The organism is Microbacterium sp. Beta (assembly GCF_005502545.1).
In the GTDB taxonomy this organism is placed as follows: domain Bacteria; phylum Actinomycetota; class Actinomycetes; order Actinomycetales; family Microbacteriaceae; genus Microbacterium; species Microbacterium oxydans.
This window is the reverse complement of sequence record NZ_SCOG01000002.1, coordinates 228,653-283,801: the sequence shown is the minus strand read 5'-3', so window position 1 is coordinate 283,801 and position 55,149 is coordinate 228,653. Positions and strand designations below refer to the sequence as shown.

The 55,149-nt window shown below is 66.1% G+C and carries 59 protein-coding genes (1 of these 59 running past the window's edge); 37 read left to right on the top strand and 22 right to left on the bottom strand.

Features of this window, described 5'->3' with window-relative positions; translation table 11 throughout:
- Positions 1-1,069, bottom strand: the 5' end (the start) of a protein-coding gene (locus FFS56_RS04095; protein ID WP_137771954.1) for a helicase C-terminal domain-containing protein. The gene continues 1,457 nt to the left of window position 1, outside the view; only the first 1,069 of its 2,526 coding nucleotides appear in the window; the start codon lies at positions 1,067-1,069; its stop codon lies off the left edge, out of view.
- A 137-nt stretch (positions 1,070-1,206) separates the two neighbouring features.
- Here FFS56_RS04095 and FFS56_RS04090 point away from each other — a divergent pair, with 137 nt between their 5' ends.
- From FFS56_RS04090 to FFS56_RS04035, 13 genes are all read left to right on the top strand, one after another.
- Positions 1,207-1,434 (top strand): hypothetical protein, encoded by a 228-nt coding sequence (locus FFS56_RS04090; RefSeq protein ID WP_137771955.1) that lies wholly within the window; start codon positions 1,207-1,209, stop codon positions 1,432-1,434.
- 30 nt (positions 1,435-1,464) lie between these two features.
- The gene (locus FFS56_RS04085) at positions 1,465-2,781 is read left to right on the top strand and encodes a WGR domain-containing protein (RefSeq protein WP_137771956.1); all 1,317 of its coding nucleotides are present in this window, start codon (positions 1,465-1,467) and stop codon (positions 2,779-2,781) included.
- Between the two features lie 67 nt (positions 2,782-2,848).
- Positions 2,849-3,364: a hypothetical protein gene (locus FFS56_RS04080; protein ID WP_137771957.1), complete on the top strand. Its 516-nt coding sequence runs from the start codon at positions 2,849-2,851 to the stop codon at positions 3,362-3,364.
- A 37-nt stretch (positions 3,365-3,401) separates the two neighbouring features.
- Positions 3,402-3,827, top strand: coding sequence for a GIY-YIG nuclease family protein (locus FFS56_RS04075; RefSeq protein WP_137771958.1), 426 nt, complete (start codon positions 3,402-3,404; stop codon positions 3,825-3,827).
- A 61-nt stretch (positions 3,828-3,888) separates the two neighbouring features.
- Positions 3,889-5,856 (top strand): NAD-dependent DNA ligase LigA, encoded by a 1,968-nt coding sequence (gene ligA / locus FFS56_RS04070; RefSeq protein WP_249352945.1) that lies wholly within the window; start codon positions 3,889-3,891, stop codon positions 5,854-5,856.
- A 32-nt stretch (positions 5,857-5,888) separates the two neighbouring features.
- Positions 5,889-6,257 (top strand): hypothetical protein, encoded by a 369-nt coding sequence (locus FFS56_RS04065; protein ID WP_137771960.1) that lies wholly within the window; start codon positions 5,889-5,891, stop codon positions 6,255-6,257.
- Positions 6,258-6,303: 46 nt separating this feature from the next.
- A complete protein-coding gene (locus FFS56_RS04060; protein ID WP_137771961.1) occupies positions 6,304-6,675 on the top strand; it encodes a hypothetical protein in 372 nt (123 codons plus the stop codon).
- Positions 6,676-6,750: 75 nt separating this feature from the next.
- Positions 6,751-7,143: a hypothetical protein gene (locus FFS56_RS04055; protein WP_137771962.1), complete on the top strand. Its 393-nt coding sequence runs from the start codon at positions 6,751-6,753 to the stop codon at positions 7,141-7,143.
- 29 nt (positions 7,144-7,172) lie between these two features.
- Complete coding sequence (locus tag FFS56_RS20440; RefSeq protein WP_171010983.1) at positions 7,173-7,331, top strand: hypothetical protein; 159 nt, start codon at positions 7,173-7,175, stop codon at positions 7,329-7,331.
- Positions 7,332-7,399: 68 nt separating this feature from the next.
- Positions 7,400-7,720, top strand: a complete 321-nt coding sequence (locus tag FFS56_RS04050) for a hypothetical protein (RefSeq protein ID WP_137771963.1) — start codon at positions 7,400-7,402, stop codon at positions 7,718-7,720.
- 2 nt (positions 7,721-7,722) lie between these two features.
- On the top strand, positions 7,723-8,400 hold the full coding sequence (locus FFS56_RS04045) for a hypothetical protein (RefSeq protein WP_137771964.1): 678 nt from the start codon (positions 7,723-7,725) through the stop codon (positions 8,398-8,400).
- Between the two features lie 46 nt (positions 8,401-8,446).
- Entirely contained in the window at positions 8,447-8,698 is a 252-nt protein-coding gene (locus FFS56_RS04040) for a hypothetical protein (protein ID WP_137771965.1), read from the top strand.
- Positions 8,698-9,204, top strand: coding sequence for a hypothetical protein (locus FFS56_RS04035; protein ID WP_137771966.1), 507 nt, complete (start codon positions 8,698-8,700; stop codon positions 9,202-9,204). Before FFS56_RS04040 ends, FFS56_RS04035 begins: the two co-directional genes overlap by 1 nt.
- A gap of 19 nt (positions 9,205-9,223) precedes the next feature.
- On the opposite strand, the gene FFS56_RS04030 is transcribed toward FFS56_RS04035, so the two are convergent.
- Positions 9,224-9,718, bottom strand: a complete 495-nt coding sequence (locus FFS56_RS04030; protein WP_137771967.1) for a hypothetical protein — start codon at positions 9,716-9,718, stop codon at positions 9,224-9,226.
- A gap of 1,252 nt (positions 9,719-10,970) precedes the next feature.
- On the opposite strand from FFS56_RS04030, the gene FFS56_RS04025 reads away from it, so the two are divergent.
- The 7 genes from FFS56_RS04025 to FFS56_RS04005 all read left to right on the top strand — a co-directional run bounded on the left by FFS56_RS04025 (position 10,971) and on the right by FFS56_RS04005 (position 20,598).
- On the top strand, positions 10,971-13,361 hold the full coding sequence (locus FFS56_RS04025) for a hypothetical protein (protein ID WP_137771968.1): 2,391 nt from the start codon (positions 10,971-10,973) through the stop codon (positions 13,359-13,361).
- On the top strand, positions 13,358-14,719 hold the full coding sequence (locus FFS56_RS20435) for a hypothetical protein (RefSeq protein WP_171010984.1): 1,362 nt from the start codon (positions 13,358-13,360) through the stop codon (positions 14,717-14,719). Before FFS56_RS04025 ends, FFS56_RS20435 begins: the two co-directional genes overlap by 4 nt.
- Before the next feature lie 66 nt (positions 14,720-14,785).
- Positions 14,786-14,971, top strand: a complete 186-nt coding sequence (locus tag FFS56_RS20430; RefSeq protein ID WP_171010985.1) for a hypothetical protein — start codon at positions 14,786-14,788, stop codon at positions 14,969-14,971.
- Positions 14,968-15,564: a nuclease-related domain-containing protein gene (locus tag FFS56_RS20425; RefSeq protein WP_171010986.1), complete on the top strand. Its 597-nt coding sequence runs from the start codon at positions 14,968-14,970 to the stop codon at positions 15,562-15,564. Before FFS56_RS20430 ends, FFS56_RS20425 begins: the two co-directional genes overlap by 4 nt.
- Before the next feature lie 53 nt (positions 15,565-15,617).
- Positions 15,618-19,304, top strand: a complete 3,687-nt coding sequence (locus FFS56_RS04015; RefSeq protein ID WP_137771969.1) for a hypothetical protein — start codon at positions 15,618-15,620, stop codon at positions 19,302-19,304.
- Between the two features lie 92 nt (positions 19,305-19,396).
- Entirely contained in the window at positions 19,397-20,164 is a 768-nt protein-coding gene (locus FFS56_RS04010) for a metal-dependent hydrolase (RefSeq protein ID WP_137771970.1), read from the top strand.
- Positions 20,155-20,598: a hypothetical protein gene (locus FFS56_RS04005; protein ID WP_212742660.1), complete on the top strand. Its 444-nt coding sequence runs from the start codon at positions 20,155-20,157 to the stop codon at positions 20,596-20,598. Before FFS56_RS04010 ends, FFS56_RS04005 begins: the two co-directional genes overlap by 10 nt.
- Before the next feature lie 22 nt (positions 20,599-20,620).
- Here FFS56_RS04005 and FFS56_RS04000 read toward each other — a convergent pair whose 3' ends face one another.
- Both FFS56_RS04000 and FFS56_RS03995 read right to left on the bottom strand, forming a co-directional pair.
- Positions 20,621-21,241 (bottom strand): hypothetical protein, encoded by a 621-nt coding sequence (locus FFS56_RS04000; RefSeq protein WP_137771971.1) that lies wholly within the window; start codon positions 21,239-21,241, stop codon positions 20,621-20,623.
- 13 nt (positions 21,242-21,254) lie between these two features.
- Positions 21,255-23,198: a PD-(D/E)XK nuclease family protein gene (locus tag FFS56_RS03995; protein WP_137771972.1), complete on the bottom strand. Its 1,944-nt coding sequence runs from the start codon at positions 23,196-23,198 to the stop codon at positions 21,255-21,257.
- Positions 23,199-23,865: 667 nt separating this feature from the next.
- On the opposite strand from FFS56_RS03995, the gene FFS56_RS03990 reads away from it, so the two are divergent.
- The 7 genes from FFS56_RS03990 (at position 23,866) to FFS56_RS03960 (ending at position 31,314) form a co-directional block, all read left to right on the top strand.
- Entirely contained in the window at positions 23,866-24,450 is a 585-nt protein-coding gene (locus tag FFS56_RS03990; protein ID WP_137771973.1) for a hypothetical protein, read from the top strand.
- 2 nt (positions 24,451-24,452) lie between these two features.
- Positions 24,453-25,544: a hypothetical protein gene (locus FFS56_RS03985; protein WP_137771974.1), complete on the top strand. Its 1,092-nt coding sequence runs from the start codon at positions 24,453-24,455 to the stop codon at positions 25,542-25,544.
- Positions 25,541-28,027, top strand: a complete 2,487-nt coding sequence (locus FFS56_RS03980) for a hypothetical protein (protein WP_137771975.1) — start codon at positions 25,541-25,543, stop codon at positions 28,025-28,027. The genes FFS56_RS03985 and FFS56_RS03980 overlap by 4 nt, the downstream gene beginning before the upstream one ends.
- Positions 28,028-28,137: 110 nt before the next feature.
- Positions 28,138-29,892, top strand: coding sequence for an FtsK/SpoIIIE domain-containing protein (locus FFS56_RS03975; protein WP_137771976.1), 1,755 nt, complete (start codon positions 28,138-28,140; stop codon positions 29,890-29,892).
- A 5-nt stretch (positions 29,893-29,897) separates the two neighbouring features.
- Complete coding sequence (locus tag FFS56_RS03970) at positions 29,898-30,368, top strand: hypothetical protein (RefSeq protein WP_137771977.1); 471 nt, start codon at positions 29,898-29,900, stop codon at positions 30,366-30,368.
- Between the two features lie 188 nt (positions 30,369-30,556).
- Positions 30,557-30,874 (top strand): hypothetical protein, encoded by a 318-nt coding sequence (locus FFS56_RS03965; RefSeq protein WP_137771978.1) that lies wholly within the window; start codon positions 30,557-30,559, stop codon positions 30,872-30,874.
- Entirely contained in the window at positions 30,874-31,314 is a 441-nt protein-coding gene (locus FFS56_RS03960) for a hypothetical protein (RefSeq protein WP_137771979.1), read from the top strand. Before FFS56_RS03965 ends, FFS56_RS03960 begins: the two co-directional genes overlap by 1 nt.
- 197 nt (positions 31,315-31,511) lie before the next feature.
- Here the strand turns inward: FFS56_RS03960 and FFS56_RS03955 are convergent, their stop codons facing one another.
- The gene (locus FFS56_RS03955; protein WP_137771980.1) at positions 31,512-32,288 is read right to left on the bottom strand and encodes a hypothetical protein; all 777 of its coding nucleotides are present in this window, start codon (positions 32,286-32,288) and stop codon (positions 31,512-31,514) included.
- Positions 32,289-32,764: 476 nt separating this feature from the next.
- Here FFS56_RS03955 and FFS56_RS03950 point away from each other — a divergent pair, with 476 nt between their 5' ends.
- The 7 genes from FFS56_RS03950 (at position 32,765) to FFS56_RS03920 (ending at position 38,076) form a co-directional block, all read left to right on the top strand.
- On the top strand, positions 32,765-33,202 hold the full coding sequence (locus FFS56_RS03950) for a hypothetical protein (RefSeq protein WP_137771981.1): 438 nt from the start codon (positions 32,765-32,767) through the stop codon (positions 33,200-33,202).
- 25 nt (positions 33,203-33,227) lie between these two features.
- Positions 33,228-35,438 (top strand): helicase C-terminal domain-containing protein, encoded by a 2,211-nt coding sequence (locus FFS56_RS03945; RefSeq protein WP_137771982.1) that lies wholly within the window; start codon positions 33,228-33,230, stop codon positions 35,436-35,438.
- A 2-nt stretch (positions 35,439-35,440) separates the two neighbouring features.
- The gene (locus tag FFS56_RS20910; protein WP_137771983.1) at positions 35,441-35,893 is read left to right on the top strand and encodes a WhiB family transcriptional regulator; all 453 of its coding nucleotides are present in this window, start codon (positions 35,441-35,443) and stop codon (positions 35,891-35,893) included.
- 188 nt (positions 35,894-36,081) lie between these two features.
- The gene (locus FFS56_RS03935) at positions 36,082-36,282 is read left to right on the top strand and encodes a hypothetical protein (RefSeq protein ID WP_137771984.1); all 201 of its coding nucleotides are present in this window, start codon (positions 36,082-36,084) and stop codon (positions 36,280-36,282) included.
- A gap of 112 nt (positions 36,283-36,394) precedes the next feature.
- The gene (locus FFS56_RS03930; protein WP_137771985.1) at positions 36,395-36,790 is read left to right on the top strand and encodes a hypothetical protein; all 396 of its coding nucleotides are present in this window, start codon (positions 36,395-36,397) and stop codon (positions 36,788-36,790) included.
- A 402-nt stretch (positions 36,791-37,192) separates the two neighbouring features.
- The gene (locus tag FFS56_RS20420) at positions 37,193-37,870 is read left to right on the top strand and encodes a tyrosine-type recombinase/integrase (protein WP_171010987.1); all 678 of its coding nucleotides are present in this window, start codon (positions 37,193-37,195) and stop codon (positions 37,868-37,870) included.
- A gap of 26 nt (positions 37,871-37,896) precedes the next feature.
- Entirely contained in the window at positions 37,897-38,076 is a 180-nt protein-coding gene (locus tag FFS56_RS03920) for a hypothetical protein (RefSeq protein WP_137771987.1), read from the top strand.
- Positions 38,077-38,110: 34 nt separating this feature from the next.
- On the opposite strand, the gene FFS56_RS03915 is transcribed toward FFS56_RS03920, so the two are convergent.
- The 5 genes from FFS56_RS03915 to FFS56_RS03895 all read right to left on the bottom strand — a co-directional run bounded on the left by FFS56_RS03915 (position 38,111) and on the right by FFS56_RS03895 (position 40,909).
- On the bottom strand, positions 38,111-38,623 hold the full coding sequence (locus FFS56_RS03915) for a hypothetical protein (RefSeq protein ID WP_171010988.1): 513 nt from the start codon (positions 38,621-38,623) through the stop codon (positions 38,111-38,113).
- Positions 38,624-38,892: 269 nt separating this feature from the next.
- Positions 38,893-39,324: a hypothetical protein gene (locus FFS56_RS03910; protein WP_137771989.1), complete on the bottom strand. Its 432-nt coding sequence runs from the start codon at positions 39,322-39,324 to the stop codon at positions 38,893-38,895.
- Between the two features lie 7 nt (positions 39,325-39,331).
- The gene (locus tag FFS56_RS03905) at positions 39,332-39,691 is read right to left on the bottom strand and encodes a hypothetical protein (RefSeq protein WP_137771990.1); all 360 of its coding nucleotides are present in this window, start codon (positions 39,689-39,691) and stop codon (positions 39,332-39,334) included.
- Positions 39,688-40,425, bottom strand: coding sequence for a hypothetical protein (locus tag FFS56_RS03900; protein WP_137771991.1), 738 nt, complete (start codon positions 40,423-40,425; stop codon positions 39,688-39,690). The genes FFS56_RS03905 and FFS56_RS03900 overlap by 4 nt, the downstream gene beginning before the upstream one ends.
- A gap of 25 nt (positions 40,426-40,450) precedes the next feature.
- A complete protein-coding gene (locus FFS56_RS03895) occupies positions 40,451-40,909 on the bottom strand; it encodes a hypothetical protein (protein WP_137771992.1) in 459 nt (152 codons plus the stop codon).
- 151 nt (positions 40,910-41,060) lie between these two features.
- Between FFS56_RS03895 and FFS56_RS03890 the strand changes: the two genes are divergently transcribed.
- Positions 41,061-41,312 carry a hypothetical protein gene (locus FFS56_RS03890; RefSeq protein WP_137771993.1) on the top strand — a complete coding sequence of 84 codons (252 nt, stop codon included), beginning with the start codon at positions 41,061-41,063 and terminating at the stop codon, positions 41,310-41,312.
- Positions 41,313-41,332: 20 nt separating this feature from the next.
- Positions 41,333-42,223, top strand: coding sequence for a RusA family crossover junction endodeoxyribonuclease (locus tag FFS56_RS03885; protein ID WP_137771994.1), 891 nt, complete (start codon positions 41,333-41,335; stop codon positions 42,221-42,223).
- A gap of 6 nt (positions 42,224-42,229) precedes the next feature.
- On the opposite strand, the gene FFS56_RS03880 is transcribed toward FFS56_RS03885, so the two are convergent.
- Positions 42,230-43,210 carry an ArdC-like ssDNA-binding domain-containing protein gene (locus FFS56_RS03880; protein WP_171010989.1) on the bottom strand — a complete coding sequence of 327 codons (981 nt, stop codon included), beginning with the start codon at positions 43,208-43,210 and terminating at the stop codon, positions 42,230-42,232.
- A gap of 203 nt (positions 43,211-43,413) precedes the next feature.
- On the opposite strand from FFS56_RS03880, the gene FFS56_RS03875 reads away from it, so the two are divergent.
- Positions 43,414-43,914, top strand: a complete 501-nt coding sequence (locus FFS56_RS03875) for a hypothetical protein (RefSeq protein WP_171010990.1) — start codon at positions 43,414-43,416, stop codon at positions 43,912-43,914.
- A gap of 16 nt (positions 43,915-43,930) precedes the next feature.
- Here FFS56_RS03875 and FFS56_RS03870 read toward each other — a convergent pair whose 3' ends face one another.
- From FFS56_RS03870 to FFS56_RS03820, 11 genes are all read right to left on the bottom strand, one after another.
- Positions 43,931-46,024, bottom strand: a complete 2,094-nt coding sequence (locus tag FFS56_RS03870) for a DEAD/DEAH box helicase (protein WP_137771997.1) — start codon at positions 46,022-46,024, stop codon at positions 43,931-43,933.
- A gap of 28 nt (positions 46,025-46,052) precedes the next feature.
- A complete protein-coding gene (locus tag FFS56_RS03865) occupies positions 46,053-47,330 on the bottom strand; it encodes a hypothetical protein (RefSeq protein ID WP_137771998.1) in 1,278 nt (425 codons plus the stop codon).
- A gap of 17 nt (positions 47,331-47,347) precedes the next feature.
- Complete coding sequence (locus tag FFS56_RS03860; protein ID WP_249352941.1) at positions 47,348-48,199, bottom strand: HNH endonuclease family protein; 852 nt, start codon at positions 48,197-48,199, stop codon at positions 47,348-47,350.
- Between the two features lie 34 nt (positions 48,200-48,233).
- Positions 48,234-48,626 carry a hypothetical protein gene (locus FFS56_RS03855; RefSeq protein ID WP_137771999.1) on the bottom strand — a complete coding sequence of 131 codons (393 nt, stop codon included), beginning with the start codon at positions 48,624-48,626 and terminating at the stop codon, positions 48,234-48,236.
- Between the two features lie 25 nt (positions 48,627-48,651).
- Positions 48,652-49,491 (bottom strand): hypothetical protein, encoded by an 840-nt coding sequence (locus FFS56_RS03850; RefSeq protein WP_137772000.1) that lies wholly within the window; start codon positions 49,489-49,491, stop codon positions 48,652-48,654.
- 2 nt (positions 49,492-49,493) lie between these two features.
- On the bottom strand, positions 49,494-51,620 hold the full coding sequence (locus FFS56_RS03845; RefSeq protein ID WP_137772001.1) for a hypothetical protein: 2,127 nt from the start codon (positions 51,618-51,620) through the stop codon (positions 49,494-49,496).
- A 185-nt stretch (positions 51,621-51,805) separates the two neighbouring features.
- Positions 51,806-52,090, bottom strand: coding sequence for an HNH endonuclease signature motif containing protein (locus FFS56_RS03840; protein ID WP_249352947.1), 285 nt, complete (start codon positions 52,088-52,090; stop codon positions 51,806-51,808).
- 147 nt (positions 52,091-52,237) lie between these two features.
- On the bottom strand, positions 52,238-52,615 hold the full coding sequence (locus FFS56_RS03835) for a hypothetical protein (protein ID WP_137772003.1): 378 nt from the start codon (positions 52,613-52,615) through the stop codon (positions 52,238-52,240).
- Positions 52,616-52,705: 90 nt separating this feature from the next.
- Entirely contained in the window at positions 52,706-53,281 is a 576-nt protein-coding gene (ssb, locus tag FFS56_RS03830; protein ID WP_137772004.1) for a single-stranded DNA-binding protein, read from the bottom strand.
- 134 nt (positions 53,282-53,415) lie between these two features.
- Positions 53,416-54,003, bottom strand: coding sequence for an exonuclease domain-containing protein (locus tag FFS56_RS03825; protein WP_137772005.1), 588 nt, complete (start codon positions 54,001-54,003; stop codon positions 53,416-53,418).
- 22 nt (positions 54,004-54,025) lie between these two features.
- Positions 54,026-55,090: a KTSC domain-containing protein gene (locus FFS56_RS03820; protein WP_137772006.1), complete on the bottom strand. Its 1,065-nt coding sequence runs from the start codon at positions 55,088-55,090 to the stop codon at positions 54,026-54,028.
- Positions 55,091-55,149 lie beyond the last annotated feature (59 nt).

Sequence of the window (55,149 nt, the reverse complement as noted above, 5' to 3'; positions counted from 1 at the left end):
TGTGGTCCTCTGCGACCTCGCCGGCGAGCTCACGAATCTCTGAGACCTTGATCGTGGGGTTCAGCTCCTGCGGCGCGAGGACGAGGCGGTCTCCTAGGTCGGACGCCGTGTCGGGCACGATCGAGTTCGCGACGCTATCGGGGTTGGCGTCGAAATGCGTCACCAGCAGACTGTCATCCGCGAGAGTCGCCGTCATATAGATGCGGCGCTTCGCCTCTGCGAAGGACGGGAACTTCTCGACGGGCGTGCAAGGCGGCTTGATTTCGATCTCTTCAGCGGAAATAGTCACCTCGCAGATCGCGAGCAGGTCCGACATGACAGGCCAGGACCACTCGAAATCCGAAGTCGCGCGATGGGGCCGGAGAATGGCCAGCACCTGCTCCTGTCGCTCAATCCAAGCCCAGAAGGGAACGCGGAGGACGGCACTTCGATCTCCGTCACGGATGTCCAGATACGCGTTGAGCCCCTGCGTCTTGAGCTCCTCCTCGAACAAGTCGAGGAACGGCTTATACACCGCGTGCGTCGCCGGGATGGCCAAGCGCGCGGCTTCCTCGGCGATCGCAAGCGCCGCATGTGCGTCGTCGATGACGATCGTGCCGACGGGAATCGGCTGACGCGTAGCGGACCCCTCGATGCCGAAGCGGGTCTTGGCGTTCATCAGTGTCTGCATGGTGGTGACACAGATCGCCTCGCCAGCCGTGAACTTGCTGTGCTCCGGGTCAGTCACCACCGCGAGCCCGAGAGCACGCGCTTCCTCCTCAACTCGCTCGGCGAGGTGCGGGTCAGGGGCGACATACAGGGCCGGCCCCATCCCTTCGTGGAGCGCCGACTGCAGCATCAACAGCCCGACGATCGTCTTCCCACCGCCCGTATTCGTCTTGATGACGAGGTCAGTCTCGGTCCTGCGTGGGTACCAAGCGTCGAGGACGGCACCCTGCACGGCGCGCAGGTAGCCGTAGCCGGTCTCCTTGTTCGGCAAAGCATCAAAGAGCGCCGTCGGCTCAGTAATGGCGCGAATCGCTGTTCCGGCAGTCAGCTTGCCGAAGTTGAACCCAGGCTTCTTGGTCACACCTGAGTATCCCAGAGCAGCTGCTGTACCTACGGATCAGGCGTCGCCGAATAACTGCAGACGCAGAAATACTGACCTCCGGCGGTGTGAGGCGATCGGGCACCACTTGCACCCACGGCACCGAGTATGTGGCGCACATGGACACCACCTCTCCCGCTCTCCAGGTCGCCGTCACCACGCCGCCGTGCATGAACTGCGGTGCCAGATCCACCGTCGTCGTTGACGCTGACCGGCTCGCGTCCTGGCAGGCCGGCGCGCTGACACAGCTCGCGTTCGACAACCTCGATGCGGCGACGCGGGAGCTGCTGATCTCGGGCATCCACCCCGACTGCTGGCAGCAGATGCTCGGCAACTCCGAGGAGTGAGTGGGGCCTGCCGCAGGGTATGTGGCGGGCATGGGCACCAAGATCGCTGAGACCTACCTCATCAACGTCGACTCGGGCGCGAACGCCAACAAGTTCTACCGCGCAGAACTGCACGATGACGGCACGGTCGTGAAGAACTGGGGGCGGGTCGGGGCCACTGGTCGGACGAAGGTCGAGAAGGGCGGACGCTACGCCTACGAAGACGTCGTCGCGCAGAAGAAGCGTCGTGGGTACACCGTCGTCGACGTCATCGGCGCCGCGGCATCCACGACAGCGGCTCCGCCGGCCTCGCTCAAGCGCGCGGCTACCGCTCAGCTGACCGGCGGCCGCGCCGACCCATTTCTCGCTGACCTCATCGACCGGCTCGTGTCCGTGAACAAGCATCAGCTGCTGGAAGCCTCCGGCGGCCTGATCTCCGTGGACATGGCCGGCCAGGTCACCACGCCGCTCGGCGCGATCAGCGCCCGATCGATCCGGGACGCCCGAGCGCTCCTCGACGAGATGAGCGGCATGACTCGCGGCGCTGACCGTGGGCGCCTCACGGAACAGTACCTGCGGCTGATCCCTCAGGCGGTGCCGGTCTCCGCAGGACGTGGCTGGTCGGAAGGCTGGCTCGACGCTCACACGAGCGCGCGCAGGCAGTCGGAGCTTCTGGATTCCCTCGAGGCGTCCGTCCGGTACGCGGACGCCTCGCAGGCCGCCGCTGATGAGAGCGGGCGCGTGCCCGCTGACCTGTTCCGCTATCGAGTCCGTGTCCTCGATCCCACGGATGACGACTTCCGGGCGGTGATCGATCGGTACAACGATACGAAGCAGGACGCGCACGCCTGGTCGACGACCCTCAAGCCCGTCCGCGTGTACGCGCTTGAGGATGCTCGTCACGGCGAAGAGATCGCGTCGACCGCGAAGCGCGTGCGGAACGTGCGCCGTCTCTGGCATGGCACGGGCGCGGCCAACGTGCTCTCCATCCTGGCCAAGGGCCTGTTCATCCCGCCGCCGACCGGGTCTGGCATTCACATCGCCGGTCGCATGTTCGGGGACGGCATCTACCTCTCCCGGTCCGCCAGCAAGAGTGCCGGGTACTCGGTCGGCTACTGGGGCGGAGGGAAGTCTCAGTCCGTGTTCATGTTCCTCACCGAGACGGCGATGGGATCGGAGTACCGGCCCACCGGTTCCGCGTATGACTCGTCGATCCCGCGGCGAGCCAGGGCCGAGAAGAACAAGAGCGGCAGACCCTACGACTCGATCAACGTCAACGCGGGAACGGGCGGCGTCCGCAACCACGAGGCGGTCGTCTGGGACCCGATGCAGGTGAACCTCCGCTGGCTCGTGGAGTTCGAGGCGTGAACCGAGACCACGTGGCACGACCGAGTATGTGGCGACCATGAGTAAGTGCGCCTGCACGGTAGCTGGGGTGAGCATCCACGTGCAGCCTTCCGCACTCGGGATGCTGGTCGGATACCCCATCTGCGGCCTCGCCGCCTACGTCACCCACCTGACCGCAGCCGAGCTCGGCGTCGTTCACCTCTCCGAGCTCAACCCGTTGTGGTTCGTTGTCCTGTTCGCCGGCGGATACTTCGCCTTGCAGCTCATCCACGAGCTCGGACATGTTCTCGCTTTCCGCACCTGTGGCCTCCGGTGGACGAGTTTCGCAATCGCGGGCTCAAGGCTCTCCGTAGGCGCGACAGGGAACAGAACGTGGGCCGCTCAGCTCCTCATCTCCCCGGCCGGTCCAATGCTTCAAGCGGCGGCCGGCGGGGCGCTGCTGCTGGCCCACCACCACTGGTCGCACGAGTGGATGCTGGGCGCCGTGGGATGCCTCGAAGGCATGGCCAACCTGCTGCTTCCGCTGGGGCGCAACTCCGACGCAGTCAAGACCTACCGGTCACTCCGGGCAGTGATCCGGGGTCGGGCGCGAGACCTCGTCTGAGATCCCACTCCGGCAGCACAGCCGATAGATTCTCTGGATGAGCGAGACACCACAGAGCGAGAACTGGATCACCGTCCAGTCTCAGCACCGTCACCGAGCGGGGTCCCTTGCCCCCGCTCAGATCCCCCGCGGTCCAGGCGTCTATGCCTGGTTCCGAGACGGCAACTGCGTCTACCTCGGGAAGGCGTCGAGCCTGCGATCCCGGCTCTCCACGCACCTCGCCACTTCTCTTGACCTCAGCCGAAGCACCCTGCGGTCGTGGGTCGCCGTGCGAGAACTCGGACTTGAGCGCGCGTACACCCGACAGCGCCCGTCAGCCATGACACCAGATCAGGTGAGGGTCGTGACAGCGTGGATCCACAGCTGCGAGCTCGCATGGGTGGAAACCGAGTCCGCGGTCAGTGCGGCCGCACTCGAATCCGCGCTGCTGATGCATTGGCGCCCACCCATCAACGCGAAATGAGTCCGCTCCTGCGCTGAGCTGCGCGCGGCCCCGGGCTGGGTATGTGGGCACTATGGAAACCATGACCTTCGACTATCCCGCCGCCATCGCCCGCGCTCAGGAGGCCGCGCTCGCCTACTACAACGGCGACGAGCCGACGATGACCGACGCCGAGTACGACCAGCTCCTGGCCGAGATCATGCAGCACGAGGTCGACTACCCCGACGAGAAGGTCGACCACGACCTCTTCACCACCGTCGCTGCAGGCGTGCCGGTCGCCGGTGACGTGGCGCACCCAACGCCGATGCTGTCGCTCGACAAGGTCACGGATGAGAGCGACATCCGGAAGTTCCTCGCACGCGTCGCTGAGGCGGCACCCGATCCCGTTGACGCCCGGGTCTCGGTCCAGCCGAAGCTCGACGGGATGGCCATCCGCGCGCGGTACGAAGACGCCAAGCTCGTCCAGTTCGTCACCCGAGGCGACGGCCGCTCCGGAGAGGACGTCACCTCCCGTGTCCTCCGCGACAACGTCGCGATCGCGCACCTGCCGCGGTACCTGCCGACCAGTGCGCCCGTCGCGTTCGAGGTCCGGGGCGAGCTGCTCATGAGCCACGACGACTTCACGGTCAGCAACGCCAACCGCGTCGCTGCGGGAAAGGCGTCCTTCGCGAATCCCCGGAACGCGACAGCGGGGACCGTCCGGGCCGACAAGCTCGAGTATGACGTGCGGCTCACGTTCGTCACCTACGACCACGATGGCATCCCCGCCAATGCCGAAGAGATGTTCCTGTTCGCTGAGGACATCGGATGGAGTGCTGAGACTGTGGCGACATCCGAGGGCAACATCCTCACCGCCATCGAAGAGTTCGGCTTGCTGCGAGCAGGTTTCGAGTACCCCACCGACGGCGTCGTCTTGAAAGCGACCTCTCCGACGGTGCGGAGCCTGCTCGGTGAGACGTCCCGTGCCCCGCGTTGGGCCGTCGCCTACAAGTACGAGGCGCAGACGGGTGAGACCACCATTCGTGACATCGTCGTCGAGGTCGGCCGCACCGGGAACCTGTCGTTCACCGCCGTGTTCGATCCGGTGCTCGTCGACGGGTCCACGATCAGCCGCGCCTCCCTGCACAACGTCGACCTCATCGCCGACAAGGACATCCGCATCGGCTCGAAGGCGGTCGTCTACAAGGCGAACGACATCATCCCGCAGGTGCTCTCCGTGACGAACGGACCGGACACGACCCCGTGGGTTCCGCCGACGGAGGACGTGGACGGATTCCCGCACGAGTACGCCGGTAAGTTCCTGCGCTCGACCAACCCGGCAGATTCCGTCGCGGCCCTCATCACCTACGCTGCTTCCCGCGACGTGCTCGACATCGACACGCTCGGTCGGTCGGTCGCGGATGCCATGGTCGAGTCCGGCCTCGTGTCCAACCTCGCTGACCTGTTCGAGGTGTCCTTCAACCAGCTCGAGTCGCTTCCGTTCGGCGAAGGGGTGTTCGGGGAGACCCGGGCGTCGAAGCTCTACTGGAACATCGCGGCCGCCAGGGAGCAGCCCCTGAACCGGATCATCACTGCCCTCGGCATCCGCAAGACGGGGCGCACGTTCGGGCGACGACTCGCCGCTCACTTCCGCTCCCTCGACGCGCTGCTGGAGGCCATGCCGGAAGACCTCCAGCAGGTCGAAGGCATCGCCGCCGGACGCGCCGAGGTGATCTACTCCGGCGTGCAGCACAACCGCCAGGTCATCCGCCGCCTGATCGACCTCGGAGTCACCTCCACGTCCGACGAGGCCGTGCCCGCGGGCGCACCGCTCGCCGGGATGACGGTCGTCGTCACCGGCTCGACCAAAGGCACGAAGCTGGAGTCATACGGGCGGAACGAGATGAACGAGCTCATCGAGAAGAACGGCGGGAAGTCCTCCGGCTCCGTATCGAAGAACACCTCCCTTCTCGTCGCGGGAGACGGCGCCGGCTCGAAGCTCGCCAAGGCCGAACAGCTCGGCGTCGAAACGATCAGCCCCGACGAGTTCGCGGAGCGCCTCGGACTCTGACCGAACACAACGGCGCCGGGTATGTGGTCAGCATGACCGACAAGCTGACGGCATACCTGATCGCCGGCGCACGCCTCACCGGATGCAAGGTGTCCCGCAACCTCTGGGGCGGCTACACCGTGTCCGTCGGAAGCGTCGACTACATGACCTCGAAGGACGATGCGCGTGACAACCCCGTCATCCGAAACGAGTGGTCGACGGAACGGCTCGGACCGAAGCGCACTCGCCCCGAGATCGAGGGCATGACCCTCGATGACGTCCTCCGCCGCAACCAGCCGGATCTCACGTCGAACGCCAGCGTGCAGCACTACATCGACACCGGCTGCTACCTCCCCGTCGTCCGCGACGGGTCCCAGCCTAAGAGCCCGAACGGAGGGCAGGAGAATGACCGAGATGCCTGACCTGGCGCCGTTGTAGGTCTCCCTGAACGCAGGGTATGTGGTGCCCATGGACATCCCGCACACCGCCGCATCCGCCGCTCGGACAACTCGCCTCCGCGCACCACGCGACATCGCCTCCGACGTCGCCGCCGAGCACGGTCTGGGCGGCGGATCTGCCGACACCTTCCATTTGATGCAGCTCGCCATCGTGGCGGACCGGGCAGATCGTGATCGGCTCGCTCACGTGCGCGCGATCGACATCGCATACGAGAACTACGGAGCCGACGGCGACCCCGAAGTGCACGCCCGCGCCACCGAACTCGCGGACGCGTTCAGCGGGAACGCCGACGCGAAGTACCTCCTCGCAGTGGCGCTCGATCTCCAGCACCTCAACAGCGACGGCATCCTCGCGATGCTCGCCGAGGCCGCACGGGGATGACATCTCTCCCCCGCCACCGCCAGCAGGCTCACCGAAGCTGGGCGGTCCGCCCTTGCCGGCGCCAGGTTCACCGCCATGTTGTTCGTCACGAGCACCGCATTCTGGTTCGGGCTCTGCAGCCTCGCGAGCCCGCCGCAGTTCACCAGCTGCGGGCACATCCAGATCCTCTACGAGCTCACGCTGACGCACGAGCAATGCGCCGATCTTCCAGCTGCGGGCGCGCTCGTCGAGTACAACGGCCTGCCGCAGCGCCTGAGCTCCGTCGAGACGACGAACGGCCCGCGTCTGTACGTCATCGACTCCCCGACCCTCGCCGGGGTGATGTTGGAACCGCGTCACGCCGGCAAGTACTGGGAGCCGGTACAGCTGCTCCGCGCGTTCACCCCGATCCTCGGGATCGCCGGAGTCCTCGCAAGCGTCGGCGGAGCGCTTCTCATCGCAGGCAAGACGCGGCACTCGACAACGTAACGGCACCACATGCCGGGTATGTGGATCTCATGACCCGCAACGCCCCCGCCCCCTCCACAGACTTCCGCATCGGCAAGCGCGATGCCGCACTTGCGCGCGCGGCGAGTCTCGATGAGATCGCCGACGCGGGCGGCAGCGCGCTGTACGACGCCGACCAGAATCGTCGCGCGGCAGGGCGCGCCCGCTAGTACGCCGCGTGGGTTCAGTCAATGATCGATGCGCATCCGCAAACGACGACGCCGGGTATGTGATGCGCATGAGCACCACAGTCTTCGCGGACATCATCAGCCGCCACCTGGACGCGTTCAAGTTCATCACGGCCGACGAGAGAGCGCTCGTGCACCGGGCGTTCGAGCTCGCACCGTCCGAGCCCCTTCCTGGGGAGGCCTTCACTGCGTACCTCGGCACTCCGGACGCCGCGGCATGGGAGGCGATCCGCCAACTTCCGCTAAGCGAACCGAACCGTCGCGGATACACACTCACCCTGGACGAACTCGCGGGCGGTGAGAGCGCACCGACGCAACGAGAGCTGCTCGTCGTGCTCGGCCGTGCCGCCGACATCATGGAGGGGATCTGACAATGGCCGACTTCTATCTCTCCTCCTCGCAGATCAAGGCCATCGCCAGCCTCGTTCACGTCGCGCCGACTCTGACAAGCAATGAGCCCAGCATCCTCAAGTCCATCCGCATCGACGTGACACAGGACTCTGCGATGGCCTACGCGAGCGACCGGAAGACGGCGGCTCGTGTGTCGTTCCCGCTCAGCTCCGACGAGACTGAATCCTCAGTCCTCCTCTCGGCCCAAGACGCGAAGCGTGTCGCCGCGACCAAGTCCGGAGGGCTGTTCAGCTTCGAGCCCACGGGGTCGAACCGGGCCCAGCACGTAGTGACGTTCGACGCTGACCTCCGCACGGCGGCTACGCAGCCAGTCACGCTGACAGCTGACGACGGGAACTTCCCACCCATCGAGCGACTGTTCCCGACATTCAAAGGTCACGACACGGCTGAGCACGACCTGCCCGCGGGGATCGGGATGGACCTCAACCGCCTGACCATGCTCGGCAAGCTCAGCTTGCCTGGAGAGACAGACAAACACCGACGTGAAGCGGCATGGGTGCTGAACTACACCGGTGCCGGCCATGCGCCGGGAAACCGAATCCTCAAGCCCGTCCAGGCCACGCGTGGCGATGTGCTCGGAGGCAAACTCGCGGTACTCATCCAGCCCGTCCACGTGTTCAAGGACAGCGCAGGCCGATGACCGTTAGCTGCGAACTCACTCACGGCATCCACCGGAAGGAAACACGATGACCACGGTGAAGATCGGATACGACCGACGCTGCTGGGCGACCTTCGAACTGAAGGATGCTTCGCCCCTTGAGCTTGCCGCTCTTCGACGAGCCTTCGATACCGGCAGCGATGCGGACACTGACGTCGCGAAAGAGATCCTCAGCAAGATGCGGTCCGACGGACATCTGGCGTTCACATGCGAAGACCAGGACCCCTCCCCCGACTACGCGGAACCCTTGGTGGTCGACCTCGAAGGTGAGGAGACCTGATGCTCTTCAGCAGCCGACCGCCGTTCAACGACGACCCGCAGCCGTGGCGGGCGCAGGACTTCACCGGTCGCGCATACGACCATCGTGTCGCCGACGAGAACGGAGCCCCGGCATCCGCGGCGCGGCTGCGCATGGGATACGTTCACGACCCGCGCCCGGAGTACGCGCGCACGCAGCACAACCCGTCGAACCCGATCCTCGTGCAGACCCGCTCTGACATCTCGCTCGCCCCGGGCGCCGCGCACGAGATCATCGCCGCCCAGCTCGATCTGCTGAACGCCGGTGACGACTATTGGAACCTCGACGTCGTCACCGGCGAGCACATCGAGCACGCGCGCCTGGTGCTGATCCGACTCGTCGTCGATGACGATCCTGACGACGCCTGCAGCGAATGCGGTGAGGAGATCGACTACCTCGACATGCACGCCGGTTACGGCATGTGCGGTTCCTGCGTGCACAACGCAGTCCGGTCCGGATGGGACCCCAGCGAACCGGAAGCCGCCTGACCGCGGCGGCTCGAATCGGTCAGACCAGACTGATCCGGTAGGTCATCATCATCGAGCCGTCACCACGTGCGCCACGCTCACGCTGCGCACGCTCCGCGAGCTCGTTCGCGAGATCCGCCGCGGCCTCCGCAGCATCCGCGATCGGGAACCACCGGGACGCGCTCTCCCAGCTCATCGTGCGCCCCGTCTCATCCGACACGGAGACCGGTTCGAACACCCGCTCCCCCGGGACCTCCGGCGCCGCCTTCCGGCGTTCGACATCCATCCACGCACTCGGCAGCTCCGGCACGGACAGCACCGAATAGAGCGCGTCGCGGACATCGTCATCCGACACCCACAGACCGGCGTTCACCTGCTCGACCACATAATCCGTCACCGCCGCCCATGCCGGCTCGTCAACCTGCACTCGGAGTAATACGGGACCGGGCCCGCGCAGCATCCCGGGGACGCGCTCCGCCTCCGGAACCTCGCCCGGATCGACGCCCTCCAGCACCTCCGGGTACATCAACCGCAACGCGCTCTCATCAACGGGCCTTGGCAATAGCGCTGTCAGCGTCGCCAGCTTCGATGGTGGGATCTCGACGGCACCACCCTCATCGTCCTCAAGGCCGACAACACCGCAAGACATGTGACTACGAGTCCACGCAACAAGAATCACCGAGGCGGTCGGCGCATCCATCCGTACCGCTGCTCGTAGATCATCAAACGCAGATATCGCCAGGCGCGTCGTCAACGTCACAGGAGACCTCCCAATCGCACCGGCCAAGCGTACCGAGGTCGCTCGGGTGCGACTAGGTGGGAACCGCCGATGATGCTCGTACCAGCATGCGTCATCGGATCACACTGAATCCACCCGCTTTACGAACACGACAAACCGTGCAAGCACATCTCGGCCCGGGATGTGCGAGAGGCGATAGCCGAGCACGGATCGCGCGAGACAGACCGAGCGCCGGCAGGCGATAGCCCGACATGGCCGACCAGCGCAGAACCCATCCGATCCCCCGCATACATAAGAGCTCGCGGCCTCCTTCGTCGGCCGCTCGCGCGTGGCGCGGCTTGCCGCTGCCGTTCTGTTGCCGTGGTGTCGCGTGTGGCGTTCCGCCGTCGTGGTGCTGTCGTGCTGGTGACGTTGCGCTGGGTCGTTTCGCTGCCGTGCTGCGGGCTGTTCGTGCGTATCGGGGTGCCGGGTTCTTGGTGCTGCGCACGCTGTGCCTGGGTGTTGTTCCCTGTCGTCCTTTCCGTCGCGTGGTGTCGCGTCCTGTGCCGTCTCGTGCGTTCCGTTTCGTGCCGTGTCGTTCCGTCGACGTGACGCTGCCCGGCTGTGCCGGTGCTGACCTTGTCAAGGCGACCATGACGCCCGAAGGGCACAAATTGTCTGCGCTGCGCGCGCCCCTCCCGGACAAGGCAGGTCCACCCTCGTGGGCATGCCGGGCGTGTACCCGGTGAAGCAGCAGCAGAGCGCACCAGCGGTGCGCAGCGGATCGTCGTCGATCCGCCCGGATGGTGCAGAGGCAGAAGCCCGCTTCAGACACCCAACCATCCCGCGCGAAGCGCAGACGCGAAGCGTCTCCGTCGAGCCTTCAATGGCGAGACAAGACCCCGCCCCGGCGGCACGTCCCTGTGCCCAGGGAACTGCGGGGTCGAGCGGCGGGGCCGTGTATGTGGAGGCGCTGGGCGAATTACGTCGCCACATACACGGCGTGCGGTCGATTTCCCGGGCGTATTTCTCCCAGCGCTCGGGGTCGCTGTTCGCAGGGGTGGACGATATGACGTCTCGACACTCAGCGCGCGCGTTCCGCTTCACGAAGGCCGGCGCGATGCACACCTCCGCCACCGATCTCGGCAACGTCGCCTCCAGCGCGATCGTCGCCCTTCCTCCTGGTGCGACGTTCCTCACGACGCGCACCGACACCGGCCTGGAACACGTGCTCGTCACCCCTGATTTCTCTGACGCCGAGTCCGTCGCATTCGCGATCGCGCGGAGCATGAACGCCCGCAGTGACGAGGTCGATGAGGTCCCGGATCTGACCCGCACTGCGCACGTCGCCCGGCTACGCCTCGACCGCGGATCGACCCCGCGCCCGGACACGCAAGCGGGCGCAGACTTCACGGTGCTGTCGCGCGTCATCGGAGACATGTTGAAGCCCGGCGAGTGGGTCGCGATGGCTGTTCGGAAGCCGTCCAAGGCAGAGAGCCGGCACAACAAGATCTGGCTCGAGCACTTCGGTGTTCGCACTCACCATTCGCTCGCTCCGAACGCGGTCGTGATGCAACTGCTCGCCGGCGGGACGGACGCCCGGCGCGCGATGGACCTGACCGTGCGAACCGCCAGCGCGATCCCCGGTTTCGGTCTCAACGTGACCGGCGAGAAGGTGTCCCCCGCGAAGCTGGTGACGTCGTTCATCGTGCTCGCCGTGCTCCTGATCGGCGCCGGGATCGCATCCATGATGATCCCGCAGATCGCGTGGCCGTGGTGGTGGACGTCGATCCCGGCGGCTGTGGCATCTGTCGTCGTCGCGGTGCTCTTCGGCCGCCAGGTTCTTCCGTCATTCGCTCGGTCGGTGCGGCGCCTTCTGCCGTGGGGCCAAGTGCCGGTCCCGTCACGCCGCTTCGGACGCTGGCAGCCGCCGAAGGCCGCACGAACAGTGCAGAACAAGGAGACCGGTGCGCTCACCGAAATACCCGCACAAGACGGTGACTACCCGCTTCAGCAGAACGCGTTCCTCGTCGGCCCGCACCTTCCACTGGCCTTCGTCTCTCCGCACACTGGCGCCGGGTCCGGTTCCGCATCCACGGCGGCGCGTTCCGTCCCCGGCGAGCTTCGCGCGAAGGTCGGGCCGCGCGCAGGTGTCGTGGACGACAGCCCTGTCCATCTGTCGTACGCCGACATGTGGGAGTGCCTCGCTGCCATCGGCCAGCCGGGCTCTGGAAAGACGGCTCTGCTCGAACACCTGTGGGGTTCGCTCGCGTGCGATCGGAAGCATCCAGGCGCCGCGTTCGGACTACCCGCGCGCAACGCGATGGTCGCTTTCGACACGAAGGGAGATGGGAAAGCCACCGAGCAGTACGCGAAGTGGATGGAGTTCGCCGGCGACCAGCCAGATGTCTTCCACGTGGCCGACCCGACCGCGCTCGAAGGGATCGAGCTGTTCCCGGATCTGCCGGGTCAGACGGCCCACGACTGGGCACGCGACGTCGTCAGCGCCATGCAGTACATCTGGGGTGAAGAGTCAATCGGTGCGCGCTCGTTCGACACGCTCACCAACGTCATGCAGGCGTCGAAGCTGATCGCGCGTCACGGCATCGCGGAGCGGGTGGTGCTGCGCACGCTCCCCACCGATGCGTCGCCATGGTTCTACGCGAACCTGCTACTCACCAACGAGGGAGATGAGATCGGCACCGAGCTGTTCGCCGCTCTCGCCGATGCCGCCGTTCAGCCGGACGCACCAGCAGAGCTGGCGCAGGCCGTCGCGACGCTGTCACCGATCTACGGTTCCGGTGTGACGCAGGCGCAACGACGTCAGCTGGTGGAAGCGCCGCGCACAAAGATCTCCGCGCTCGTGTCCGCCGAGCACTGGTGGTCGCGACCTTCCACTCGAACTTGGGATGAGCTGCTCGACCAGGACCGAGCTGTCGTCATCAACACCGGCATCAGCCCGTGGGGGCACGTGCTCGACGGGAAGCTCCGGACGGACCTGTCGAGCCTGATGCTGTTCACCTTGCGCAGCGCGATCCGGCGGACGTGCGTCGGCTGGTTCGAGAGCGGCCGCGCCGTCTGGGTGTTCGCGGACGAGGTGAAGCACATCGCGAACGTCTCCGCCGAAGTGATCTCCTGGATGCGCAACGACGCGCGAGCGTACGGGCTCCGCTGCATGTTCGCGACGCAGACACCGGACACGCTGATCCCCGAGCTGCGGCGCGTCCTCCTTGGATTCGGGACGCTCGTGCTCTTCAAGCAGAAGGAAGGCACAACAGTCCGGGAGATCGTCGCCACGCTCACGCTCTCCGGAACCACGTGGGACACCCCCGACCTGGTGAACCTCCGGAGGTACGAGGCGATCATCTCAACGACGTACGACGGCAGCGAGCTCGAGCCGTTCAACGCGGTCATGCCGGACTACCGAGGCGAGCGAGACGCCGGCACCTGGGCGGCATGATGCGGTTCGATCAGATTCCCTCCGCGACACCGGATGCGCCGAACAGGACCGCTCTTCGGCTGGACCCATACTGGGACGGCCTGTGGCAGTTCGGGTCTGCAGGACAGTGGGTCAAGCGGGAGCACGCGCAGCGGCTTCGCGCCGCGGGAGTGATCGGCCAGCTGCCGGCTCGGCTGCGCACAGACCCCGCCGAAGCTCTCGCCCGGATCGACGCCGACTGGCAGCGCAAGCTCGACATCCTCGGGGCCCTTGCCGGGTGGCGAACACTCACGGCAGAGCAGCAGGCCGCGTTCGCCGGGACGGTCGCTGCGGGCACACGCGACCGCGTCATCGGCGACCTCTTCGCACTCGGGCTGATCGACTCCGGCACCATCTGGGCGCCCACATCCGAGGCGGCCGGCGCGGACCGCGCCGCTCTCTGGCGGCCCGCGACCACGGAGGTGTTCGACAAGCTCTTCGCCCCGCTGTTGACGTACGCCGAGACCGTGTCCGTCACAGGCGGGGAGTCGTGGACGAGTGGCAGCCAGTTCGACCGGCACAACATCCTCACCGCAGAGCTGTGCCTCCGGCTCGCAGAGTTCGCTCGGATCGGCACGGTCCTCGGCGAGCGGCTCTCGCGTGTGCGCACTCTCGCCTACTCCGGTGCCGGCGCACCAGAGCCGCCGGGCGTCAGCAACCAGACCGCCGACGCCGTCATCGTCCGACGCGATGGGCTGCGCATCGCCATCGAGACGACAGCGCACACCGGCGGGATGCACCGGTTCGTGAAGAAGGTCAAGAGCTGGTGCGACGTGTTCGCCCGCCGCCCTCTTGAGACCAACGGCCTGGTCGTCTGCTTCGTCGGCGTCGATCGCGTCGACGTGCGCGCCGAGAAGTCTGTCCACTACGCAGCCCGGAAGGCGATCGCCCGCGCCACACGAGATGTGCCCGGCATCGCCAGCAATCGCACCGCGGATCGCATCTTCTACGCCGACTGGACGGACCTGTTCCCGGCTCCCCGAGAGGCATCCGCGGACCTGTTCACGTTCCGAGCGCAGCGCCCGAACGGACCATCGGGTGGATGGGCCGACGCGCACCTCCTCGACGAGGAATCCGTGCCCTTCGATCCTTCCCGGATGCCCATCGACCCCACAGCGGTGATCACGAACGTATCCGGCATCCGCGCCACCCCGCACTGGCTGCGCGACCCCGTCGACGCCCGGCCGCAGCTGCACATGCTTCCGCTCCGGGAAGCCGGCCTGGATCCGATACCGCACCCGGTGCGCAGTCGCCGCACGGGCGTCCGGCTCCAGGACCTCGGCAGCAAGAACCGGGAGATCGGCGGAGCGATTCAGCCGCCTGCTCGCCTGCGGTTCTAGTGCCCGATCAGCGCTCGTGTTCGCAGGGCTGGACGACATACGGCAACACATGGAGGCGGAGCAATCATGGGCAGGATCAAGGACCTCACCAGTCGATTCGCGGAGCGCGTCAACGAGGACGCGGACGACATCGGAGCGTACTTCCACTCCCGCAAGGGGATGTGGTTCAGCATCGTCGCCGTCGTCGGCATCGGGAGCGCTCTCCTCTTCGCTCTCGTCGTGAACATCGTCGGGATGGTGCAGGGATCATGACCGGCATCCCGGGCACGGTCATCGGCCGCCCCGGCGGCTCCCTCGTCGATGCTGGCTGGGCCAAGAACGCTGCGGTCGCCGACATCGGGCGCGGCGGCGAGCAGCGTACCGCCGCTGTGCTGAATGACCTCGCCCGTCTCCCGAGCGGGCCGACGGTCCTGCACGACCTTCGCATCCCGATCCCTGGCTTCAGCGCGAACATCGACCACGTCGTCGTCGCAGGATCACGGGTCACGATCATCGACTCGAAGGTCTGGCGCCACGGCCTCTATTGGACCGCTGCCGGACGGACCCGCCGGGGCTTGGAGAAGGTCGACTTCGCGGACAAGAGGACGCTGCCCACCGCGCAGGCTGCGCTTCGGCGTCACCTCGACTCCCGGATGACTCGAGACACGGTGTTCGGGCCGAACATCCTGGCGGTCTGGCCTGCAGGTGACGGCAGCCTCCTGACCTTCGCCTACCGTCCCCAGGATGCTGTCGTCGTTCACGGTAAGGCCCTGCGACGCCGGCTTCCCCGGCTCACGGGTGCAGCTCCCGCAGACCCGGTGATCGTGCAGATCCTGTCGCAGCTCGTCAACGGAACGGACGCATGATGGCGGCACCACGAAGCGTTGCCCCGCAGCCGAACCTCGCACCACTGATTGGTGTGATCGCTGTCGTCCTGTGCGTCGCGGCGTCAATGTTCCGCCTCCCGGGTTTCGTGATTCTCCTGATCGGCCTCATCGTCGCCGGGATGATGAGCTCGGCACCGCCACTGACAGGCAAGAAGGACGCGGCCGGTTACCCGACGATCGGCAACCCAGGCGAGCATGCGGCGGTTCTCCGCCATCGCCGCTGGTCGGCGCTCCGATGGCGCCTGTTCGTGCCGAACCGCGACTGGTTGTTCAACGACCCTTCCGAGGTGAAATCGCACCTCGAGCATGCGAACCGCTTCGCAGACGGACCGCTCAAGAACCTCGCGCGAGTCCTGCAGGCGGCGATCTTCATCTTCTGGCTGGTCGTGCCGATGTCGTTCACGTCGATCGGCGCGCTCGGACTATCCGCTGCCGTATTCACCTTCCCTGTCGACGCGCTGGCTCTGTGGGGGTGGATGCCAGACTCGGGTGCCTGGCTGATGTGGCCGAACACCGTCTGCGCGTACATCACGACCGTCCAGTACTTCGCGACCCGCCGGCGATACGCCGCGATGGAGGACCCCGCTCCGCCTGTGACGGTCGGTGATCTCCTCTCGAAGTTCCTTGGGGCGTCCCGAGTGAAGCTCACCGTGGCGTTGCTGCTTCCTGCAGTGGGCGGAGCGTCGGCCGCGATCGGTACGTGGTTCCTCACAACCCATCTCGGCATCACTTGGCTCTTCGTCCCGTTCCCCCTTCTGCTGGGTGGAGTCGCGACGATGTTCGCCGCGGTGCTGTGGCGAGCTCTCGCACTGCCGGACGCCCTGAGCGACTGGCGAAGCACTGTCCAGGCGCGCGAAATCTGGCACCAGCGGTGGGAGCCGTTGAAGATGGACCCTCGCCCTTACCTCACCTCTCACTCCCGTCACGGTGATCCTGCAGCACCGCTGATCCTCGACACGTTCGATGCGCCGCCGACTCAGGGTGCGTCGGGAATGGTCGGCATGGGCCCGAAGATCCATCCGCTCATCGGGGCTGGTCAGGCAATCGCCGTGCTCAACGAGCCTGACGTCGACAGCTCCGGTCAGCCGATCCCCGGCAGCCGACACCCATCCCGCTTCAGCGTCGCCACATGGCCTGTCGACCAGCCCATCGACGTCTCAGACCCTGCCGTCGACCGCGGTCTCCTGCGCGAGCGCATCCGCACAGCCCTGGCGATCGCCGGCAGCAGCTATCCGCAGTTGATGGTGACCGCCGTCGAGCCGATGTGGGACACCGAAGACAAGGACAGCACCGCGGCGTGGTCTGTGCTGTGTGAGGCCACGGACGCTCCGGCTGCCAGCATCCTCCCTGCCATCGCCGGCGACGTGGGAGCTGCGCTGGGAACCGATGGCGTCTACGACAAGAAGACCGGCCTGCTGTACGTCGGCGCCCTGACCGCGGACAGCACGCACTACGCCGATGACCGACAGGCCCACCGCTTCGTGGAGCTCGCACGGGAGGCACGCTGGAGCCAGCGGTGGAGCGATGTGCTGAAGATGGGCGAAGCACGTCCGCGCACCGAGTCCGACGTGTACAAGACCGCCCAGCTTCCGACCGGTCAGACGATCGAGTGCCAGCCGTTCATGACGCCGCAGGGCATCAACGGCGCATACTTCTTGACGCAGCAGAAGGAGAAAGCGCTGGCGAATGCGCTGGGCAACGCACCGTGGGTGTCGGTCATCGGGTGGGAGGGCCGCGGCGACAAGGCCGGCGAGCGACACCCTGGTGCCTTCCGCGTTCTGTGGTCGGCACAGCCCATCCCTCTCGACCCGGCACGCCTGGAGCCTCCAGGCCGCGGGAGGCCCGGCGACGCGCTCCGCTGGGCAATCTCCGCTGCCATCAACAGCGGATTCGATGCGGCCAAACTCGCCCGACCGGAGGTCGTCGCGGTTACCGCACTCACCACTGCCGACTCTCGTGGGCACATCTGGGATGTCCGGTTGCGCCTCTACGACGGCGTCGTCCTGTCCGAGGTCAAGCAGAAGGCCGAGAAGATCCGAGGCGGCATGGGCGGGACCCCCTGGCTGAGGGTGACCGATAGCGGCGAGCACGTCCGCGTTGTCGTCGGCGCCGTGCCGGAATCCCGAGGTGTCGAATTCGCTCGCCCCGAGGCGAAGAAGCTCACCCTGGCTCTGGACTGGGAGCAGCGCTTCACGGATGCCAACCTCGCCTCGCCCGTCGACGGCGTCGCCCCGCGGCTCATCGCCGCTGAGCCCCTGGAGACCAACGAGCAGGTCGACGTCCTCGAGTTCACCCTCCCCCGCTCCCTGGCGATCACCGACTTCCAGGAGCAGAAGACGGTCGACAAGCTCCGCGCAGCATCCGGGAAGACGTTCATCAACGTCCGGCACAACGCCGACCCCTCCCGTTTCACGATGCTGGTGTGCGACGTCGACCCGATGCCGAGCCCGGCTCCGTTCATGTGGGACCGCATGGGAGTGGTCGCGCCGCGATCGACGACCTTCGGCACCCGCGTGGAAGGCGCGCCGGTCACCTGGCACCTCGACAACGACAGCCACCTCATGGTGCTCGGCCAGAACGGCTCCGGCAAGGGCATCGGAATGTCCGCGATGGCGGCCGACAACATCATGTCGTTCTGGGACGTGTACGCCGCCGACCCGATCAAGGGGTTCAACGACTTCCTCTTCGCGGATCCCTGGCTGCGCGCGAGGGCGACGACGTGGACCCAGACCGTCGCGGTCGTCCGCCATCTACTGCGGCTCCTGGACGAGCACAAGAAGCTGAACGAGCAGTACGGCGTCTCGAACATCCGCGACCTCCCTGACGACGTCCGCCCTCGGCTGTCGTGCCTGCACCTCGACGAGTTCACATCACTCGTGATCCCGGATGCCGTGGTGAAGCTGCGTGACAACGCCGACGAAGCAGAGCGGAAGGAGTACGCGGCAACCGTCGCGATCAACAACTACAAGCTCCTCATCGGCTCCGCGATCGGGCGCATCCTCCGCGAAGGACGAGCCCTGGGCCTCGTACTCGTCCTCGCCGGCCAGAAGCTCACCCGGGAGGAGCTGAAATACATCCCCGGCGGGGCGACCATCAAGTCGCAGATGTCCCGGCTGGCAATGGGCAAGATGAGCTTCGGTGACATGATGAGCGCGTTCGCTGACGCCAGCAGCGCCCTCGGGCTTCTGGGCCCATCGGTCCCCCGCGGTCGCGGAGTCTTCGAGTCGACCTCGGAGTCCGCCTTCGCGGTGCAGACCTGGTGGGCAGGCGGATCGCAGGCCGACCACTTCCGCATCCTCGCGGAGAAGATCGCCGAGGTCCGCCCGCCTCTGACCGCTGACGAGAAGCTCGACCTGTCGATGTCCGATTCGCAGTCGGAGCAGACCGTGGAGGTGTTCGGCGAGGAGATCACCTCGTCCGAGGACCCGCTCACCGAGGAGCATGAGGAGGAGATCGTCGACGTCGTGCTGAACCTCGACGACGATCTCGAGTTCACTTTCGAACCGGACCCAGAGCCTGTCGTTGGCGTGCTGGCGGCTGAGCCCCCTGGTGCCGATGCCCCGCCCGAGCCCGTCGCCCCGACGGCGTCGGACGTTGGTGAGATGATCCCGGACGAACTGTTCGATGACGCCCCTCGGACAACTCCTGCGGATGACCTCTTCGATGACGTCTCTTCGCCCTCACCCGCACCACCCCAGGTCGAGGACCTGTTCACCTGACAACCGAGCTGCTGACCGCCCGCGGGCCGCAGCGGAGAGGACGACCCTGTGTCCACGTATGAAGAGACGATCCGTAACCTGGCGGGTCAGCCATGATGGGTGTCAACCACGCGGCAACGGGTGCGGCCGCGTGGGTAGCTGTGACATCCACCGCGATCCCGGCGTTCGGCTGGTACCCGCTACCCGCGGAAGCGGTCCTCCTAGGGTCCTCAGTCGCAGCGGGTGCTGCCCTGCTCCCTGACGCTGACCACCACAACGCCACGATCGCACACTCCGTGCCCGTGCTCGGTGGTGTCGCCGCGGGCGCGGTGGGTCTCGTGACCGGTGGCCACCGGAAGGGCATGCACTCCCTACTCGCCATCGCAGGCGTCGTGGTCGGCATGTTCTTCCTCGGGCAGCTCCAGTGGCAACCACAGGGGTGGCAGATCCCGATCCAGATCGGCTCGGCGGCCGCCGTTGCCGCCACGACCGCTTTCGCGTTCAAGGTCCTTGGCGGGAGGCGCTGGCTGACCGCATGGGTGCTCGGCGCACTTCTCGCTGGGCTGGTGGCCTTGCTGATGCCATCCCAGTTCGCCTGGCTGCCCGTCTGCATCGGCGTCGGCTACGCCGCTCATATCGCCGGCGACCTGCTGACCTTCGGCGGTGTCCCTCTGCTCTGGCCGCTCCAGCCGGCGCCGCCGGGTCCGATCCGCCGGGCCGTCCTGTTCAAGTGGATGTGGAAGCCGTCGGGGCGCTTCGCCGTCCCTATCCTGGGTTCGACCGGGAAGGACCCGCAGGAGCACGTGCTCGGCACCCTGGCCGGTCTGTACGCCGCGTGGGGAGCCATCGGGGCGGTGATCGTCCTATGGCCATGGAAGTGACACCAGAGCAGCTGAGGGACGGTCTGCGTGCCTGGGCGCGCGGTTCCAGCACGACGGAAGCTGCAGTCGAGCTGCTCATTCGCCACCGGCGCGCGGTCCATGTTCGCGCGCCATGGTTGATCAGCACGGAAGAGGGGTCGTGGTCCATCGACGTGGACGCCCTGCGGTGGCATGCCGGAGCCTGGTCCGGCGGCGAGCAACGGGTCGTGCGCATCGCCTGTTCGCTGCTCGGCGGCGAACCCGTTCGACTCGACGACGACATAAGCGCTCTCGGTCGCCCCGAGATGGACCTCGTGCTCGCCGCCCTGTCCCATGCGGCCGGCGCTGACCAGAGCGTCGACATCCGTCTGGACGACGACGGCCATCCACATCTGCACGTGCTCGACCTCGGTCCTCTGCATCCCTGGCCAGAACAGACCGAAGGCCGGTCGTGATGACCGGCCTTCGGTGGAGACGTCAGGCGACGTTGAGCAACTGAGGCAGCCGCTTCAGGCGCGGCACGATGGACACCCGATCCGGGGACTGACGCGAGCTCCAGTCGATCATCGACGCGCCCTGCTGGAGGGTGAAGTCCGCGGGAAAGTCCGGGTCGTGTCCGCGATCCTCGAGGGCGACGAGAACACGCTGGCTCTCCCCTCCGACCTTCTCACCACGCTTGGTGACGAGGACCTTGTGTCCGATCAGGCTCTCGGCCTGTCGGGTGAGCTGCTTTGCGCGCTCTCCGTCCCGGGAGTCGATGCGGTCGAGGCGGATGTGCTCGATGCCGTCGGAGTAGTACTTCGACACCCCCGTCCGGATGAACACGATGGGACGGTTCGTGGGCTGCTTGCCGTCGACGCCGTTCCCCTCGAGGTCGACGTAGACGATCGTGCCGACGAAGTGACCCACCCCTGTCGAGTTCTCTGCCTTCTTCTCGGCGTGGTCGAAAATCCGCAGCTGCGGCGAACCGTCCGAGAGCATGTCGACGATGCGGCTGATCTGACCGTTGACCTGATCGTCGGTCGCTCCGGGGCCGGCGGACGTCACTGCCGAGAGCAGGATCTGCGCCTTCAGGGAATCGGTGATTTCGATGGACATGTGGTTCCTTCCGTCACTGCTGCGCGGCGGCAGCGAAGTAGTTGTGGGAGTCGTTCTGCAGCAGGTCGCGACCGTGAAGGTCGATCAGTTCCGTCATGCCGACGATGAGGAACTTCTCCGTGTCCGCCATCCACTTCTCGATCTCTCCGACGGGACGACCGAACGGGAACGGCCGTCGCTCCAGGCGTGCGGCGAGGAGGCCCCGGATCCGCGTCTGAGCGCCCGCCTGCCAGGTGGCTTGACCGGTCAGCTGAGCCTGCGCCCGGAGCACGATCCCGCCGAGGACGTTGTTGAAGTGCGCCCATGCTTCACGGCTGACCGGGATGTTCTGCTCGTCCATGTGCTTGAAGGACTGGGAGACGATGCCGGCGAGAGCGATCGCGGACCACGAGTTGAGGTTCAGATCGAAGCCGATCAGCTCCTGCTGCGGTGCGGCTTCGGCTCGCACTCGAATGTTCTGCTCGGTCACGCTTCCTCCTTGGTTCGGTTCCCGTGCTGTCTCAGCACACATACCCGGCGCGGGCGCCATCTCGTCAGCCGGTGCGTTCACGACCGGCGTGACTGCATCCGGTGTCGCCGCCGCCGCGGACGGGCCCCCTATGGTGATCGGGAACAGGTCATCGCCCTGTGCCGGGATCGGCTCGGACGGTTGTTCGGGGTCCGGCGTCTCTACGGTGGCAGCCGCGGATTCGGGCTCGGGGGTGTTGGCAAAGACCATCGGAGTGTCGACGTCGACGCTCCGCTCTCGCGGAGGCTCGCTCGTGCGCGCTTCGGCGGCCGCGGCACCTGGACGAAGAGTTGGGATGCCCAACTCCACGGCGCCGTACTGTCGACGGGCCGTGAGCTGAAAGCGGTCCATCCGCTCCTCCGGTGTGCCCGGAGCTGCCTTGGTTGCCGGGTGCGCTGACGGGCAGGAGTTCACCAGCTCACACCATGCGCAGACCTTCGACGGACGTGTCTCGAACTTCGCTCGATCCGCGGAGTCATTCATGAGCTTCCACGCGCCGCTGTAGCCGAGCAGCATCTTGTCCATATCCGGCGCGGAAAGGCTGATGTCGCGGACTTTCCCGAGGGCTGGGAAGTAGAGGGTGGCCATGGCTGGGCGAATCCCCGTATACACCTCAACTCCGAAGGCGTACAGGCGCTGCTGATCCCCGTAGTCGTCGGAGTACATCGGATTGGGTGTCTTCAGCTTCTTCGCGTCGTTCGACTTCTTGTAGTCACGGATCGCGATCTTGCCCGAGTGCTCACCGGACGCCTCGACGGCGGCGATCGTCGTTTCAAACCAGTCCCGCCGGTCCTCCAGATTCCTCTTGACCTTCCAGGCTTCTTTGTCACCGTCCGCGACCTCAGGCAGATCGTCGATCTCGGAGACGAGGAGGGAAAGCTGGCTGCGCAGCTGCTCGATGGTGACGGCCCCGACGGCATCCGGGGCGCACGGCACCCAGTCGATCCGGTCGATCTTGCAGATGGAGGGGATGTCGCGAACCGTGACGAACAGCGTCGCCTCGATGCCGATGACGATCACAGAACGAGGGTCCTCGATCTCGAAGATGCCATGGCAGAGGGCGGAGATCTGCTCGATCCAGTTACGCCGGTTCGCGTCGTTCGCTCTGAGAGCATCCTTCGTCTGCTTTTCCAGCTTCTCAAGGGCCCATTTCTGCGACGCCGCGGCGTTGACGAGCTCATCGATCTTCTCGTGGGTGCGCTCCGGCCCTGGCAGCGCGTAGAAGTCTTCGAAGACGGCATGCATCGCCGTGCCGATCTCGGCGTCCGAGAACGGGTCCTCATTCCGAGGGAGCAGGCGTGATGCGGCCATCGCCGCTGGGCACTTCAGCGTGCTGGCAGCCACCGAGGCTGAGAGGACCTTTCGGCGCACCTTGTCGACCGCTTCCGGGTCGCCGAGGAGCAGATGGCCTCCGGACCAGGCGGTGTCGGGCAGCAGAGTCTGGGTCATGGGCTGCACATACCCGGTCTGCAGGGTGGAGATCCGCGTCGGGCGCACCAATCGCCCCTTCGGAGTTCTTCGTCTCAGAAGAATCCACGGGCGGGCTGTTTGCCGCTCCTGGTCACCTGCTGCGGTCGGATCGCGGTCGTCTGGCCCTCGCCTCGGAAGGGGTGTCGCGCCTGCCAGGCTATGCCCGAAGGCCGGTACTTCAGTTCGCCGAGATCCGATCACGGCGTGTTGTCCAGGGTGGCCAGATCACTCGCCTGGCCACCGTGTTCCCTTGAGTCAGCTGGCATCGGACCGAGCCAAGGCGAGACCCGACCAGAGTCTGTCTGTCCGGGTCTCGCCCTACTCTCTTCTGGTCAGCACGGGTCTCGACCAGAGAGAGAAGAGAGTTAACGACTCGTCTAGAGAAGTACTACTACTTCCCGACTCCTGTCCTTCGCTCTCTCATCTCATGTGTTGCCTCGGGGTCTCTGTATGTATCCATCCGCAGATGTCTGTCCGTCTGACCAACGCTTCCGTTCCCAGTCAGGAGTAGGGAATGACCCGGTCTCGTCGGCTCTGGCCGCATCTGGCCGGACAGAGCCGACGAACTCATCGGCAAATCGTCGGATCCGCCTGACGCTGTTCGCAGGGGTGGACGGATGTAGGGATTCACACGGCAGGAGGACCCATGTCCGGATTCGCAGTCGACGAGTACTCGACCGACACCGTCAGCGACGAGACTGACGTCATCGAGCAGGACGCGGAGGACGAGACCGAGGAGGTCGACGTTCCCCAGGGCGAGGCAAGCGGCCCGAAGCGCAGCAGCGCTCGGAACACTCGCACCAGTTCGCGAGCTCGTCAGCCCATCACGCGGGCAGGTGCCGCACGAGCCATCGCCAAGTACATCCAGCTCACAGAGGCCCGTGAGGACCTGGTCGCGATCCTTGCGGTCAGCCTCGGGGCGCCCGAAGACGACCTCGCGTCGCTCGCGGCCACCGTCGTCGCAGGCAAGAGCACACCAGCGATCTCCTTGGTGACTGATCTTGCCGATGCCGCCGCGCGCTCTCCCCACGAGGCGACTGTTCATGCCATGCAGCTCAGCAGGGAGGACGCAAAGCAGGCGTGGGCGCTGCTCGTCGCGGCAGGAGTCGTCACCGGGCCGATCCCGGCAAAGGACGGCGCCGCCGCAGTCGCCCTCGCCCAGGCTGTGGAACAGATCGGCGACGACGAGCGAGCTGCGTTCGACCAGGTCTCCGAACTGGCTGGGCGCTGATCATGGCCGGCCGTCAGCCCCGGAGCGTCTGGGAGGATCCCGGCACCCGATACAACGCCGAGGCTCCGAACGTCCAGAAGGAGAACCGTCGAGGGAAGATCCTGCGCGTCGGCGTCTGGATCATGGCCTTCGGCGCCTTCCCACTCGCCGTGCTGCTCGGCTTCGTATCCATCGGCCTCATCCAGGGCATGAACGCGGAGAAGCCTGCCCAGCTGGCATCGTTCGACACGAACGGTTCCGCAGGGAAGCCCGCGGCGACTCGCGCTCTGATCGATTGGCTGACGGCCGACCCCTCGCCGCTGCCGGACGGCAAGCTGATCTCCTGGGATGGCTTCGACGTCGAGGAGGCCCCGGCTCCCGTCGACGACACAGAGAAGCCGGTGAGCTACCACTTCGAGCTCCACCGCTTCACCCTGGAACGGAAGGACTCGCTGTACAGCGCTTCCGTCCAGGTGGTCGTTGACGGCGCCGGCGTCAGCGTGATGGGGACCCCCACCCTCTTGCCGATCCTCGATGCCCCCGCGACAGCATCGTCGCCTTGGTTCGGCCTCGGGACCGCAACTCCGTCGGAAGCCGTGCAGAGCGCAGTCGAGGAGTGGGCCAGCGCATTCACCGGCGGCGACCCAACCGCTCTCCGCCGAGTCACTCGCGATCAGGATGCCAGCAGCACCTACGTACCCCTGGCGGGGATCGAGACCCTGCAGTCGGCAAAGATCACGACCGCGAGCTACAAGGTCGTCCCTGCCGCAGATGGGAAGACCAAGGACGACAAGACCAGGATGATCGTCCAGGTCACGCTCGAGGTCTGGTGGGACGGCCAGACGCCGACCGAGGAAGAGCTCCTCGGCCCGAAGCCGCCGACCGCACAGAAGATCACCTACGACCTCCTCGTGCTGCAGGCCAACACTGACGCCGCCTATGTCGTCGCCTGGGGTGAGCCCGGAACCGGCCCCGACCTCAAGCCCGAGGCGAACGCCATCGCCGGCGTCGACACCCGCAACCTCGAGCCGGGAGAAGGTTCGCAGACCCCAGATCCGAGCGAGTCCCCCGACCCGAACGACACTCCTGCTCCGGAAGGGACGCCTGCACCATGATGGCGAAGAAGCCCGCGAACAGCGCATTGACCATCCCGATCCTTCCTCAGTTCGAGACGCGTGCGCGCCGCCCGCTCTTCGATGGCTTGTGGCCCGGGATCGACGGCTCCATGTGGCTGTGGCGGTCTGTACCGATGGGCTCGGTGCCGGATGCGCGCACAGAGGAGGGTGCCGTCGCCGTCGGTCACGGTCTCGCCAACGCGTACGAAGCTCTCGCTGCTTTCGCGGGCAGCGGCGCGCACCGTAGTCAGGTCAAGTCCACCTACCGTGACACGCATGCGCTGCTCTTGAACGTCCCGACGACCTTCAAGGCCAACCCGAAGTCGCCGATCGCTGACGAGCTCAACCGTGAGTATGGCGATCGTCCGACCATCCAGCGTGTGCTGCTATTCGGCGTGCGGCTCAAGGCAACAACCGGCAACGGGACCCTCAAGAGCGCCGTCGACTCCGTGTGGGAAACGCTCCGCTACGGCGGATCGCCTCTCTCCGACTACGAGAAGGACCACCGCGATATGGCGATGGTGTTCTCGCGGGCCGGCTTCTCCGTGCCCAGCCTCCAGGAGCTGCATCTCGCGGACAGCTGGTGGAACTACGGACTCGCAAAGGGCGTCCCCGTCCTCCTGCACGACGAGCACATCCACTTCTTCCACTCCGCGGCCGAAGCACGCGCTGCCGTCGACATCAACCGGCTCGACTGCCGCGACTGGCCGGAGGCGATCGGAGAACACGCGATCAGCTTCGCGGCCGTCGAGTCCTTCGACCTGGACTTCACACCCGCCACGGACGCCAAGGCTCGATGGGTGATCCCGCTGCTGGAGAGCGGTGCGAGGGTCATCTCCATCCGCGCGAAGGTCGAGCCTTCCAAGGTGACTCGGAACGAGCTACGCGGGCAGCAGCGTCGGTATCGCGCCGATCTGAGCGAACTGCAGGCCCAGGGCAAGATGGATCGCGCCGAGCTGGAGGAACGTGAAGCCCAGCTGACGTCGATCGAGCGCGCCTACGCGAATGGTGGCCCGGCGACTCTCATGGACACGTCTGTGATCGTCGGGTTCAGCGGAGTGATCGACGACATCGACAAGTTCTCCCCTCCCGGCGCCGAGCTGTCCCCCATGTTGAACCGTCAGGGAACGGCGTGGCACGAGACGATGGCGAACTCCGCTGTCCGGGCGAACCCGCTTCAGCACGACCTCCCTCAGACCACGATCAGCTACAGCGCCCTGCCGACGCTCACACGGATCGGCGACGCTGACGGTGCGATGATCGGATTCACCGAGGATGACCGCCAGCCGGCGTACCTCTCCCCCGTCGCCGCCGCCGATGAGGACACGCTCCCGTTCCTGTATGTCCTCGCCGCCACCCGTGCGGGCAAGACGATGCTGCTGCAGAACATCGCTCACCAGTTCAACCGGCTGCTGCACCCGCAGGTCATCATCGATTTCAAGAAGAACAGTGACCTCTCGGACATGGTGCGCTACTCCGGCGGGCAGACCATCAGTCTCGACGACATGGTCTCCGCGGACGGCCCTCTCGACCCGGTCCGGATCTTCCCTGACCGTGCGGACGCGATCGCGAAGGCGACGAGCATGATCCATCGCGTCAATCCGTACCACGACTCGCGCGTGGATGCTTACGCCAACGACATCTCGTTCGCGATCAGTTGGGGCATCGAGAATGGGGCGAAGGCCACTGGCCAGGCGCTGATGATGGCAGCCAAGGCGGGCCTCATCGAGCAGAAGATCATCGACCCCATCTTCAAGCACGCCCAGGTGTACCCGATGTTCCGCGCGACCTTCGGTATCGAACCGCACACCCAGGCACTGAATCTTGCCGACGGCCTCACCCTGGTGCGATCCGGTGCGACCCAGGTCGAGCTTCCGCCGATGGGCATGGACCCGGCAGACCTCCCGCGCGCTGAGCCGGCCGTGCGCAACTCGCTGAACGTCATCCGCATGCTCGTGTGGGGCAGTCTGGCGTCCCTGTCGAGTCGCCGCGGCGTCCTGCACTTCGACGAGTCCTGGATGCTCGAGAAGGCGAGCCCCTCGGATCTCGACGAGGTTGGACGTCTGTGCGGCCAGTGGGGCGTGTTCCCGATCTTCTACAACCAGCGCCCGTCTGGACCGCTGAAGATCGGTCTGAAGGGTTACATCAGCCGATTCCTGATCGGCCACATCAAGGATGAGGAAGAGGCATCCGCCGCACTGCAGCTGGCGAACATCGACAACCCGCGTGCGCTGGAGCGGATCACTGCCGAGCGCTACCACGGGGATGGCGGGGGCCTGAACTGGGATTCGTTGCAGCACCTCCCGGATGGGAGCGGTGGTGTCGCGCGTGGAAGCGTGTTCTACTACGCGGACCTCCGGAACCGTCTCGCGACCGTCGAGCACCGGCCCAGCGACGAGTTCCTCCGGCTCGGAGATCAGTCGCCGGAGGGCATCAGCCGCCGGAAGCGCGAGAAGGAGGAGGCCCTGCTCGCGCTGCGCTGACCACAGACCCCGGGCGCCTTCCCCCCTGCTCTGCGCCCGGTCCCGACCCGGCGCCGCACCTTGCCGTGGGTGCGACGCCGGGTCATTTCCTGTTCGCAGGGCTGGACGATATGAGGCGTACGCAGATCAAGGTCGGACCGCAGTTCAACCCGAACAGCACGCGCCACGTTGACGAGCTCCTGGAGCGGATCGAGAAGCGCGGCGGAGGGAAGGGCTGGAAGGTCGTCGACTTCGACGGCACGCACGTCACGCTCATCAACCGCGGCGTGATGCACAGCGTCGAAAGTGCGACCAAGCGCACCAAGATCATCAACCTGGGTGGCGAGATGCGTGCCTCGGATGGCGAGAAGACCGCGGCGATGCTCGAATCGAACCCGAAGTACGAGGGCTGGTTCCTGACCCGATTCGAGCCGCACATCAACCGTGCGGTGCTCTCTCAGCTCACCGAAGCTGAGCGTCGATGCAGGAGCGCGGTCGCCAACGCCTTGCGGGTGAAGCCCTGGGACGTCCAGATCAGCCCGCGAGACGGTGGCGGATTCCTGCTCGATCTCCCGGAGTCCTACACTCCGAGCGCTCACGACGCCAAGCTGCAGGAAGTCGCTGAGACTGCCGTCGGGAAGGTGGGCTGGTACTTCACCGGTGACGCCAAGACCCTTCGCGGGGAGATCGTCCCGTCGGTGCCTCCGACCTTCGCTGACGTCATCAGGTACCCCGCCGATCTGCTCCCCCGGCCTGCCGGAGGCGGTATCCAACCGATCCCACTCGGTGAACGTCTATCCGACCGCGGCGATGTTCCGAACGACGTGCTGACGCTCGACTTCGATGCTGCGCCTCACATGCAACTGGGTGGAGTGACCGGTGGAGGCAAGTCCGTCACCGTGAACATCCTCATCGCCGGCGCTCTCGCCGCACGTGCAGAGATGGTGATCATCGACGTCCCCCAGAAGGCTGTCGACTTCGAGGCGTGGAGGCCTTTCGTCCGGCCGGGCGGGTGGGGTTGCGAGTCGTTCCAGGAGAACGCAGTCGCTCTCGAGGAGCTGTACAAGGAGGGCGAGCGGCGGGCTGCGACTCTGAAGCGCTATGGCGTGAAGAAGATGTCACAACTGCCGGCAGATATCCGTGCGACGATGCACGACGTCCTCATCGTCGTGGACGAGCTCACCGGCCTCTTCACGATGGACTCCGTCCCGCGCCGGCTTGCCGCAGACGACCCGCTGCGCATCGAAGCCGAGTCGAAGAACTACGCTCGTGAGCTGATCCGGACCTTCATCGAGAAGATCGCGGCGGAGCAGCGCTTCGTCGGATTCCATCTGGTCGTCTCATCCCAGGTGGCTACGGTCAACACCGGAGCGAGCGTCGCGTTGCGGACGAACCTCCCGCATAAGGCCCTCCTCGGTTCGAATGCCTCCGACCAAAACCGGAAGAACATCCACTCGGATGTGACCTCGATCCCAGTCGTCCCCGCCCATGTCAAGAACGACCCGAAGGCATCCATGGGCGTCGGTACCGCAGAGTTCTCCGGGCAGGCCGCCTGCGTCTTCAAGTCGTTCTACGCAGATGAGCAGGAGCTCATCGGCTTGCTGCGCGCGCGAGGAATTCAGGGGCTGCCGCCGACGCAGCTCGATCAGACGCGTCCTGATCCATCGATCGTACGGAAGCGGTTCCCTGAGCTGGCCCAGATCGCCGAGCATGCTCGCGAGCTGGAGACGCCCAACTATGCCGCGGCCGACGCGAATCGGCCTCTGGAGGCTTGGGAGATCGACCCGGAGACGGGAAGGCCGCTCACCGGCTTCGCTCGAGCGAACGCTGCGCGCGCTGAAGTGACTCGAGTGGCGAAGCAGACCGCACCTGCACCGGGTATGTGATCGGCATGATCAGTAGCGTCAGCTCCGAGAAGGCGTCGCCGTCCGTCGATGCCGAGATCGGTTCCGTCGTCATCGACGCCATCGACGCCGGCGCCGATGTTCACGTCATCGCTCCCGACGCCCGTGGAAGTTACGCCTGGGCAGAGCCCTGGCTGCGGTCGTTGAGCACGGACGCTGCTGCAGCGAGTCGGGTGCTCGCCGAAGTGACCGATCTGATGGATGCGCGGACGTTGATCCTCCCTCCGGGTGCCCCCGTCGCCCCCGTCATGGTCCTGATCCACGACATCCCTGTCGCCCAAGACTGGGCCGAAGCTATTCACCACCTGAGGCGGATCGCAGACGGCGGCCGTTCGGCAGGCGTCCTGCTCGTTCGAATCTCCGGACCGCAGACGGCTATCCCCAGCAAATCCACTACGGCCGAGTGGGCGGAACGCGCACTCGAGCTGTTCGGACCAGGAAGGGAGAATCTCCCGTGAACACTCAGAACCACGGAGCCAGCCTCGCCGGGCGTACCCCACACATGTCATACACCTTTGCGATCGCAGACCTCCCGCATGTACGGCCAGGGGCCGCCGCCCTTCGACCGAACTTCGATCGGCTCCTTCGTTCCCTGAACCGGTTCGATGGCTGGGCCGTCACCATTCGCGCGGACAACGTTCCTCGCATGGTCGGCGCAACCGACATCGTCGCGTGGAGCAGACGGGAACGAGTGCAGCTCGGCGCGAAGGCCGTCCGCGGTGAAGAGCTCGTCGCCATCAAGCGTCCCGATGGCAGGGAAGCCCTGGATGGGGCGCTCCGCTCGATCCGAACGAACGATGTGGTGATGAGCGATTTCGTGCTGCGCCCGGCGTGGTGGACCCGCTGGGTGGCCGCGCACCTCGGCTATCAGGCCGGCGTCGATTCCTTGCAGGTCACGGTCGGGAGCATGGATCTCCTGTCTCCCTGCGACGGCATGCTGCAGTTCGAGCTGGAGGCCGCGTGATGGACGGACATGCCCTGCTGGACAACACCAGCGCCAGCATTACCGAGGCGCAGACCGCGTCGGAACTCGTCGATGGAGTGATCGACGGACATGCGGATGCCGAAGACGACCAGCGGCTTGTGCTCCGTGCGCGTTTCCTCGCCGACCACGCGAATGCCGTGCAGGCCACGATCCTCGCTGATGTCGCCCACCACTACGACCTCGACGAGGACGCTCTCACGGTGCTCCTTCACGACCGTGTGCGAGAGGCCGTTGCCTTCGAGCGCTGGGACTCCGACATCCCGCTGATCCTGATCTCGACTGGGTACGCGCCGTTCACCGATCGTCCTCAGCCTGTCGGCGATTCGATCGTCTGGCTCGATCCCTCGACAGAGACCTCGTTCCTGCGATCGATCAGCTCCATCGGCCCCGTGACGTGGTTCGTCGCGGACGCCGCGTGACACCGACGGGGCCCACGTCTATGCCGGCCCATCGTGATCTCCTCGCGCCGTCGTCCGAGATCGCCCTGCCTTCGGCTTGACCGCCTTCGCTCATGTTCGGCGGTCTCCACTAGCGCGCGGAGAAGACGCCGGCCGAAGCTGTCGTTCACCAGCGGGCTAGCTCAGGTGAACGGTGCCGATGCCGGGTCTGGTTCGCGTCAGGCCGCCTGCTTCAACCGAAGCTCCGACCCATCCGAGCGCACCATCTCGAGGGCGCCGAAGAACCAGTCGCTGACGTCAGCGATCGTCTGCACGTGCCGCCCCAGCGGCTGTCCTTTGAACGAGAGAACAGCCATCGCCGACTCTTCCCAGTGCCCAGCCGCCGCGGCGCGGATGCGTTCTGCCTGAGACTCGTTGAGTGGGCTCCTGTTGTCGCGCGCACTCCGGGGGGCGAAATGCTCCGCCACCCACGCGGCCTCCGTTTGCTGCATCAGGCTGGACCACCCGCGCGCGGACGATAGGCCCTTCGCGGCGCGCCGCAGCTCACGGCGCTGGGCTTCGCTCGGCCGGGAGGGCATCACGACGGTTCCTCGGACGATCGCGGCGATCACCAGGGGCCCTTCCTCAAGGAGAACTCTTGCGTCGTCGACGGTGTAGTCGACCCAGAGGTCCAGGAGGTCATGATCTGGGTCCTTGCCTGCAGGGACGACTCGGCCTTCGATGATCGCGAGCATGTGGAGCAGCGAACGCGCGAGCATCTCAGTCGCGTCCTCGCGATCGAGCAGGGAGGAGATCCTCCGCCGCGCTCGTGTATCCGCGGTGAATGGCTTCGGCAGTCCGTGCAGCCGCAGCAACTCGGTGGCGGTCTCCTGCTCGATCTCGTGCGGGAGCATCTTCTTGCGGTCCCACGCTTCGATACGATCCGCGATCTCCGTGATGACTGCGTTCTCACAGGATTCGAGGTAAGCCTCCTCGGCACTGGGGATCGGTGGCATCCACCCGTTCGACGAGGACGCCGGCGCCGCGCTGCGCGCTCGCGCGCGCCTGATCTCCGTGATGCCACCGGGGACGCAGGAGCGGGCGTACTTGGATGCCCACGCGATTGGCGCTCGTGAGATTGATGCGAGTTCCACTCGTCGCCGTTCCCCGAGCTCACGAGGCCCGCCCGTGCCGAGGATCACTCGTTCGAGAGATCGCACAACGTAGTCCTGGACCCGGTCCCGCTCAATCTGCGTGAATGTGCCGTATGAGCGGACGGCGCTGGAGACGATTTCGAGGTCAGGGTCGAGCAGTACGCCCATGATGCGCAGCCGCTCCGCATGCTCGACAGCTGGGTCCGAGGCTGCCCGGGATGCGGCCGCGCGGATTTCGTCAGCTGCGGTCTTCCTGCGTTGTGTTGCGTCGCGGGTCGTCTCCATGCCCGGCACATACCCGGTGCCATGAGGGCCACGTCGCCGGGCGCACCAAGGTCATGGGACGAATCGATGAGCAGGGCAACAGCCACGACCGCACAGGCCGGTTCGACGGACGAATCAGGATCGACCCCGAACGCTCCCTTTCCGAGGAGCTCCTCGCCCATTACCCGGATGCTGAGCCCGTTCCCGTTCCGGCATCGCTCGGCGCGCTTGATCCGTTGCAGGCCGCTCACGGGAATCGAAGGAAGCTGACGTGGGTGGTGCAGGGGGATGATCACGAGACGCGTCTGATCGAGGCAGAGTCCGCAGACGCTGCTGCCGAGTATGCCGCGGCGGAGTTCTCCGATCAGTACGACGAAGAGATCGGCGCGGATTCGATGAGCGTGGTCGGCGCATTCCGCGGATCCCCAGACGAGGTCGACGCCGAGGACTTCGTCGAAATGGACGGCATGGACCGTTCCGTCGCCGTCCGCGCCCTCCGGCAGGCTGACTGACTTCATCACCGGGTATGTGCGCTGCATGGCACATACCGCTATCGCGACGGACGCTCCCCCGGTTCCCCAGGACGAGGGCGAGGACCTCGACCTGCTCGTCGCGGCTGTGCGAAGCGCCACAGGTCTCCCTCACGCGCGGCCACGCGAAGGCCAGCAGGCGCTCTACCTGGATGCGATCTCAGCTCTCGAGCACGACCGCGATGTCATCGCGTTGGCTCCCACCGGGTCCGGCAAGTCGTTCATCACCCTCTCGATCGCGTTCCGGGCCGCTGTGCGATCCGGTCATCGGACGCTGCTGTCCACGCACTCCCTGTCGTTGATGGGCCAGATGGAGGACAAGGACGTGCCGACCATGCATGTCGCTCTCGCCGAGACGCATCCCGAAGCGACCGTGCGTGTGGCGTTTCTCCGCGGTGCGAACAACTACGCGGATCCCGCGAAGGCGATCGCGACCGCCCAGGTGCTTCTCGCAACCGACGATCACGACCTCGTCCGTCTCGCCAGCCGACTCGACACCCTAATCCCGAACAGGGCAGACCTCGTAGAGCTCGGTGACGTCGGCGATCCCGGCGAGTTCGCTCAGCTGGTGAGGTGGGCACTCCGCGTACACCTCACCGATCGGGAGCCAGGTGACCGCCACACCTGCCCGATGCCGCACACGGAGGATGGCTGGCGTGCTGTCTCGGCGTCGTCGAGCGAGGCGGACGACGGCAGCCGCTTCGGGGTGACGAGCCGGCTCGAGCTCGCCAAGGACCGAGCATCCCGAGCTGACTTCGTCATCACGAACCATTCGATGCTCGCTGTCCAAGCGGCAAAGCGCCTTCGGATCGTCACCGGCGGCAAACGCCTCGGAACGTTCGACCTCGTGATCGTCGACGAGGCACATGAGCTGCCTGCAGCGGTACGCAGCCAAGGCGAGGCAAAGCTCTCGGGCGGAATCCTGCTCACGGCGGCCGCTCGTGCGTATCGGGCCGCGGGCTCCCCGTCGACTCTTCGATCGTGGATGGACGAAGCGGAGGTGATCGCCGGCGAGATCGACGATCAGCTACGGCCGTTCGCCCCGCACAGGCATCAACCGGATGAGACCCGACGCCTGCGACCAGACGATGCTCCGCTCGCAGATCAGGACATCCGTGTGAAGGTCTGGGCCGAGCGCGGAATGGCCGCTCTCGAATCCATGACGCACAGCCGGGACGTCACGAAGCAGATTCGTGCCGCGTCAGCTTCGGACAGGCTCGCTCAGATGCCGGCCCTGGTGAAGGAGATCGGACGGCATCGGAGCGGGTGGGCCCGGTGGGTCGAACACTCCGAGCCGAACGAGAACCGACGTGCATGGCTCGTCGGCTGCGTGAAGCCGGTCTCCGTCGGCTGGCTCCTCCAGGACAACCTCTGGACTGTGCTGGAGGAGGACGGAGAGTCCCGACGCCTGCCGGTCTTCGCACTGAGCGCCACCATCCCCGCCGGATTCGCACAGCAGGCCGGGCTCAACGCCCAAGCAACCGCCTACCCGACCCCCTTTGCTCGCGCATATGAGCGCAGCGCGCTGTTCATCCCCCACTTGACCGGCCAGGACCTCTCCCAGGTCACCCGCGAAGGCCGGTACGGCAAGCCGCAGTTCGACGTCGGCAGGCATGCGGAATGGTGTACCGATCAGATCGTCGACCTCGTTCGAGGGAACGCGGGTCGTGCATTGGTCCTGTCCGCCACTTCCGCCAGCGGTCGACGCTACGCCGACGCCCTCCGCGCGCGCCTTCCCCGCGGCATCCGTGTGCACACCCAGTGGGACGCGAAGACAACGGGAGCCGTGACTGCAGAATGGCGCGCCGATGTCGGCAGCGTCCTGGTGGGAACGAAGTCCCTGATGACCGGGGTCGACGCCCCCGGCGAGACATGCTCGCTCGTGATCATCGACCGGGTGCCGCGCAGCCCGAAGAACCCGTCCGATGAAGCCCGCGTCGACGATCTGGTGGAGCGACTTCAGTTGGACCGCTTCTCCTCGTCTCATCTCATCTACGCCGCTGATGCCGCGCTCCTGCTTGCTCAGGCCGCCGGCCGGTTGATCCGCTCCGAATCCGACACCGGCATGGTCGCGTGCCTGGACCTGAGGTTGCTGAAGACGCAGCTCGCCTACCCGGAGATCACGCGGTCGCTGTACATGGGCGCGTTCAGCGCGCTCGGCAATCGGTTCACTTCCACCGACTCTGCAGTCGGGTGGCTCATCTCGAGGGGAGTCTGATCATGCACGAACACAACGGCCTCGGCACCGTCCTCGCTTCGAGGACAGGGGCTGCTCCTCCGACGGCGTGGAGTGACAGCTCGGCGCTAATCGAGCCCCAGCCGTGGACCCAAGAAGCACTGTGCGCTGAGACGGACCCCGATCTCTTCTTCCCGGAGAAGAACTCCGGGAAGACCGCCCAGCGGGCGAAGGAGGTCTGCGATCGGTGCATGGTTCGCGAGGACTGCCTCCTGTACGCCCTCGCTGCCGGCGAGACGTTCGGCATCTGGGGCGGCACGACGGAGTCCGAGAGACGGAAGATGCGGAAGGCGTCAGGCGTGACGGCGCGGCGCCCGCGGCGACTCGCCGATATGTGTGGCCGCGGCCACGACCTCACATCCGAGAACGTCTACGTCAACAAGCGCGGAGTGAGAGAGTGCCGCACCTGCGCACGCGACCGGCGGGCAGCTGCCTGACGCACCGGGTATGTGGTGAGCATGAAGATTACGGCACCGTCTCCAGGGACTGCACGGTACTACCGGCTTCGCCGGACGGTCCGGCGGGTTTTCTGGGGCCCGATCACGACCGCCGTCGCCGCTTGGAACCTCGCGATGGTCGCGAGCATCTTCGTCGCACGCTGACACCTGGGAGAGGAGGTGAGGACATGACTACCTTGCTGGACACCTCCGAACAGGGGCTGCGACCGACAAGCGAGCAACGACTCGAGGCGCTCGTCACAGATCTCGAAGCAGTATGCGCACGGTGGGGCTCGACTTCCACACTCGCTCAGATGGTCGTCACCGAAGTCCGCGAAGCTATCGCCGACAACGCTCCTGCCCAATCACATCCCCACCGCGGTCACTGATCTACCCGGGATAACCCGGCTCGGGATAAGTGAGATTACCCCGGATAGATCGCTGCGCCCGGTTACCTATGCGGTCCAATGAGGCACAGCGACGACCGGGTATGTGGTCGGTATGGATGAGATTCCCGACGCCGACGACGAGTTCGATCGGATCGTCACGCACCAGGTGGACGACGAGCACTCGGTGGTCGAGCTCGAGCTGACCACCGTTGAGGCGGTGATCGATGCTGCCGTCGGCCATGTTCTTGACTCCGCTCGGGCCGAGCGGCGCGGCCGACTCGATGAGGCCGATGCTGCCGAGAATCGGCTCTATGGGATCCTGCCGACTGAGAGGGATGATCTCGACGAAGCGCTGAACGCCGCGATCGGCATGCTCGCCGCTGAACGTCGCCTGCACCACCGCTACCGCATCAAGGTCCGGATGACGGTCGCTGCCGGATGTCTTGGTCTCGTCCTCCCTACCGCCCTTGTAGCCGCGGTCTCGTTCCTCGCCTCGCTCGGCCAGTGACCGCCCAGAATCCGCGCCGGCGCCTATCCTGCGATCATGACCACGAACCCCTTGGCCCCACTGCAGTCAGTCGATGCGAGCATCGTCAGGACGGCGATGGACCTCGCGGACGAGGCGGTGTCAGCCAACACCCGGCGGACGTATGACCGAGCTTGGCGTTCGTGGTGGGTCTGGGCGCAGGCGCACGATCTCGCGGCCCTGTGCCCTGAAGAATCTGGCCCAGAGCGCGACCGCTGGGTCGCTGGCTTGATCCTTCACCTCGCGGATCGTGTCGAGTCTGGAGTGAAACCTTCGACAGCCGCCCAGGCGATCCACGCCATCCGCTGGCGCGCGATGAGGTCCAACGACCTATCGACCATCACAGCCCTCGCCCATCCACAGATCACACTTCGCCTCCATGGCATGGCCAGGCGAGAAGCCGACCTTCCCGTGCGTCAGGCAGATCCCCTCACGCTGGATCTCCTCCGCAGCCTCTATGAGCACGCCGGGGACCCATCTGCCCGTGACCTGCGAGACCGCGCCCTGATCGCCACTGCAACAGCCGCAGCGCTCCGTGCGAGTAGCGTCGCCATGCTGACGCTTCGCGACCTCCGGCCAGCGGCGACGATCGACGGGCTCGTCCTGCATCTGCGGAAGTCGAAGACAGACCAGACCGGAGTCGGAGCAGACATCCCGATCAAGCGAGCAACGGATGCCAGCGCGCGAGCCCTCGACCCGGTCTCCAAGATCAACGCGTGGACGCGGTTCTACCGCGCAAGCGGTGCCACACCGGACTCGCCCCTCTTCCCCCGGGTGCGCGGGTCGAACGGCACCACCTTCGAGGCGTTGCGCAACCCCGACGAAGTCATCACCGCAATGCTTCGGAAGCGCCTGATCGGCATCGGGCTGGATGAGCACGAGGCGAACCGGTTCTCATCGCACTCGTTCCGGGCGACGTTCGTGACACTCTCCGCGGCCGCCGGCGTCGCCGAGGGCGACATCGCCGAAGTCACCCGTCACCGATCTCTCGCCTCCGTCGGCATCTATCGCCGCGTGTCGGCGGAGAAGGTCGCGCAGGCGGCATACCTCGGGGAGCGTTGATCTGACACACCGGGTATGTGGTGGGCATGGACACCTCACTCGCCACCGCACCGAACCGCATCCTCGACGCTTTCGTCGCCCAGCCCCTCACCGCCGCTGAGTTCGCAGCCCAGCTCCGTCAGGCCTGCAACGATGGTCGAATTCCCGTCGACCTCGAAGACGAAGTGGATGCAGCGCTGACCGTTCTCGACGCGATCCCGGCATGACCTCCTCGCCCGGCATCTCCGGCTGCGGGCCAGTTCAGACCCGGCCCACGTCGAACTCAACAAGGTCGGCGCCCATCAGCCCCAGCGAGTCGGGTTCCAGGAGCCGAGTCTGGATCCGTTCGACGATCTCAGCGTTTCGATCGAGGATCCGTTCTGCTTCCTTCGAGGCAGCCGTCAAAATGCCCTCCACCGTGAACTCACCGTTCTGGTAGGAGTGCGGTCGGCGACCGATGCAGATGATCTTCATCGCGCACAGCATCGCGTTCCGAATATCGTCGTCGGGCCCGGAGTCGTGAATGTCGTCGCCATGCTCAACGACCATCCCCGCGAGTCCAATCACGATCCTCGCCCACATCTGGTCGACCGGAGCACGAAGGGTCGAATCGGGGGCGGACCAGTGGACCTGCCCGCCGGAATTGTTCCGCATCAGGATGTCGACCCGGTGGACCGTCATCCCGAAAGCGAGGGCGACCACAGCGTGGGCAGCCTCATGCCGAGCTCGAATCGGCATCGTCTCGAGGTGGCCTCGATCGGCCACCGCGGCCACCCCTGTTCCCATCGCGCCGAGTGCAACCGGCCCTGACCGCAAGTAGGCAGCGCGCCCCTCCCTCCGCCGGAGGACCCAGAGGACCGCGCGGAAGACCGCGCAGATGGTGAGCACGAAGCCGCTCAGCTGCACAGTCGTCCGCGCATCAAGAGCAAGCACCTGGCTGAGAGGGAGGAGAACGATCTCGGGGGCGATGACCGCGATGAATCCGATGACGAGGAGAAGGATGCCGGTTCCCATGGGGTTCACATACCCTGCCCGGCCCGGGTTCACTGTTCGATCGGGATGATGAAGCGTCCTTCCTCGTCGAGGAAGAACCGCGACCGTGCCTCGTCGTAGTCGTCGAACAGGTCCAGTTCAGTGTCCAGGGTGATGTCGAGGGGCTCGCCTTCGGCATCGTAGATCTCATCGGGGAATCCGAGGCGGTCGTCGTCTCGCCAGGCAAAGCGCATCTGCACCGCCTTCGGGTTCAGCATCACCGCCTCGGCGCGCGCGAGGTCGAGCTGCGCGTCCTGGGCGCGGCTCCTGGCTTCGAGCATCGCCGGGAGTTGCTGCTCCCAGAACTCCGCTGCCGCCTGCCGGTACCGCACCCCGGCAGGTGATTCTGCGGTTGTCGCCAGCCCCGCTTCTGGGGCGCTGCGGTCATGGCCGGCGAACTTGCCGGCGACGTCGTGGATGTTCCCGTTGGCGTCGGTGCTCATCGTCCGCTCACCGCTCGATCATGCCGGCGCATTGTGGGCAGTACGGCTGCTCATCGTCCCGCTCGAGGAACCAGTAACCACCGCATCGCGCACAGTCCTCCGGGGAGTGCGCCGTGAAGACGACCGCGAGCTTACTGTCGCCCGCGCGCCTCCATTCCTCCATCTTCTGCAGCGGGGTCAGCGCGTCGAATCGGTCGAGGGCATCGACCATCATGGTCGCCTGCTTCTTCGGCGACGCGTCGCGGAACGTCTCGAGCGGTGTGGGCTGGGCGGGCGCCAGGGTCCCGTCGGCCTCGGTTCGGTGATGCGCGGTGAACTCCCCGCCGTGTGAGGAGACTCCACGCGGCACACGTGTCGTGATGGTCATGAGAGTCCCTTCTCGGGGAAATCCGGATGATCGGGCGAGAGCCCTGCAGCTGCAACCGCGGCGTCGAGTCCGTCGACCGGTCGTGTACGGATGCCGTGGTCCTTGCGCAGTTCGATGAGCACAGACCTTTCGGTGCGTTCCTGCCCACGGAACCGGACGGTGACGACAGGGAGCGCAGTCCCGGACGCAACGAGCACGGTCTCCGAGCGATCCTTGAGCGAGATCTCCGTCATGCCGTCGCCCGCGCTGCAGGATCGCGTGACGGTGGCGAAGTTCGTGCGAGCCCACTCCGCGAACTCTTCGTCGTACTGTTCCTCAGTGACGATCCGAGAGAGATCGACGCGGTCCCCGTCCCAGAGGTAGTCCGCTGCGGTCAGCTTGCCTTGTTGCCCGTCAGCGAGAGCTTCCGAGACCTCCCGGGCGGCGGCTGTTGCCTCTTCCGAGTCGTACGCCCACTCGGTACCCTCGTACGCTCCCGACCATGCCCCGAAGCGCTCAACTTCGACTGCTCGCCCCGTTGAGAGGAACTCGCGCATCTGTGTTCTCGTGGGTTCCTCCCCCGCCGGGATCTCCAGGTCGCACAGCCACGAATCGACGAGACCATTCGTCGTGCGGCTGAGCGTTCTCCTGGCCGACGTCGTGGCCAGGCCGTCTTCGTCCGGTTGCGAGCGGACATGCCCGGAGAACCGCCCCCGAGTGTCGTGGATCGCACCGTTCCCATCGATCATCGTCATGGTGTTCACATCCCCGGTATCTGAGTCATCCGAGCGGGATCGCGTGTGCCGGCAGCTCGCCGCCGCGGCCTCGCTCACCTCGCGTGAGGAAGGGGTCTTTGCGGTCCTCCCGTTCGGCGAGGAACCACGCGATCGCCTCGTGACGGTCCGCAGCAGCTCCGAGCTCAGCCGCTTGGCTGGCGATGACCGGGGCAATTCGCTCCAGATCGACGGTGGCCGGCGTCCGCGTCAGGACATGCCCCTCTTCAACCCACGCCTCGGCTCCGTCCTGTGCGCTGAGCTCCTCGTCAAGGGTGAGCACGACGATGCGGATACGTCCCGTGCGTGGGTCGCGTTCGTACACGACCTGCACACCTGACGCCGACGCCCGCGCAATGGTGTCCGGCGTCGGCTCTCCGAGGCTGCCGAGAGGATCGCTACGGTGATGCGGTGCGAACTCACCACCGTGGCCGCCCGGCGCGCCCCGTTGCTGGCGGATGATCATGCCGACTCCTCCGGTCCTGGATCTGTGCTGCCCACCTCCTGCACGCCCGGCGCTCGCTCCGCTCCGGCCTTGATCTCCATGAGATCGGTTCGTCTCGACAAGAACGACAGTGCGTCGCCGTACCCTGTAGGGAGATCACCCGGGAGGTGCGATGGCGAAGACGGTGACGTTCCTGACGCAGTTTCAGACGACCGATGACGTCAGCGGGCTGCGCGCGACCGCTCAGATCGCCGTCGGTGGCACGGGAACCTTCACACTCGAGTCGCCGGATGGTTCGACGTTCACCGCGGATGCCGCAGATATCCCCGGTCTCGCGCGCCTTCTCGCCGAGTGCGATCAGTTCTGGATCGAATCGCAGCCCGGGCATCCGGAGCTTGATGCTGCTGAGGCTCCGGCCCTGTAGCCACCGGGTATGTGGGGGTCATGACCCCGCTCGTCGAACCTGACCTCCAGTTCACAGTTCGTGGCCTTCCTGCGCCTCAGGGCTCGAAGGAGGTCAAGCGCTACGTTCAGGGTCGCGCGATTCTCGGTGAGTCTTCGTCGAAGGTGCGACCGTGGCGCCAGGACGTCGTCGCTGCCGCGGTGGAAGCGATCCGCAGATCTCCGGGTTTCCGGCCAATCGACGGACCGGTGTTCTTGACGGTCGAGTTCTACGTTCCGCGTCCGAAAGGGCACCCGAAATCGCGGCGGACAGTGCCGACGACGACACCCGACCTCGACAAGCTGCTCCGAAGCACCGATGACGCCCTGACGACGGCCGGTGTGATCACTGACGACAGCGTCGTGGTCGATATCTGGGCACGGGACCGGTATGCCGTGCCCAACCCTGAGGTCGGCTACGACTGGGAGTTGCCGGCACCAGGTGCGGTAGTGAGCGTCTTCAGGATCGAGGCCGAGTCGACATGGGCGGATGAGCCACTGTCCGTCCTCGCGGGTAGGCATCTCCCCCGACGTGCCATCCCCGCCCCTGTCGCTGCTGCAATCGCGCTGAGCACGGAGGAGTTCGATCCCGAGCGAGCAGGATTCGTCGTGCGGTCGGAAGCTCGTGACGGCGAGCTGGTGGCAGCGGTCGCTCGCGCGGTGAAGCGCACGCAGCGCCGTCCCGACGAGACGGTGCTGCTCGTGATCGAGGACGGTGCCCGGCGGCTGAGTAGTTTCCCGGGGCAGCCCTTCACATCTGCACAGCAGGCGATCGCCGATCTCGGGTCCCTCACATCGGTGAACGTAGTTCTCGCGCGCCGGCTCGCAGCAGAGGCGCCGTCGATCTCCCTCGGTGCACCCGCTGAGTCTCCCGTCGCGGATCTGTTCGACTGAGCGCTCTCACTCCCGCGCGTTCTGCCAGGGAAGCTCCATGGTCCGCTTGAACGCCTTCGAGAGCCTCTCCCCGACGGAGCGGATCGCGTCCGGCTCGAAGGCCTGCCACCCGGCGACGTACTCGCTGGCTGTGCGCTGGTGCGCCTGCATCCCGTTCATGCGGCACAGAACGTAGGCGAAGCTCTCCGCCTCGACTTCCATCTCGCCCCGTTTGCCGCCGTGGTCGGTCGAGTAACTGCGAGTCTCTTCCTCCCCGGTGTGGCCGCACATGATGTGTCCGAGCTCGTGCGCGAGGGTCCTCGCGCGCTCCCCTGGCGCAAGCGTCGAGTCGATCACGACACGGTGCGGCGCGCTCATCGTCGTGTACCCCTGCTTGCCGCCGCTCAGTTCCTCGTACGAGATCGTGTACCCCTGAGCAGCGATTGCCGATTCGAGATCATCGGTGAATCCGGGAGGGGGCTCTTCGCTGAACGAGTGATACCCCTCCGGGAGCGGCTCACCCTCGGTCTGCGAGATGTCGAAGACCGTCGCGGACGTGAACCCGACGACCTTCTTGCGGGGCTTGCCGTTCGAATCGAGGTCCACGTTGCCATCGTCGTCCTTGGCGTTCACCACCTTCGGGGCGAGGATCGCGATGCCTTTCTCACCCTTGCGGACACTGCGGCCGAGGCTCTTCCAGGTCTGGAATCCCGCGACGCGGGTGGCTCCAGGACGCTGGATCATGATGAGCACCTGGTTCTGGAAGCTGTAGCGGTGGAACTTCCCCATGGTGTCGAGGAATCTGTTCCACTCCTCGTCGTCACTGAGCCGGTCGACGGCGTCCGCGAGTTCGGCCCGCATCGCTTCGACCTTCTCCTGGACGCTGGCGTATCCCGTGAACGTGGGACGCTCAAGTGTCCCGAGCGCTCCCTCGGGCTCGGTGCGGACATGTCCGTCGAACCGGCCGGCCCTGTCGTGGATGTTCCCCTGCTCGTCGATCGTCGCCATGGTGGATACACGCCCGGCCTGAGCGCAGCAGTGGCCAGCGCTGGCACCGAGCCGGGCGTTCACCGAGCATGGGAACCACAGATGCTCACGGCAACATCCACGACTCCAGCGGCCGGTTCGACGGACACGTCCGGAGCGAACCGGATGGAGGTCTGGAGCGACGCCCGACTTCGACTTGGGAGATCGACGGGGGCCCACAAGGCATGAGCGACGGCGAGATCCGCTCGATGGACACAGCCGAGCTCCGCTCCGCATACGACGTCACTGTGCAGAGCGCCTATCGAATGCAGGAGGCGCTTCGGGAACGCGGGGAGCTGGAGGGCGATTCCGTCCAGGTGGTCAACTACCTGGAGTACTCCGAGAGGGACTTCGATCTCGCGATCGACGCCGCGCGCCTCCACCTAGGACTTGCGGGCGTCGTCCGCGACCGTGGCGCGTTCCGGCAGTCGGTCGACGACGGATTCGATGTCGAGACGGTCATCGGCGCCGAACGCGAAGCGCAGCTCACAGATGCGCAGCGTGACGAGCTCGGGGAGCGCGCGTGGGAGGTCTATCTCGAGTACGAGAAGGACGGGTACGAGAACGACGAGAGCTGGAGCGAGCCCGAGTACTGGGCGCACCATGAAGCGGTGCAGCGGGCCTACCGCCGGGCATACACCGCATGGGCGAAGGAGAACGGCATTCCGGTGCTCACCGAGGAGTGATGCGCCTCCAATGGCATCACGCCCGGGACGACGTGCGGATCGCTTCCTCGATGACCAGGATGGCGATCTCCATCAGGCCGACCATGTCCTCTTCCGGCATCGTGTTGACCGAGTCGTTGTCGCCGAGGGCGGCGAGTACCTTCGACTTCCGAGCCAGCACGCGCTGCACGGCCTCATCGAGGGTCCCCAGGGCGACCAGCGTCGTATAGGACGACGCCTGCGTCGCTCCGATGCGGTTGGTGCGATCCTCGGCCTGCACGATCAGAGCCGGCGTCCAGTCCGTCTCAACGAAGATGGAGTCTGAGCTGCGCGTGAGCGTCAAGCCGACACCGGCTTTCGTGATCGCGGCCACGAGTACTGGGATCTGCCCATCCTGGAAGCGGTCGACGATGCTGTCCCGGGCTGCGTCGCTTGTCGATCCGATGATCGCCTCCGCCTGCGGCAAGGCGTCCAGCAGCGCTGCGGCAACGTCGAGGTGATGAGTCCAGACGATCAGAGGGCGATTCCACCGGCGGATGCCGCCGGACTCCGCGAACCCTGTTGCGTCGACGTGAGCCTGGATGAGCTCCTTCGCCGCGTCGACTTTCGCGAGGCCCGCCGCTCGTCGCAGCTGACTGACGATCTCGAAGGAGGCGGTCTTCGCGTACTCCTCGATCTCAGGCTTCTCCGGGTCACGGCCATGCTCGTTGCGGAACCAGGTCACCCACGACTGCACACGCGCGATGACGTCCTTGTGCGCCTTCCGGTAGCCGGTGAGCTGCACGTCGAGAGGGAGGTTGGTCCGCTGCTTCAGGGGGAGCTGAGGAAGGGCGTCCCGCTTCCGCCGGCGCACCCACACGTAGTGCTCGAGGAGTGCTTTCAGCCGCGGCAGCGCGGACTTCCGGGCGTGCCAGCCGTTGAATCGGTCCTGGGTGCAGAAGTCCTCGAGGAAGGGCCCGCGGCCTCCGAAGACCGGCGCGAGCATTCGCGTGAGCTCGAGCACGGGCACCAGCTCATGCGGTGCCGCGAAGATCGGGGTGCCCGTGAGTGCGATCGGCGCGTTCCGTACTCGAGTCGCGACGTTCAGCACCGCCTCAGAGCGCTTCGATCCAATGGTCTTAAGACGGTGCGCTTCGTCGACGATCATCTCGTCTGGCGCCCAGGCTCGAAGCCGTTCGGCTGTGGCGGGTCGAGCCGCGAGCATGCTGTCGGCGATGATGACGACGCCCTCATCGGGGAGTGCAGGCTCCTTCCGCCCAGAGCGGAACACCGCAACTGAACCGAAACCGGTCATGTCCGCCTCCCGTGCCCAGTTCGTGGTCAGGAGAGGCGGGCAGACGATGATCGTCCTCCGCGCGTCACGCATCCGGACCGCGAGCAGCGCCTGCAGGCTCTTGCCGAGGCCAGGCTCGTCGAAGAGGCAGGATCGCCCAGCGGCGACAGCGAGAGCACCAGCCTTCTGATAGTCGTAAGGGTCGCGAGCAGTGACAGGGAGACCGGCAGGGGCGATCCGCCGAACCTGATCGCCAGGGATGTCGTTGATGTGCAGCGCTGCGGAGAGATGTCGCGCAAGCGGGGCTAGTGCCTCTGGAACGCTCGGCAGCGTCCTCATCTGATAGGCGGCCGCTACTGCGTCCTCAGGCCACATCACACCGGGTCGGATGTCGCCGTTCTTGTCGAGGACGTCAGCGACGTAGGTCCAGAACAGCTCCCGTTCCTTATCCCAGATCGCACCGGCGCCGAGGAGCTCTTTCGTGAGGTCGTACCCAGCGAGGCGGTGGCGGACCATCACCAGGCGCCCATTGCTGTGGAGCTTCGCGAGCGGCATCGCGAGGGCGTTCAGCGACGGCGCGACCCGGAGCGGCTCGGGGCAGGTGGACCAGTCGACCGTGATCCCGGCTTCAGCGAGTGTCTGCTGTGGCGTCAGCGTGCCGAGCCCATGGATCCTCCAGGATTGCTCCGCGGCGACCCAGCGGGCGTTGCAGCGCTGCTTGACCCAGTCGATCATCAGCAAGCTCGGCTCCTGTGGATGCGGAAGCCGGGGGTGGATGCGGGCGAGGATCGCGGGTTCGGTGATCGTGCCGTCGACCGTCGCGAGGCCCGTCGTCCCGGCAAGGATCTGTGCAGGCATGATCTGCACATACCCGGCCGTGGATGTCTTACAGAGGGGTGCGGTCCAAGGCGGGGCCGACGAACTGACTGATGACTCCGGTGGCGCTTCCGATCATGAGCGTGACCGTCATCAGGAACCCCATCACGTCCCGGAGGCCGCCGGCGAAGGCGCGGCCTGTTCGGGAACGAGTGAACGAGTGTGCCGCGGATCCGTATGCTGCCACCGAAGCGAACGCGAGTGCGACGGTGGTGATCTCGGGAGGGAACATCCATCCGATGGCCGGGAACGTGTGAAGCTCATGTGCGACCCATGCCAGCGCACCGGAAGCGTAGAGCCATCCGCCGATCGCGAGTCCCGGCAGCGTGAGCAGCAGCTCAAGAGCCGTCACGCCGGAACTGAGCCGCAGATCACGAAGTCGCTCCGCGCCGTGGAGGCGGTAGAAGTTCGCGATCTGCGCGGCGTTGGCAGTCGGCGGGCGCCGCTCAAGCGCTTCGGGATCCTCCGGGAGGTCGTTCTCGCCCTGCGCCTCCTCAGACTGCGCAGTTCCCGCTGAGCGCACGTGATCGAAGGAACGGCGGTCCAGCGCGGCGTGCGTGTTCAGTGCTACCGTCGGCGCGGTGACCGCGCCGGGGAGAGACTCGATGAGCCGGTTGGCGGCTTCCACGACGTCGCCACAGGCGTCGAGATACCGCTGGTCCTCGTCCGCCGGGTCGCCACTGAGCTCCGCGAACTGGTCCTCCCATTCACCGAATCCTCCGCGTTCTTCGCTCACCACGCGGAACCGTTCGACGGCTTCGAACATCCCCAGCAAGGGCTGACGACGTTGGGCGTCCCTGGTTGAGATCCACTGGTCTGTGCGACGCGCGGCACGGCTCAGGATGATGCCATGCTCGCGCAGATACCGGCGCACGAGTCCTGGTGCATCGGCGACCGCGGCAGCCGCGTCGCGACCGTCTGGCAGCTCGGCGCTGAAGAGGCGATGGTGATGACCGGGGCCTCGCAGGGCGTCATCGAGCGGCTCGGTGGCGATGTTCCTCTTGGTCCAGGATGCGAATCTCATCTCTGCCGAGAAGATGGCGGAGCCGAGCGCGGCCGCGGCAACGAGAGGAATGGCGGCGAGGTACTCGGGAAGTCCGAGTCCGATCACCACCCCCAGGGCAGACGCGGTGACCAAGGTCGCGGCTGCGATGGTCGCTGCAGGGCGCTTGTGGGTCCACGGTCGGTGATCCTCGAAGGTGAGGGGATCGCCTTCCCAGAGGACCCACGCGTGCCGCCACCAGATCCGATGGAGGCTGATCTTCACTTCGGATGTGCTCGTGCTCACGTTGCTACTCTCCGGGCTCAGCTGCAGGAGGCGATGGTCGCCGCCAGCGACTGGCGATCGTCTTCACTGATCTGGAGTTCGTAGGTTGCGGCAACGGTGACGAACTTCGTCGCATAGACGCACCGGTACGACTCGTTCGGCGGCATCCAACGAGCGGGGCCCTTGTCGCCCTTCCCGTTGTTCGTCGGCCCGTCGACGGCGAGGAGGTTGGCTGGGTCGTTGGCGAATGCAAGCCTTGCGGAGTCATCCCACGACCAAGCTCCGTGCTTCCATGCGTACGAGAGGGGGATGATGTGGTCGATCTGAACTGCTTGAGAGGACTGTTCACCTCGCTGAAAGCTGATCGCGCTTCCCGTGTACGGATCGTCGAGGACGCCGGACATCACCTTGCACTGGTCGGCAGCGAGGTGGATGTCTCGCATGTCGCGCTGGAGGACGTCGTTGCGGGTGTCGCAGAGATTGCCGTCGACATCGAACCAGCTCGTCCCGAAGAGGTCTCGGTCGTAGTCGGGAATCCTCGAAGTGCTCTGTGGCTGCAGGGAGGCAAGGATTCCGTCCAGGCCGGGGACGTCGGAGGGGACGATGTCTCCCTGTTGCGCCTTCTCCCACGCGGCCTGCACCGCCTGCGACGCCTCCTCGACCGTCGGCACGTTCTCAGGAACCGTGGCGTCGGGGAGCGGCACGTTCCAGTCGTCACCGGGCACCTGCTCGGCGATCTCAGTGGTGGTGATCCCCAGAAGCTCTGCCACGGCTGGCCACCACCTGGGCGACTGCACGGCGACGACGATCACGACCGCGACGACGGCCGCGAAGGCAACGAGCCTCGTCACGATCTGCTCCATGGAGATGCTGCGCTTCGTTCCTCTCATGCCCGCCACATACCCAGTCCTCGCAACCGCGTGGTCATGCGGCGTCCTTCGCTGCGGCCGCGGCCGTGGACCGCGCCCGAACGAGCTTCCCATCGCATCGGTGCGTGAAGTAGCACCGCGTGGGCAAACTCCCGGGTCCGGTGAATCCGTACCGTCCGCACGCGGCGCATGCTGCCACCGTGATGGTCGGCTTCACCCTCAGAAACGGCAGGATGAAAGAGTACCGGTCGAGCAGGGCCTGCTGCTCCGGTGTGAGGCGCACGAGCAATCGGATGTCTTCGCGCGTGGCGAGCTCCACGACCTGACCCCACGTGCCCACCTTGAGGCGCCGCATGACGAGCTGCGCGACCTGGGCAGCTTTGCAGGGCTCCGGTGCGTCGACGCTGTGCTGAAACGTCTTTGGGGGTGCGGGCTTGCGAGGTGCCATGCAGGTCACATACCCGGCGCGGCGTCTACTCGCCGTCAGGCCGTTCGGGACGCTTGTCTGTCACAACGAGCGTGTTCGATCCGCTACCCCATGTCCCGACGACCGCGTCCGGCCTGCTGTCGGTGATGATGGACGTCACCCATTCGCTTCGGTTGAACGTCGCGGGGCTCGCCGCGACGTACACGCACAGCTGGACAGTCTCGTTCGTCTCCAGCCCGTGTTCAGCGAACGGTGTCGCCAGTGCCGAGCACCCGAACTGCCCGTCTCCGGGGTAGGCTTCGACGCTCTCGCCTGCGAAGTTCAGGAACCTCATCGACTGGAGCGGTTCGAAGGCCGTGATGTCCCCTGTCCCGCTCCGGGCGAATTCGCGGATGCGGAGCACGACCTTCTGAATGGCGTAGACGTCCGGGGCGGCGGCCGGCGCACCGGGTTCCGCGCCGGTCCATGCGGTCACCAGATCGCGTTCGGGACCCGATGGGAGGTTCTCGCTGATGCTGTCGATCGACACGGCGACGGAGGGGAAGACGTCCGGCGAGGAATGGTTGGCCATCGTCACCATGAACATCTCGGCCATCTCGGGCTGATCGGGCTGCAGCCATTCCGGGTCGATGGGCCCTGTCAGCAGTCCGTGAGGGATCTCGGGAGGCAGCGCGAGAGGGGCGAACTCTCCGGTAGTGACGCCGGCCGGATCGAACGGTGCTTCTGTCTTCCCCGGCGCGGGTTCTGGCCTCGGCGCAGCCGTCACGGTGGGTGCTGGTGTCTCGGTGCGCTCCGGCGACGGCGCGAAGCAGCTCGTCAGCGCTATCGAGGCGCTGAGTGCCACCGCCGCCGCGAGGATGTTCCTGAGGACTCGATTGTTGACCATGGTCATCCTTCCGGCTTCGCGGGGGTGTCGCCGAGCGTCGTGCTGCTCAGTCCGATCTCGATGTGCAGGTGGTGGCATGTGTCCTTGAACTCGCGCATCGTCGTGATCTTCTGCCACCCGCGGCAGTCGAGCTGGCCGACGCCGGAGTCTCTGGGCGCGACCTTGTCGAACGCGAGGATGAAGCGGATGCTCTCGGGGTCAGAGCCGGTGACTTGGATCCCGTTGAAGTGCCCGAAGTCGATCGCTTTCCCTTTCCAGTGGTAGCTCGCGGTGCCTGTGCCGGCGTGATCGTCCACACAGCGGCGGTTGAGGGAGTTGATGGAGAACACGTCGTACATACGTGTCGCCATGACGAGCGCTTGGAGGACGCCCGTGTCGAGGGTGCATGCAGGGGAGATCTTCTCGCCGTTCGCGTACGCGCCGATCTGGTCTCGCGCGGCCGGTTCCCACCAGAGCACTTTCCCGGCGGCGGCCGCGGCCATGATCTCCTGTGCGAGCTCCTGATCCGTTCCGGAGGGCACCGTGCCGTCACCGGTTCCGCCGCGGCAGCCAGCCGGCTTGTCGTCGATCTCCGGAGACCCGATCCCGCCGATCCCATCAGGCAGGGCAAGAGCCGGGGTGTCGGCGCCGAACTGCTGCCAGATTGCCTTGGCGAGCTCGATCTGCTTCTCGTACTTGTCCGGGAACGCGGAGACCTGGACGTCCTGGGCGACGTCGCCTGGTGGCTGCGTGTCCCACCCAGGGATCTTGCCCATCGCCTCGTAGAACCGTGCGATCGAGAACGCTGGGTTCATCAGGCGCTTGATCACGCCTTCGATATCGGTCTTCCAGTCGGACTCCCCGACCGTGCCCCAGGACCCTCCGATCACCTGCTGCTGGACGATCCCGACGCTGGAGTGGTCCGTGCCGACAGCGTCGTGCGGCAGGGTGAGCGAGTACTCGAGCTTGCTGTAGTGCTCCAGCTGACTGGCGGGCGTGTTCGAGCGGTCCAGGTCTGTGACGACGCCGTCGTTGGCGTAGTTCTGGAATCTGCTCTCTACCCTGGCGGTGATCAGTCCGATGATCGCAGCCTCTTGCTCCTTGCCGGGCTGCATCGCCTTGGCGATCCCGATGATCGTCCGCATGATCGCGACCTGCTCCTTCGTGTAGGTCTCCCCGCCGTAGACCCACTCGTCGCCCACGATCTGACCAGAGTCTCCACCGCCGCTGGTGCACTGGTCCTCGCCAAGAGCCCACGAGAGGGCACGGTCGTAGATCTGTCCGGCCTCCCCCTCGGTGAAGCCGACGCCCTGAAGCGCCTGAAGGTGCACCTCCCGGACCTGCTCGGCTGCCTGATGACGGGGGTCTGTGTCCGCGGCCGGGATCACCAGATAGCTCTTGTCCGAGTATGCGAGTCCCCCCGTGCGAAGGTCTCGATGGCGCCTCTCCTTGTCGACCTTGTCCAACTCACGAGCGACTTCGGCCGACCATTCGTCGACGGACTTCCCTTCCTTCATCTGCGCCTGGATGCTGGCCACCAAGTACCAGGGAAGCTGGTGCTCGTCACCGATCTGGCGCGCTTCGCCTGGCCGTACGTTCTCGTCTTCGGACTGCTCCACCGAACGGGTTGTACCTTGCTCCTGCGACCCGCCGAGCGCGGAGACCAACGCACCACCGAGCATCATGGGAAGGGTCAGCACTCCGACCATGACCGCAACGATGACCACGGCGAGACCGATGATCACCCGTCGGGTCGTCCGGTTGCGGACCGCACTGACAGCGGCTCCCTTGGCGGCGCCCGCTGCTGCACCGGCCACGCCACCCGCAGCGCCTTGAAGTGCTCCCTGAGCGGCACCGGCCGCAACATCCTTGAGCGCCTGCTTGCCCTCCGAACCGGCATCATCGCCGGAGGGCTTCGCGCCCTTCGGACCACCGATCTTGCTGATGGCCGCACCGGCGGCGTTCTTCGCCAAGCCGGCGCCGAGCTTGCTCGTCGTTCCGGCGGCCTTCGCTCCGCCCGCTGCTCCCACCGCGCCGCCGATTCCTGACCCCGCACGTCCCGAACGTCCAGGCCCGCTGCTCGACCCCTCGGATGCGCCACCGGGTGCCTTCGAGGAGGACGACCACGACTGCTCGCGCCGTCGCCTCATCTGCTCGTCCGCGTGCTTCCGCGCAGCTGACCCGCCGGTTGCTCCGTGCGTCCTAGCTCGCATTTCACGCCCTGGCTTCGAGGCGTCCGCGGAGGGATTGCCCGGGGAAGCGCCGATCGACGACTCGTCGTCTGTCCCGTTGTTCTTCGAGCTTCCGCTGCTCGCGTTGCTTCCCGTGCTCTCGCTCATGCCCTCACCCACTCACCGACACCGACGGGTGTGCCCGCCGGGAAGTACTTCCTCCGTCTGCGCTCGATCCGAAGCCGCTGCGTCGATGTCGGGATTCTCGCGCCCTTGCTGGTGTTGCATCGCCCACAGGCTGCGACGAAGTTGCGCATGCTCGTTGCGCCACCTCTGGACCAGGGATAGAAGTGGTCGCCGTGCTGCGCCGTTCGGGTGCATCGCCAGAGCAACCAGCGGTCGTACTCACACTGTTGGGCGGCCCGTCCGAACCCCTGCGCGCGTTCCATGGCTGTGTACATGCGCCGCTCATCGCGCGCGCCAGGTCGTCGACGAGCGATGAGGACTACGACGGTCAGGACCGCAAGAGCGACGACGGCGGCGAGGATCCATGGGTCGACCGGCAACATACTGTCCAGCCCTGCGAACACCTCGTGTCAGATCGCGATGGGCTCCCCGCGGACCCACGTCTCCTCGACGCCGTCATCATGGATCACGGCGGGTCCGTCCTCGCGGTGGAGAACGCCGTCCTGCCACCACTGCTGCTCGCCATCGATGCCCTCGTAGGCTGGACCGTTCTCACGGTGCTTCTGCCCGTTGTGCAGGTAGATGCGTCCCGTCGGTGCGTCGAGTGCGACATCGAACCCGCCCTCTGGGTCGCGACGCTCGAGAATGGCGATGCTCAGGGGCCGGCGATGCACACGCTCTGCGGCGGGCCCTAGCGTGCCTTCGGCTTCCGCGCGCTCTCGTCCGGCGAACTGCCCACCCCCGGGCCCCTCGCCGCGATGCTGGTTTCCGTGTCGATCGGTCGTCATGTACCGCACACGCCCGGCGCGCCCGTGTATGTGGACTTGACGCGACGAAGCCCCGGAACCGTCGGGGATTCCGGGGCTTCGCTCAGTCGGTCAGAACAGGTCGTCCGACATGGCCTCGACACCGCCGGCGGGCACCGCCTGCGGGACCGGGGCGCCCTGGGGAACCGGAGCTGCCTGGGGGACGTACTGCTGCTGCGGAACGGCCTGAGGCTGTGTCGCCACGACCGGAGCCGTCAGCGCAGGTGCCGCCGGCTGGACCGGCTGAGCCATGCCAGCAGGCGGCTGAGCTGCCTGCTGCCCCTTCGGCGCGCTTTTGGTGAAGACCGTGGTGCCGAACTGCAGGCTGGGTCCGATCGCAGTCGGCTCGATCTCCAGCGAGTACGCCGTCTGGCCCTCCCGCGTCTGGTACGGCTTGTGCTTGAGCTTGCCGAGCACGAGAACCTGCTGGCCCTTTGCCAGCGAGTTGGCGACGTGCTCACCGAGCTCGCGCCATGCGGCCACGCGGTAGAAGATCGTGTCGCCGTCCTTCATCGCGTTCGCCTCGCGGTCGAACACCCTCTCCGTCGAGGCGACGGTGAAGTTCGCCACGGGGATGCCGTTCTGCGTGTAGCGCAGCTCCGGATCCGCCGTCACATTCCCCACGACCGCCACGTTCGTCTCGTTCATCTCTCTAGTTCCGTTCTGGAAACCCGTGGGTTCCCTTTCTCCTTGCGACCACCCATCCACTCGGTTCGTGGAGGGTCAGACGCCGCGGGGATGCGGCCTCTGCCATGCACATACCCGGTCTGGACGGGAATGCTTCACACGGGGATCCTGCGAAGCAGATCCCACGCAGTACGCGCGACCCCGAGGTCCTCCTCGATGTCCGCAAGTGCCCGGTGCGCTTTCGCACCGCCGTTATTGAGCTTGCTCATCGCGGTCGAGCCCGTGGCGTCTTTGAATGCTTGGGCGACGATCGAGATATCCAGCGGCCGGTAGTGCAGCAGTGCGGCTACCTCCGGGAGGTGGAGCTTCGTCCACGGCCAGTCGAAGTTCGCTACTCCCCCGCCTGCCATCCTCAACGTCTCACCGGGAGTTGCCAGCGCGGACAGCCATGCGCTGGTGTCCCGGTCGACCCATCCGAGCGTGGGCGCATCCCACCCTTTCAGAGCGAGTTCGTACCAGAGCCCGCTCTCGTGATGCATGCGCTTGACGTACTCGTTCGAGTTCAACTGCCCCCAGGCCTCATCGGTGGTCCGGATCAGCGATGAACGGCGGTCGATCTCGCGGAGCTCCTTGTCGGTGACGATGAACGCCACCTCCAGCAGATGATCATGCCTCTCGTCGAGCCCGGTGGTCTCGTAGTCCGTCCAGACGTACGCTGCAGGCCCATGCTTGTGCTCTGTCATGGGCCTCAAATACCCGGTGATCTCACGCCCGCGCGTTGTAGAGCTCCCGTGCGGAGAGCAGTTCGTCGAAGGATGCTTCGCCGGCTTCTACAGCCACGTGCGCGCGGACTAGGGCGTCGTACGGGGTCACCACCGTGGTGGGTGCCGTGTGCCGTCGGCACTGGTGCCCACGGTCGGCGTTGAACCACCGTCGACAGTCGCCGCACTGCTCGACGGGAACGCGCGCCGCGTTGTGCTTGACGAGCGCGTTGTACTGGCCCCCGACGGACGACGACTCGCGAACGGCACGGTAGATCGACTCATCGACTCGGTATCCGTATGTGCGATCGCCGAGCTGGATGATCATCTCCTCGGACGCCCGGTTGTATCCGACACCGCGGACCCACGAGGAGTTCAGCCTGTCGGTCTCCATGGCAGCGCCTGCCTTCGCCAGACGTTGCTTGTGCCGCTCGAGGAGGTCTCCAGCCTCTCGAAGGGCATGGGCGGGACGCCGGGACTCGAGGATGCTAGTGACGGCTTCCGATGCCCGCCACGAGACGTTCGCCGGGAAGCCCAAGGGCTCGACGGACCACTGGCCCGGACCGTTCTTCGTCACGCGCACGTGCCCGATGATGGAGTTCCCTGCCTGCCCTTCGAGCTCGATGGGCATCTCGAAGGTGCCGCCGTTCTCGGCGGCGAACTGACGGACCGTGCTCACGTCATACATGCGGAGTGCGAGACCGCCGCCTTCGTACAGTCGCCGCGGGACCCGAAGGTTCCCTCCGACCGACCGCCCGCGAGCCTTCCTCTGCTGCCCCGGCATGTAGTCGTCTGGCATCAGCGGATACCCGGAACCGACGCTGGCGTTCCGCCTCGCCTGCTCGTGCCACTCCTCGATGCCCTCCGCCGATCGCGCGCTCGTCGACGTCGACCATGTGGCGACCGCCGGGAGGTACCCACGATCCTGCAGCTGTCGACGCCGGTCGAGGAGGAGCTGGATATCCGCGCGGTCTGCATCGGACAGCGACCCCGCCGGTCCGGTGCGGATGTGTCCCGCGTACTGACCGCGGCCGTCGTGGATGTCGCCGTTCGCATCGATCGAAACCATGCTCAGAGCACGCCCGGCTACACCCGGAACTCGGACTTCTCGGAGACCGGGTATGCGAT

Excerpts from the sequence above, each read along its gene's own strand:
- FFS56_RS04090 (WP_137771955.1), top strand. The coding sequence starts at position 1,207 with ATGGACACCACCTCTCCCGCTCTCCAGGTCGCCGTCACCACGCCGCCG.
- FFS56_RS04085 (WP_137771956.1), top strand. The coding sequence starts at position 1,465 with ATGGGCACCAAGATCGCTGAGACCTACCTCATCAACGTCGACTCGGGC.
- FFS56_RS04075 (WP_137771958.1), top strand. The coding sequence starts at position 3,402 with ATGAGCGAGACACCACAGAGCGAGAACTGGATCACCGTCCAGTCTCAG.
- ligA (WP_249352945.1), top strand. The coding sequence starts at position 3,889 with ATGACCTTCGACTATCCCGCCGCCATCGCCCGCGCTCAGGAGGCCGCG.
- FFS56_RS04065 (WP_137771960.1), top strand. The coding sequence starts at position 5,889 with ATGACCGACAAGCTGACGGCATACCTGATCGCCGGCGCACGCCTCACC.
- FFS56_RS04060 (WP_137771961.1), top strand. The coding sequence starts at position 6,304 with ATGGACATCCCGCACACCGCCGCATCCGCCGCTCGGACAACTCGCCTC.
- FFS56_RS04055 (WP_137771962.1), top strand. The coding sequence starts at position 6,751 with ATGTTGTTCGTCACGAGCACCGCATTCTGGTTCGGGCTCTGCAGCCTC.
- FFS56_RS20440 (WP_171010983.1), top strand. The coding sequence starts at position 7,173 with ATGACCCGCAACGCCCCCGCCCCCTCCACAGACTTCCGCATCGGCAAG.
- FFS56_RS04050 (WP_137771963.1), top strand. The coding sequence starts at position 7,400 with ATGAGCACCACAGTCTTCGCGGACATCATCAGCCGCCACCTGGACGCG.
- FFS56_RS04045 (WP_137771964.1), top strand. The coding sequence starts at position 7,723 with ATGGCCGACTTCTATCTCTCCTCCTCGCAGATCAAGGCCATCGCCAGC.
- FFS56_RS04040 (WP_137771965.1), top strand. The coding sequence starts at position 8,447 with ATGACCACGGTGAAGATCGGATACGACCGACGCTGCTGGGCGACCTTC.
- FFS56_RS04035 (WP_137771966.1), top strand. The coding sequence starts at position 8,698 with ATGCTCTTCAGCAGCCGACCGCCGTTCAACGACGACCCGCAGCCGTGG.
- FFS56_RS04025 (WP_137771968.1), top strand. The coding sequence starts at position 10,971 with ATGACGTCTCGACACTCAGCGCGCGCGTTCCGCTTCACGAAGGCCGGC.
- FFS56_RS20435 (WP_171010984.1), top strand. The coding sequence starts at position 13,358 with ATGATGCGGTTCGATCAGATTCCCTCCGCGACACCGGATGCGCCGAAC.
- FFS56_RS20430 (WP_171010985.1), top strand. The coding sequence starts at position 14,786 with ATGGGCAGGATCAAGGACCTCACCAGTCGATTCGCGGAGCGCGTCAAC.
- FFS56_RS20425 (WP_171010986.1), top strand. The coding sequence starts at position 14,968 with ATGACCGGCATCCCGGGCACGGTCATCGGCCGCCCCGGCGGCTCCCTC.
- FFS56_RS04010 (WP_137771970.1), top strand. The coding sequence starts at position 19,397 with ATGATGGGTGTCAACCACGCGGCAACGGGTGCGGCCGCGTGGGTAGCT.
- FFS56_RS04005 (WP_212742660.1), top strand. The coding sequence starts at position 20,155 with ATGGAAGTGACACCAGAGCAGCTGAGGGACGGTCTGCGTGCCTGGGCG.
- FFS56_RS04000 (WP_137771971.1), bottom strand. The coding sequence starts at position 21,241 with ATGTCCATCGAAATCACCGATTCCCTGAAGGCGCAGATCCTGCTCTCG.
- FFS56_RS03995 (WP_137771972.1), bottom strand. The coding sequence starts at position 23,198 with ATGACCCAGACTCTGCTGCCCGACACCGCCTGGTCCGGAGGCCATCTG.
- FFS56_RS03990 (WP_137771973.1), top strand. The coding sequence starts at position 23,866 with ATGTCCGGATTCGCAGTCGACGAGTACTCGACCGACACCGTCAGCGAC.
- FFS56_RS03985 (WP_137771974.1), top strand. The coding sequence starts at position 24,453 with ATGGCCGGCCGTCAGCCCCGGAGCGTCTGGGAGGATCCCGGCACCCGA.
- FFS56_RS03980 (WP_137771975.1), top strand. The coding sequence starts at position 25,541 with ATGATGGCGAAGAAGCCCGCGAACAGCGCATTGACCATCCCGATCCTT.
- FFS56_RS03975 (WP_137771976.1), top strand. The coding sequence starts at position 28,138 with ATGAGGCGTACGCAGATCAAGGTCGGACCGCAGTTCAACCCGAACAGC.
- FFS56_RS03970 (WP_137771977.1), top strand. The coding sequence starts at position 29,898 with ATGATCAGTAGCGTCAGCTCCGAGAAGGCGTCGCCGTCCGTCGATGCC.
- FFS56_RS03965 (WP_137771978.1), top strand. The coding sequence starts at position 30,557 with ATGGTCGGCGCAACCGACATCGTCGCGTGGAGCAGACGGGAACGAGTG.
- FFS56_RS03960 (WP_137771979.1), top strand. The coding sequence starts at position 30,874 with ATGGACGGACATGCCCTGCTGGACAACACCAGCGCCAGCATTACCGAG.
- FFS56_RS03955 (WP_137771980.1), bottom strand. The coding sequence starts at position 32,288 with ATGCCACCGATCCCCAGTGCCGAGGAGGCTTACCTCGAATCCTGTGAG.
- FFS56_RS03950 (WP_137771981.1), top strand. The coding sequence starts at position 32,765 with ATGGGACGAATCGATGAGCAGGGCAACAGCCACGACCGCACAGGCCGG.
- FFS56_RS03945 (WP_137771982.1), top strand. The coding sequence starts at position 33,228 with ATGGCACATACCGCTATCGCGACGGACGCTCCCCCGGTTCCCCAGGAC.
- FFS56_RS20910 (WP_137771983.1), top strand. The coding sequence starts at position 35,441 with ATGCACGAACACAACGGCCTCGGCACCGTCCTCGCTTCGAGGACAGGG.
- FFS56_RS03935 (WP_137771984.1), top strand. The coding sequence starts at position 36,082 with ATGACTACCTTGCTGGACACCTCCGAACAGGGGCTGCGACCGACAAGC.
- FFS56_RS03930 (WP_137771985.1), top strand. The coding sequence starts at position 36,395 with ATGGATGAGATTCCCGACGCCGACGACGAGTTCGATCGGATCGTCACG.
- FFS56_RS20420 (WP_171010987.1), top strand. The coding sequence starts at position 37,193 with ATGGCCAGGCGAGAAGCCGACCTTCCCGTGCGTCAGGCAGATCCCCTC.
- FFS56_RS03920 (WP_137771987.1), top strand. The coding sequence starts at position 37,897 with ATGGACACCTCACTCGCCACCGCACCGAACCGCATCCTCGACGCTTTC.
- FFS56_RS03910 (WP_137771989.1), bottom strand. The coding sequence starts at position 39,324 with ATGAGCACCGACGCCAACGGGAACATCCACGACGTCGCCGGCAAGTTC.
- FFS56_RS03905 (WP_137771990.1), bottom strand. The coding sequence starts at position 39,691 with ATGACCATCACGACACGTGTGCCGCGTGGAGTCTCCTCACACGGCGGG.
- FFS56_RS03900 (WP_137771991.1), bottom strand. The coding sequence starts at position 40,425 with ATGACGATGATCGATGGGAACGGTGCGATCCACGACACTCGGGGGCGG.
- FFS56_RS03895 (WP_137771992.1), bottom strand. The coding sequence starts at position 40,909 with ATGATCATCCGCCAGCAACGGGGCGCGCCGGGCGGCCACGGTGGTGAG.
- FFS56_RS03890 (WP_137771993.1), top strand. The coding sequence starts at position 41,061 with ATGGCGAAGACGGTGACGTTCCTGACGCAGTTTCAGACGACCGATGAC.
- FFS56_RS03885 (WP_137771994.1), top strand. The coding sequence starts at position 41,333 with ATGACCCCGCTCGTCGAACCTGACCTCCAGTTCACAGTTCGTGGCCTT.
- FFS56_RS03880 (WP_171010989.1), bottom strand. The coding sequence starts at position 43,210 with ATGGCGACGATCGACGAGCAGGGGAACATCCACGACAGGGCCGGCCGG.
- FFS56_RS03875 (WP_171010990.1), top strand. The coding sequence starts at position 43,414 with ATGAGCGACGGCGAGATCCGCTCGATGGACACAGCCGAGCTCCGCTCC.
- FFS56_RS03870 (WP_137771997.1), bottom strand. The coding sequence starts at position 46,024 with ATGCCTGCACAGATCCTTGCCGGGACGACGGGCCTCGCGACGGTCGAC.
- FFS56_RS03860 (WP_249352941.1), bottom strand. The coding sequence starts at position 48,199 with ATGAGAGGAACGAAGCGCAGCATCTCCATGGAGCAGATCGTGACGAGG.
- FFS56_RS03855 (WP_137771999.1), bottom strand. The coding sequence starts at position 48,626 with ATGGCACCTCGCAAGCCCGCACCCCCAAAGACGTTTCAGCACAGCGTC.
- FFS56_RS03850 (WP_137772000.1), bottom strand. The coding sequence starts at position 49,491 with ATGGTCAACAATCGAGTCCTCAGGAACATCCTCGCGGCGGCGGTGGCA.
- FFS56_RS03845 (WP_137772001.1), bottom strand. The coding sequence starts at position 51,620 with ATGAGGCGACGGCGCGAGCAGTCGTGGTCGTCCTCCTCGAAGGCACCC.
- FFS56_RS03840 (WP_249352947.1), bottom strand. The coding sequence starts at position 52,090 with ATGGAACGCGCGCAGGGGTTCGGACGGGCCGCCCAACAGTGTGAGTAC.
- FFS56_RS03835 (WP_137772003.1), bottom strand. The coding sequence starts at position 52,615 with ATGACGACCGATCGACACGGAAACCAGCATCGCGGCGAGGGGCCCGGG.
- ssb (WP_137772004.1), bottom strand. The coding sequence starts at position 53,281 with ATGAACGAGACGAACGTGGCGGTCGTGGGGAATGTGACGGCGGATCCG.
- FFS56_RS03825 (WP_137772005.1), bottom strand. The coding sequence starts at position 54,003 with ATGACAGAGCACAAGCATGGGCCTGCAGCGTACGTCTGGACGGACTAC.
- FFS56_RS03820 (WP_137772006.1), bottom strand. The coding sequence starts at position 55,090 with ATGGTTTCGATCGATGCGAACGGCGACATCCACGACGGCCGCGGTCAG.